This window comes from Xanthomonas sp. NCPPB 1128, assembly GCF_001043115.1.
Lineage (GTDB): Bacteria > Pseudomonadota > Gammaproteobacteria > Xanthomonadales > Xanthomonadaceae > Xanthomonas_A.
This window is the reverse complement of sequence record NZ_LFME01000001.1, coordinates 57,672-113,805: the sequence shown is the minus strand read 5'-3', so window position 1 is coordinate 113,805 and position 56,134 is coordinate 57,672. Positions and strand designations below refer to the sequence as shown.

Genomic DNA, 56,134 nt, shown 5'->3' with positions numbered 1-56,134 from the left:
GCCGGCTGCGCCGCATCGGCGTCCACGCGAAACAGGAAGCGGGTACGGCGGGTTTCGGCCTGCGGCAGTTCCACCACCTGGCCGCGGACGTCGACCACGCGTTTTTCCCAGTCGGCCGGCAACTGCCGCGCCAGCACCACGCCGGCCACCAGTGCCAGCCAGCCGGCACCGATCGCGAACGCCCCTAGCCAGCGCCAGCGCGGTGCCACCGCATAGAGCATCGCCCCGGCGAACAGGACCGCCAATGCAAGCGGCCACGGCGGCAGGCGCGGCAGCCACAGCGCGGCCAGCACGCCGGCAGCGAGGCCGGCGGCGACCGCTGGACCGAACGGCGTCACTGCCAGCCAACGCTTAGCGTCGGCGGCGGCGATGTCTCGACGCGGGACGTCCTCGGCAGACGGTTGCATGTGCTTGCCCTCCTGGGCATCGATGGGTCCGAAGCAGCGCCACGTCGCCGCGCCATACGCATCGCGCAACACCATCGCGATCGCAAAGCCAGCGTCGCATCGCCTCTCGGCGCAGGCCATCGGTCTACGCCGGGACACCACGTCAGAATTTGCCTAACGCCCGAGCGCGCGCCGCGTCACAGTCCCGGCGCAGTTCGCCGCGGCTTCATCGCCAGGCGCCTATGGTGCAGTGCCCAACGTCGTAAGGAGTGCGCGCATGCGCAAGGGCATCGCACTGATCGTCGGAGTCACTGGCATCTCCGGCTATAACCTCGCCAACGTGCTGGTCGCCGACGGCTGGACCGTCTATGGGCTGGCGCGTCGCCCGGTGCCGCAGGACGGCGTGATCCCGGTGGCGGCCGATCTGCTCGACCGCGAGGCCACCGTGGCCGCGCTGCGCGGGCTGCCGATCACCCACGTGTTCTTCTGCACCTGGACGCGACGCGACACCGAGAAGGAGAACGTCGCCGCCAACGGCGCGATGCTGCGGCACCTCTGCGAAGGCCTCGACGGCACCACGCTGCAGCACATGGCGCTGGTCACCGGCACCAAGCACTACCTGGGCTCGTTCGAGCACTACGGCAGCGGCAAGGCGGAGACGCCGTTCCGCGAGAGCGAACCGCGGCAGCCGGGCGAGAATTTCTACTACACGCTGGAAGACCTGCTGTTCGACGCCGCCGCGCGCCACGGCTTCGGCTGGAGCGTGCATCGCTCGCACACCATGATCGGCCAGGCCAACGGCAGCAATGCGATGAACATGGGCGTGACCCTGGCGGTGTACGCGACGCTGTGCAAGCACGGCGGGCAGCCATTCGTGTTCCCGGGCTCGCGGGCACAGTGGGACAGCCTCACCGACCTCACCGATGCCGGCCTGCTCGGCCGCCAACTGGCCTGGGCCGCGACCAGTCCGGCCGCACGCAACCAGGCCTTCAACACGGTCAACGGCGACGTGTTCCGCTGGCGCTGGATGTGGGGCGAGATCGCCGCGTTCTTCGGCCTGGAACCTGCGCCCTATCCGGATGCGCCGATGCCGCTGCAGCCGCGCCTGCAGGACACCGCGCCGGCACTGTGGCGCGAGATCGCCGAGCAGCATGGGCTGGTCCAGGCGGATGTGAACCAGCTCGCGTCGTGGTGGCATACCGATGCCGATCTGGGCCGCGAGATCGAATGCGTCAACGACATGACCAAGAGCCGCGATCTGGGTTTCCTCGGCTACTACGACAGCCGCGCCTCGTTCCTGGAACTGTTCACGCGGCTGCGTGCGCAACGGGTGATTCCCTGAGGAACCTTACCTGCCAGGGCCATCCTGCGGCACGAAAGCGGCAATCCAGGAGCGTTGCAATGCGTTTGGGGGTGGCGCCTTTGTTCGTCATGCTGCAGAAGGTTTTTCTGGTGCTGCGGGAGCAGTTTCGCTGCCGGCAGCAACCCGAGGCTGCCATGTGTTCGGCTGCGTTGGTCGCGGCTGAAGCCGCTCCTACAGTGCAAGCTCTCGCGGGAGCGGCTCAGCCGCAGCTTGCTTTCTCGGTGACGCCCCGTCGCGGCTGAAGCCACTCCTGCGACAGATGGGGATGCACCGCTGGATGACGCGATCGTCATGCCTTTCCAAATGCAGCAACGCCGCGCCGCGCCACACCCTGTGGGAGGGGCTTCAGCCCCGACGCGTTGTTGTCTGAAGCGTCGGGACTGACGTCCCTCCTACAACGATCCTGGTTGGCAGGATAGCGATGCCACTAGCGTTCGCATCACTCGCGGACTGCGAATGCCGCGTTGTCGGCGAACCAGCGGGCAGGAACGACGCAAGCCCCACTGTAGGAGCGGCTTCAGCCGCGACAGGCTCTACCGGGAATGCCCGTCGCGGCTGAAGCCGCTCCTACGAGGGTCACGGTGTGTCCGGCTGCGCCGCGACAACGCGAGTGTGGAGGTGCCCTTCCGTCGCGGCGCCGACCGCATCGGTGGGCAGCACGGCCCTGTCGTCGCGATTGCAGGCGCTGCCCCAGGAAGCGTCGCTGCCGCGCCTGGACGCCGTCACACCTGGACTCCGCGCAACAGGCTTCAGCCACTCACGGCCGTCAGGCCGCGGCATGCCCAGCATCATGCGGTGCGGTGGCGCCGCGCTACGGCGGCTGCCACCGCGCGCGTTCAAACGTCCGCAGGCGCCAGTTCGCGCAGCTTGCCCTGGTGCAGTTCCAGCACGCGGTCGAGCTTGCGCGCCAGGCTGCGGTCGTGGGTGACCAGGACCAGGCTGGTGCGCTGCGCGCGGTTGAGCTCGAGCATCAGCGCGAACACATTGGCCGCAGTCTTGTCGTCGAGATTGCCAGTCGGCTCGTCGCCGAGCACACAAGCGGGACGATTGACCAGCGCACGTGCCACCGCGGCGCGCTGGCGCTCGCCGCCGGACAGTTCGCCCGGCTTGTGCTCCAGGCGATGGCCCAGGCCCACCGATTCCAGCAGCGCCCGCGCGCGCGCATCGGCGTCCTGCATCGGCGCGCCGCCGAGCAGCACCGGCATCATCACGTTCTCCAGCGCGGTGAACTCGGGCAGCAGGTGATGAAACTGGTAGACGAACCCCAGCGAGCGGTTGCGCAACTGCCCGCGCGCCGCGTCGGTCAGCGCCGACATGCGCTGCCCGGCCACGTAGACCTCGCCGGAGGTCGGCACGTCGAGGCCGCCGAGCAGGTGCAGCAAGGTGCTCTTGCCGGCACCGGAGGCGCCGACGATGGCCACGGTCTCGCCCGCCGCCACGCTCAACTCCAGGCCGTCGAACACCGGCGTGCGCATCTTGCCTTCGGCGTAGGTCTTGGCCAGGCCTTCGGCGCGGATCGCCGCCTGCTGCGTCGCTGCGTTCTGCACGTTCGATTCCCGATTGCCGATTCCCAACTCCCTGCCCTCATTCATAGCGCAGCGCCTCAGCCGGCTGCGTGCGCGCCGCGCGCCAGGCCGGGTACAGCGTGGCCAGGAAGCTCATCAGCAAGGCCACGATGGTGATCACCATGACGTCGTGCGGCTGCATGTCGGTGGGCAGGCCGGTGATGTAGTAGACGTCCTCCGGCAGCAGCTTGATGTTGAACACCGCCTCGATGCCGGCCAGGATCCGTTCCAGGTTGAGCGTCAGCACGATGCCGCCGATCACGCCGGCGACGGTACCGATCACGCCGATCAGCGTGCCCTGCACCATGAACACCTGCATCACCCCGCCCGGGCTCAGCCCCAGCGTGCGCAGGATGGCGATGTCGGCCTGCTTGTCGGTCACCAGCATCACCTGCGAGGACACCAGGTTGAACGCGCCCATCGCGATGATCAGCGACAGCAGGATGCCCATCACCGTCTTTTCCATCTTCAGCGACTGGTACAGGTTGGCGTTCTCGCGGGTCCAGTCGCTGACCATGTACGGGCCATGCAGGTTCAGCGCCAGATCGCGCGCCACGTTCCAGGCCTGGTCCATGTCGTGCAGCCTCAGGCGCACGCCGGTGACGCCGTCGCCCATGCGCAGCACCCGCTGCAGGTCGGGCATGCTGGTCACCGCCAGGCCGCGGTCGATCTCGTTGTAGCCGGCCTCGAAGATGCCGCTGACGGTGAAGCGCTTGTAGCGCGGCACCATGCCCATCGGGCTGGCCTGCGGCTCGCCGAGCATCACCACGACCTTGTCGCCCACGCCCACGCCCAGCCACAGCGCCAGTTCCTGGCCGAGCAGGATGTTGTAGGACCCCGGGGTCAGGCTATCGACCGAGCCCTGCTTCATCTTCTGCGCCAGCACCGAGACCTTGGCTTCTTCCTTGGGCAGGATGCCGCGGACGATCGCCGGCTGGTTGCGCTGGCCGGTGAGCAGCGCCTCTTCCTCGACATAGGGCGCGGCGCCGGCGACGCGCTTGTCGCGCATGGCCACGTCCACCGCGTGCTGCCAGTCCTCCATCGGCGCGCCCTGCGCGCTGACTGTGGCGTGCGCGGCCATCTGCAGCAGGCGGTCGCGGATCTCCTTCTGGAAGCCGCTCATCACTGCCAGGGTGGTGATCAGCACGGTCACGCCCAGGGCGATGCCGAGGATCGAAGCCATGGAGATGAAGGAGATGAAATTGTTGCGGCGCTTGGCGCGCAGATAGCGCAGGCCGATGGCCACGGGTAAGGGTTTGAACATGCGCAGCCACCATCCAGGGAGCGCTATGGTGCCATTTGCGGCGGCGCAGACGAAGCGGCAAGGGCCGAAGCGGCCAGACGCAGTTCACGTCGTGCCGCCGCCGGCAGCGTGTCCGGCCACCACGCCAGGCGCTGCGTGCGCCCCTGCGCGTCGCGCCAGCGCACGAACGCCAGCGGTCCGCGCCAGGCGACCTGCAGGTCGCTCGCCGCCACACCGTCGACGCTGGGCGCGCCGGCGCCGGCGGGAAGCACCAGCGTGCGCGGTGGCCGCCTGGCCTCGCGGCGCAGCAGCCACGCCGCGTACAGCAGCGCGAGCACGGCCGCCGGCCAGGCCAGGTGTGGCGGCAGGTCGGAACCGAGCAGCGACAGCGGCGCCAGCGCGCCGAGCAGGGTCAGCGCGGCCAGCAGCCAGCGCGAGGGGCGCCAGTCAAGCCGGCATGGCGCGGATGGACGCGATGAGGTCGGCGGCGCGTGCATCGGGACAAGCCTCGTAGCCCATGAACCAGCGCCACAACTTATCGTCCTCGCAATCGAGCAGGTATAGGAAAACCCCGCGCTCGTCCTCGGAAGCCTCCGCCCAGCGCCGGTCCAGGTAACGGCCGAACAGTTGGTCCAGCTCACGCATGCCGCGCCGGCAGCGCCAGCGCAGCTTCTTCAGTTCGGTGGTGTCGTCCATCGCATGCGCCCTTGCCTGGGGCGGCGCCGCACGGCAGCCGCCGAAAACGAACGCGGCACCGAACCCGAAAGCCGGTGCCGCGCGGTCGGCGGGCAGCCCCGCCGTGTGGAACGTACGCTGCCGCGATCAGGCGCGGCGCGCCATCATCAGCTTCTTGATCTCGGCGATCGCCAGCGCCGGGTTCAGCCCCTTCGGGCAGGTCCGCGCGCAGTTCATGATGGTGTGGCAGCGGTACAGCTTGAACGGATCTTCCAGATCGTCCAGGCGCGCCCCGGTGTCCTCGTCGCGCGAGTCGATGATCCAGCGGTAGGCCTGCAGCAGGATCGCCGGACCCAGGTAACGCTCGCCGTTCCACCAGTAGCTCGGGCAGCTGGTCGAGCAGCACGCGCACAGGATGCATTCGTACAGGCCGTCGAGCTTCTTGCGGTCTTCCGGCGACTGCAGCCGCTCGCGATCCGGCGGTGGCGGGGTCTGGGTGCGGATCCACGGCTTGATCGAGGCGTACTGCGCGTAGAAGTGGGTCAGGTCCGGCACCAGATCCTTGACCACGCTCATGTGCGGCAGCGGGTAGATCGGCACTTCCTTCTTGCCGCAATCGGCGATCGCCTTGGTGCAGGCCAGCGTGTTGGTGCCGTCGATGTTCATCGCGCACGACCCGCAGATGCCCTCGCGGCACGAGCGGCGGAAGGTCAGGGTCGGGTCGATCTCGTTCTTGATCTTGATCAGCGCGTCCAGAACCATCGGGCCGCACGCGTCCAGGTCCACCTCGTAGGTGTCGGTCCGCGGGTTGCTGTCGTCGTCCGGATTCCACCGGTAGACCTTGAAGGTCCGCACGTTCTTCGCGCCCTTGGCGGGAAAGTGCTTGCCCTTGCCGATCTTGGAATTCTTGGGGAGGGTGAACTCTGCCATGGCTTTTAAATCCGGGATTGGGGATTAGGGATTGGAGATTTGGGCGAGAGCAGGAAACGAAGCGTTGTCGAATCCCGAATCCCCACTCCCCAATCCCGGCTTTGGTCAGTAAACGCGCGGCTTCGGCGGCACCACGTCCACGTCCTTGCTGAGCGTGTACATGTGCACCGGGCGGTAGTCGAAGCTGCACTGGCCCTTGTCGTCGACGGTGACCAGCGTGTGCTTCTGCCAGTTGACGTCGTCGCGGTCGGGGAAATCCTCGTGGGCGTGCGCGCCGCGGCTTTCCTTGCGCTGTTCGGCCGAGTTGATCGTCGCCACCGCGTTGAGCAGCAGGTTGTTCAACTCGTAGGTCTCGATCAGGTCGGAATTCCACACCAGCGAACGGTCCGACACCTTCACGTCCTCGAAGCTGGCGAAGATGTCGGCCATCTTGTCCACGCCTTCCTTCAGCGTCTTGCTGGTGCGGAACACCGCCGCGTCGGACTGCATGGTGCGCTGCATTTTGTCGCGGATCACCGAGGTCGGGGTGCTGCCGTTGGCGTTGCGCAGCTTGTCCAGCAGACCCAGCGCCTTGTCGCAGGCATCGCCCGGCAGGCCCTTGTGCGGGGCGCCGGTCTTGATCGTCTCGGCGCAGCGGTTGGCCACCGCGCGGCCGAACACCACCAGGTCCAGCAGCGAGTTGGAGCCCAGGCGGTTGGCGCCGTGCACCGACACGCAGGCGGCCTCGCCGATGGCGTACAGGCCCGGCACCACCGCATCGGGGTTGTCGCCGTCCTTGCGCACCACTTCGCCGTGGTAGTTGGTCGGGATGCCGCCCATGTTGTAGTGCACGGTCGGGATCACCGGGATCGGCTGCTTGTGCACGTCGACGCCGGCGAAGATGCGCGCGCTCTCGGCGATGCCGGGCAGCTTGTCGTCGATCACGCCCGGGCCGAGGTGGGTCAGGTCGAGCAGGATGTGGTCCTTGTGCTCGCCGACGCCGCGGCCTTCGCGGATCTCGATGGTCATCGAACGCGACACCACGTCGCGCGAGGCCAGGTCCTTGTAGTGCGGCGCGTAGCGCTCCATGAAGCGCTCGCCGCTGCTGTTGCGCAGGATGCCGCCTTCGCCGCGCACGCCTTCGGTGATCAGGCAGCCGGCGCCGTAGATGCCGGTCGGGTGGAACTGCACGAACTCCATGTCCTGCATCGGCAGGCCGGCGCGCATCACCAGGCCGCCGCCGTCGCCGGTGCAGGTGTGCGCCGAGGTGGCGCTGAAGTAGGCGCGGCCGTAGCCGCCGGTGGCCAGCACCACGCCATGGGCGCGGAACAGGTGCAGCGAGCCTTCGGCCATGTCCAGGGCGAGCACGCCGCGGCAGGCGCCTTCCTCGTCGAAGATCAGGTCGAGCGCGAAGTACTCGATCATGAAGCGCGCGTTGTGCGCCAGCGACTGCTGGTACAGCGTGTGCAGCATGGCGTGGCCGGTACGGTCGGCGGCGGCGCAGGTGCGCTGCGCGGACGGACCTTCGCCGTACTTGGTGGTCATGCCGCCGAACGGACGCTGGTAGATCTTGCCGTCCTCGGTGCGGCTGAACGGCACGCCGTAGTGCTCCAGCTCGATGATCGCGGGGATCGCCTCGCGGCACATGTACTCGATGGCGTCCTGGTCGCCCAGCCAGTCCGAGCCCTTGATGGTGTCGTAGAAGTGGTAGCGCCAGTCGTCCTCGCCCATGTTGCCGAGCGCGGCGGAGATGCCGCCCTGCGCGGCCACGGTGTGCGAGCGGGTCGGGAAGACCTTGGTCAGGCAGACCGTCTGCAGGCCCTTCTGGGCCAGGCCGAAGGTCGCGCGCAGGCCGGCGCCGCCGGCGCCGATCACGACCATGTCGTACTTGTGTTCGGTGATCTTGTAAGCGGACATCGAAATGTGGTTCCTAGAGGGGGCGCCGTTGGATCAGGCGATGCCCAGCGCGATGCGCGCCACGGCGAAGATGCTGACGATGGCGCCGAGCACGGCGACGAAGCGCACGATGGTCTGCGCGGCCAGGGCCAGCAGCGAGGTGTGCACGTAGTCTTCCAGCACCACCTGCATGCCGAGCTGGGCGTGCCAGAACGCGGCGATCAGGAAACCGACCAGCAGGATCGCGTTCCACGGCTTGGCCACGGCCTCGGTGGCGGCGACGTAGTCCGAGCCGAGCAGGCTCAGCACGAAGATCAGGAACCAGATCGACAGCGGCACCAATGCGGTGGCGGTCAGGCGCTGCACCACGAAATGCTCGGTGCCGGTCTTGGCCGCGCCCAGGCCGCGGACGTTCTTCAACGGGGTGCGATAGCGGCTCATGCATTGGCTCCCAGCAGCACGTAGGCCCACACGGCGGCGGTCAGCACGAAGCTGAGCACGACCGACAGCCAGCCGATGGTGACGAAGGCGCGGACCGCGTAGCCCTGGCCGAAATCCTGCAGGATGTGGCGCAGGCCGCCGAACAGGTGGAAGGCGAAGCACCAGGTCCAGCCGAACAGGAAGACCTGGCCGTACCAGGCCCCGGCGATGTCGCGGAAGCAGTTCCAGGAGGCGGGGCCAAGCATCAGTGCCAACAGGCCGGCGGCGATGATCAGGGCACCGATCGACAGCACGATGCCGGTGGCTCGATTCAGGATCGAGGTCACCATCTGGATCTGCCAGCGATAGACCTGCAGATGCGGGGAAAGAGGACGTTCGCGCGTAGCCATTCGCTGGGCTCGTTGTCTCGGCTGGGCGGCGTGCTTAAGGCCGCGTTGGCTCAAAGCTGCTCAAAAATCGATGCAGCGTCCGTTTTTCTCCCAGTCGCCGTAGCGCGTCGGCTCGAGGCCGCCGCGTCCGCCGATCTCCCGCGGCGCAGGCTCGGTCTGCGGAGGGGTGTCCTCGGCGGGCCGCTGCGTTTCGGGATCGGACTCGGGTGTGGGGGTTGGTTGGCCTATCATGCGGGTCTCACAACTCGTCAATTTTAGTCCTCCCCTCTCGTGCCTGACAACCTGAATCTGGAATCCGGCGGTTTTTCCGCCTTGCCACACCTGCAATACGTCGCCTTGCGCGGCCCGGATGCGGTGGCCTTCGCGCATGCGCAGTTCGCCAACGACGTGCAGGCGCTGGCCGTGGGCCAGTGGCAATGGAACGCCTGGCTCACCGCCAAGGGCCGGGTGATCGCGGTGTTCGCGCTGCTGCGCCAGGCCGACGACGCCTTGCTGGCACTGCTACCCGACGGCGGCGCCGAGGAGTTGGCGACGGCGCTGGGCCGCTTCGTGTTCCGGCGCAAGCTGCGCATCACCATCAAGGACACACTGCTTGCCTTGGGTCGCCTGAGCCTACCGGAGCAGGCACGGGGCGCGACGTCGGCGCACGATGAGGCCGGCGTGATCGAGCTGGACATGGGCGGCGACGGCCTGCCGCGCACGCTGCGCCTGGTGCCGGCAGCGGCCGCGGATGCACCGGCGGCCGACCCGGCGCTGGCGCAGGCCTGGCGCGCGGCCGACCTGCGCCTGGGCCTGGTCCGGCTTGCACCGAGCCAGCGCGAACAGTGGACGCCACAGCAACTGGGTCTGGACCGGCTGCACGCCTTCAGCGTCAAGAAGGGCTGCTACCCCGGCCAGGAAATCGTCGCCCGCACCCACTTCCTGGGCAAGGCCAAGCGCGCCGTGCAGTTGCTGGAACTGGATGCGACCGTCGCGATCGACGCACCGGTGCAGCGCGACGGCCAGCCGTTCGGCAGCGTGGTCAGCGTTGCCGGCACCCTGGCATTGGCGGTGCTGCCTCTGGACGATACACCACCGGCGGGGCTGGACGTCGACGGCCACCCCGCACGCTGGCAGCCATTGATCGAGGGCCTGGCGCGCTGAGCGCGCCAACAGCCGCACTCGCCGTCGCTTACGGCTGTTGCGGGCCCCGGGTCCCGGGCCCCGGGTCCCGGCTTTCCAGCCTCTCCCCGCTCTCGGCATCGAAGAAGTGCAGCGCGTCGCCGCGCACCGCCACCCGCAGGCGTTCGCCCAGGCCCGGCAGCGCGCGCGGCGCCACCCGCATCACCAGCGGCTGCGCGCCATGGCTGAGATTGACGAAGATCTCGTTGCCGACCGGCTCGATTACCTCGATGGTGGCCTCGAAGCCGCCCTGCGCATCGTCACTGGGCTGCAGGTGTTCCGGCCGCACGCCGATCGCCAGCTCCCGGCCCAGCCACTGCGGCGCGATCTGCGCCCCCGGCAGCGGCACCCGCCCGCCGTCCTGCAACTGCAGCTGCAGGCCGCCCTCTTCCACCAGCCGTCCGCGCAGCACGTTCATCGCAGGGCTGCCGAGGAAGCCGGCCACGAACAGGTTGGCCGGGCGGTCGTACAGCGCCATCGGCGTGTCGATCTGCTGGATCAGCCCGTCCTTGAGCACGACGATGCGCTGGCCCAGGGTCATCGCCTCGACCTGGTCGTGGGTGACGTAGATCATGGTGGTGCCGAGCTTGCGGTGCAGCTGCGCGATCTCGGTGCGCACCGAATGGCGCAGCTTGGCATCCAGGTTGGACAACGGCTCGTCGAGCAGGAACACCGCCGGCTCGCGCACCAGCGCGCGCGCCAGCGCCACGCGCTGGCGCTGGCCGCCGGACATGGCGCGCGGCAGCTTGTCCAGCATCGGGGTCAGGCCCAGGGTGTCGGCGGCGGCGGCCACGCGCTGGCGGATGACCTCCTTGCTCTCGCCGCGCAGCTTGAGCCCGAACGCCAGGTTCTCGGCCACGGTCATGTGCGGGTACAGCGCATAGCTCTGGAACACCATGGCGATGTCGCGATCCTTCGGCGCCACCTCGTTGACCACGCGCTCGCCGATGCGCAGCTCGCCGCCGCTGATCTCTTCCAGGCCGGCGATCATCCGCAGCAGCGTGGACTTGCCGCACCCCGACGGCCCGACCAGCACCATCAGTTCGCCGTCGGCCACTTCGAAGCTGGCCCCGTGCACGGCGACCTGGCCGTTGTCGTAGACCTTGCGGATGTTGTCCAGTTGTACTTTCGCCATGGTGCGGTATCCGGTTTCCGGCAGGAGGAACGGGCTGCCGCCGGTCCCTCCCGAAGGCAGTGCATACGAATGCGGGTCGCATCGTGCCCGCGCGCAGGCAACAATGCATCGCGATGCGGTATTCTGCCATGTAACCGTTTTCACGGGGCAACATCGAGCCTGGGAGGGCACGCAATGCGATCCGCCAGCCGCCGATCCGGCGCGCCGTCGTCACCCAGCCGGATGAAGTCCGGCCTGCAGCATGAGGCATGGGAGAGGTATGCTCAGAGGTCTGGCAGTCGTATTCATCTCCTGGATCGTGCGTCTCCGCTTGGCGGCCCTCCCGCGTCACGCCTTCGCCCGAACCGGCCGGATACAGGCCGTTCCCGCCGTTCGCTTTCCCACGCCACGTCACTCCTAGCCCCCAGGTGATCGACACCATGTCACCCGAAACCGAAACCCGGTCGATGCACGATACCTTCCTGCTGTTCGGCGCCACCGGCGATCTGGCCCAGCGCTATCTGTTCCCCTCGCTGCTGCGCATGCTCGACGACGGCTTCCTGCCGGAAGACTTCCGCATCCGCGCGCTGGCGCTGTCGCCGCACGACACCGCCAAGTTCCACGAGCTCCTCAAGCCGCGCCTGCAGGCGGCAATGCCGCAGATCGGCGAATCGATCGTGCAGGCGCTGCTGGCGCGCATCGACTACCGCTCGGTGGACCTGCGCGATGCCGAATCGGTGGCCGCCGCGGTGCGCGACCTGACCGCACGCCGCTGCGTGAGCTACCTGGCGATCCCGCCGGGGCTGTACATCAGCACTTGCCAGGGCCTGGCCCTGGGCGGCGCCCTGGCCGCGCCGCACCGGCTGATGCTGGAGAAGCCGATCGGCCACGATTCGGACAGCGCCCGCGAGATCGTGCAGGCGATCGGCGCGCTGATCGACGAGGACCGCGTGTTCCGCCTGGACCACTACCTGGGCAAGGCCGCGGTGCAGAACCTGATCGCGCTGCGCTTCGGCAACACGCTGCTGGAAGCGGTGTGGAACCGCAACTACATCGAGTCGGTGGATATCCTGGTCGCCGAAAGCGAAGGCGTGGACGGCCGCGACGCCTACTACGCACGCTCCGGCGCGCTGCGCGACATGGTGCAGAGCCATATCCTGCAGTTGCTGTGCCTGGTGGCGATGGAGCCGCCGGCGTCGCTGGAAGCCGACCGCATCCGCGACGAGAAGGTCAAGGTGCTGCGCGCGCTGCGCCCGCTGAGCGCAGAGCATGCCGCCCGCGACAGCGTGCGCGGGCGCTACACCGCCGGCACCATCAACGGCCAGCCGGCGCAGGCCTACCAGCCGCCGGAAGGCAGCGACGTGGAAACCTTCGCCGCGGTCACCGCCTACATCGACAACTGGCGCTGGGCCGGCGTGCCGTTCCGCCTGTGCACCGGCAAGCGCCTGGCCGAGCGCTCCACCCGCGTGGTGGTCACGCTCAAGCCGGTCACCCACTGGCTGTTCGAGCGCCCGGCCGCGCAGCAGGTGGCGCCGAACCGGCTGACCTTCCAGCTGCAGCCGCAGGAGAACATCGAACTGGGGCTGATGAGCAGCCTGGCCGGCCCGGAATGGGGTGCGCTGGAACTGCAGCCGCTAGAACTGGAACTGTCGGTGCCCACCGGCCTGCACCGGCGCATCGCCTACGAGCGGCTGATGCTCGACGCGCTCAACGGCAACCACGCACTGTTCGTGCGCGACGACGAGGTGCGCGCCGCCTGGGCCTGGATCGACAGCGTCAGCGCCGCCTGGGCGCAGGCGCTGCTGCCGCTGCAGCCCTACCCCGCCGGCAGCTGGGGGCCGGAGGAAGCGCAGGCCTACGTCTCCTGCGACCAGTCCGGCGCCGCGCCGAAGGTCGCGCCGTGAGCGCGCCGCAGCGCCCGGTGCTGGTCGCCGACATCGGCGGCACCAATGCCCGTTTCGCCCTCGCCGATCTCGACGCCTCGGTGCCGCTGCTTGACGACAGCACCCAGACCTACTCGGTGGTGGAATTCCCGTCGCTGGGCGACGCCGCCCGCCACTACCTGGAACAGACCGGGGTGGACGCGCGCAGCGGCACCTTCGCGGTCGCCGGCCGCGTCGACGGCGGCGAGGCGCGCATCACCAACCATCCTTGGGTGATCTCGCGGGCGCGCACCCGCGCCATGCTCGGCTTCGACGAACTGCACCTGATCAACGACTTCGCCGCGCAGGCGATGGCGATCAGCCTGCTGCGGCCGCAGGACGTGGTCCAGGTCGGCGGCGCCAGCTGGACGCCGTCGCCGATCGAGGTGCCGCGCAACTACGGCGTGATCGGCCCCGGCACCGGCCTGGGCGTGGGCGGCCTGCTGATGCGCGGCGGGCGCTGCTTTCCGCTGGAGACCGAGGGCGGCCACGTCAGCTTCCCGCCGGGCACGCCGGAGGAGATCCGCATCCTGGAACTGCTGTCGCAGCAGTTCGGCCGCGTCTCCAACGAGCGCCTGATCTGCGGCCCCGGCCTGGTCAACATCCATCGCGCGCTCAGCGAGATGGCCGGCGACGACCCGGGCCCGCTGCAGCCGGAGGACATCACCGCGCGCGCCGCGCAGGGCGACTACCGGGCGATGCGCACCGTGGACGTGTTCTGCGCCGTGTTCGGCGCCATCGCCGGTGACCTGGTGCTGATGCAGGGCGCCTGGGACGGCGTGTTCCTGACCGGCGGGCTGGTGCCGAAGATGCTCGATGCGATCCAGCATTCCGGGTTCCGCCAGCGCTTCGAGCACAAGGGCCGGTTTTCGTCGATCATGGCGCGGGTGCCGTCGCTGGCGGTGATCCATCCCCGTCCCGGCCTGCTCGGCGCCGCCGCCTACGCGGTGGACGCCGCGCGGCAATCCCCAGGAGCCATTGCATGAGCCCCACGCTGTCCGACCGCATCACGCTGATCCGCTACGACGATCCGGACGAATGGATCGACGCGGCGGCAGCCGAGATCGGCACCGCGCTGCGCGAGGAGATCCAGCGTCGCGGCGGCGCGCGCCTGCTGCTGTCCGGCGGCACCACCCCGGCGCCGGTGTACCAGGCGCTGGCCGAACTGCCGCTGGACTGGTCGAAACTGGAGGTCGGCCTGGTCGACGAGCGCTGGCTGTCGCCGCAGGACAGCGACAGCAACGCCTACCTGATCCGGCACAGCCTGCTCGACCGGACCGAGGATGCGCGCTTCGAGCCGCTGGTGCGGGTCGGCAAGCCGCTGCAGGACTGCGTGCACGCGGCCAACCTGCACGCGCAGCACGCCCCGGCCGCGTGCATGGCGGTGCTGGGCATGGGCGGCGACGGCCACACCGCCTCGCTGTTCCCCGGCGCCACCGATTTGAACAAGGCGCTGACCAACCCGCTGCCCTATGCCGCGCTCGACGCCACCGGCTGCCCCGGCGCCAACACCTGGCCGCTGCGCATCACCCTGACCCCGGCCGGCCTGGCGCCGATCGGCCAGCGCATGCTGCTGTTGCGCGGCAAGCAGAAGCTGGAGGTGCTGGAGCGCGCGCTGGCCGGCACCGACCCGCACGAGTACCCGATCCGCGTCGCCTTCGATACGCCTGGTGCGCGCCTGCGCGTGCATTGGTGTGAGTGAGGCGGGACCCGGGGCCCGGGACCCGGGACCCGGAACAGCAGCACCGCCTGCCTTTGCTTTTCCCGGGTCCCCGGTCCCGGGTCCCGGGTCCCGCCTCTCCCCCCATAGCCACTTCAGCCAATGACCACCCTGCATCCGACCCTCCACGCGATCACCGAACGCATCCGCCAGCGCAGTGCGCCGTCGCGGCGCGCCTACCTGGCCGGCATCGACGCCGCGCTGCGCGACGGCCCGTTCCGCAGCCGCCTGAGCTGCGGCAACCTCGCCCACGGCTTCGCCGCCTGCGGCCCCACCGACAAGAGCCGGCTGGAAGGCGGGATCACCCCCAACCTCGGCATCATCACCGCCTACAACGACATGCTCTCGGCGCACCAGCCGTTCGAGCACTATCCGGAGATCATCCGCAACACCGCGCGCGCGCTCGGCGCTACCGCGCAGGTGGCCGGCGGCGTGCCAGCGATGTGCGACGGCGTGACCCAGGGTCGGCCCGGCATGGAACTGTCGCTGTTCTCGCGCGACGTGATCGCCCAGGCCACCGCCATCGGCCTGAGCCACGACATGTTCGACACCAGCCTGTACCTGGGCGTGTGCGACAAGATCGTGCCCGGCCTGCTGATCGGCGCGCTGGCCTTCGGCCATCTGCCGGCGGTGTTCGTGCCGGCCGGGCCGATGACCCCGGGCATCCCCAACAAGCAGAAGGCCGAGGTGCGCGAGCGCTACGCCGCCGGCCAGGCCACCCGCGAGGAACTGCTGGCAGCCGAATCGGCGTCCTATCACGCGCCCGGCACCTGCACCTTCTACGGCACCGCCAATTCCAACCAGGTGCTGCTGGAAGCGATGGGCGTGCAGTTGCCCGGCGCCTCCTTCGTCAATCCCGGCACCCCGCTGCGCGAGGCGCTGACCCAGCAGGCGACCGAACGCGCGCTGCGCATCACCGCGCTGGGCAGCGACTTCCGCCCGCTCGGCCGCTTGATCGACGAGCGCGCCATCGTCAACGCCGTGGTCGCGCTGATGGCCACCGGCGGCTCCACCAACCACACCATCCACTGGCTGGCGGTGGCGCGCGCGGCCGGCATCGTGCTGACCTGGGACGACCTGGACGCGCTGTCGCAGCTGGTGCCGCTGCTGGCGCGGGTGTACCCGAACGGCGAGGCCGACGTGAACCACTTCGCCGCCGCCGGCGGCATCGGCTTCGTGTTCCGCGAGCTGATGGACGCCGGGCTGATGCACGACGACCTGGCCACCATCGTGCCCGGCGGCATGCGCGCCTACGGCGACGAGCCGTGCGTGCAGGACGGCAAGCTGGCCTACGTGCCGAGTCCGGCCAAGAGCGCCGACGAGGCGGTGGTGCGTCCTGCCTCCAACCCGTTCGAGGCGCAGGGCGGCCTGCGCCTGCTGCGCGGCAACCTCGGCCGCTCGCTGATCAAGCTGTCGGCGGTGAAGCCGCAGTTCCGCACCATCGAAGCCCCGGCCGTGGTGATCGACGCGCCGCAGGCGCTGAACAAGCTGCACGCCGCCGGCGCGCTGCCGCACGACTTCGTGGTGGTGCTGCGCTACCAGGGCCCGCAGGCCAACGGCATGCCGGAACTGCATTCGCTGGCGCCGCTGCTGGGCCTGCTGCAGAACCAGGGCCGGCGCGTGGCGCTGGTCACCGATGGGCGCCTGTCCGGCGCCTCCGGCAAGTTCCCCGCGGCCATCCACGTGACCCCGGAAGCGGCGCGTGGTGGTCCTCTGGCACGGGTGCGCGAAGGCGACATCGTGCGCCTGGACGGCGAGGCCGGCACCCTGGAAGTGCTGGTGGATGCCGCCGAATGGGCAGCGCGGCCGCTGGCGCCGAACACCGCGCCGGCCGCGCACGACATGGGCCGCAACCTGTTCGGGCTCAACCGCCGCATGGTCGGCCCCGCCGACCAGGGCGCGCTGTCGATCTCCTGCGGCCCGCCGGCCGCCGACGGCGACCTGTGGAACTACGACGCCGAGTACGACCTGGGCCGCGATGCCGAGGCCGCCGCCGCGCCGCACGAATCCAAGGACGCCTGACCGGCCGCGCTACCGCCGCGCGCCTACCCTGCCCTGGCCGTGCGCGGCCCGGGCCTCGCCCCCTTCGCAACCGAGACGCTCATGACCATCGCCGAACACCAGACCAAGGCCGAACAACTGCTGCGCGCGGCCGGCATCCTGCCCGTCGTCACCGTCCACAGCCTGGAAGAGGCGCGCCGCGTGTCGGCAGCGCTGCTCGAAGGCGGCCTGCCGGCGATCGAACTGACCCTGCGCACGCCGGTGGCGATGGACGCGCTGGCGATGCTCAAGCGCGAGTTGCCGGACATCGTGATCGGCGCCGGCACCGTACTCAACGCCACCCAGCTGCAACAGTCGATCGACGCCGGTGCCGATTTCATCGTCACCCCCGGGACCACCCCGACTCTGGCCGACGCCCTGGCGCAGGCGCCGCTGCCGGTGGTGCCGGGCGCGGCCACCCCGAGCGAACTGCTGGCGCTGATGGAGCGCGGCTTCCGCGTGTGCAAGCTGTTCCCCGCCTCCGCCGTCGGCGGCCTGGCGATGCTCAAGGGCCTGGCCGGCCCCCTGGCCGAGCTCAAGCTGTGCCCCACCGGCGGCATCGGCGAAAGCACCGCCGCCGAGTACCTGGCCCAGCCCAACGTCGTCTGCATCGGCGGCTCGTGGATGGTGCCCAAGGACTGGCTGGCCAACGGCGAATGGGACAAGGTACGCGAGAGCTCGGCGAAGGCGGCGGCGATAGTTGCCGGGACCCGGTAAAGCCGGGACCCGGGACCCGGGACCCGGGACTCGGGACTCGGGACTCGAAACAGCAAAGCAGAAGCGCCGGCATGCCGGCGCTTTCTTTTGTTGGTGATGGCGGCCGCGCTGTGTTGATCGGCAATATGCTGCGCACTGCATCGTGCGCTTGGGCGTGTTCCCGCTTCAGTCCGGGACCGCGGCCTGTCCGGATGGATGACCACCGAAGAAAATCAACTCTCCTTCGTGATACTTCTCGATGACCCAGCCGTCACCGAAGATCCACACGTCCCAATCTTCAGTGACTATCTCGAGCGCATGGTCGATGACCAATCGCGCACTGCATTTGATTTCTGCAAGATCGGCATTCGACCAAACGATCGTCAGATCGCACTCCGCGCTTCTGGCCGAAAGAATCTCCCGGATGATGGCCGATGCCTCCATGTCGTCGGCGACTGCATGAGCCACTCGCCCTTTGTCAGGAAAATCGAGCCTGCCCCATGACGTGACCGGGATGGCGCGCTTCCCGGCCTCCTCCTCGATGTCGAAACCGACCACCTCGAAACCGCTGGCATCTCCCTCGACGTTCTTCAGGAAGCCCGGCAGATGTTTCATGCACTTCTCCTGACGTCGCCTCCGAATCTCACTGCTCGCGCCGGCTCTTGCCCTTCCGGGTCCCGGGCCCCGGCTTCACCGAGTCCCGAACCCCGAGTCCCGGCTTCATCTCACCGCACATCCACCTGCACATCCGCCGGCAGCGTACGGATCCGTAACTCTCCGTGCTCCCACTGCGCCGTTTCGCCGTTGACCAGGGTGCGGCCGGGTTCGCCCGGGTATGGCCACGGCAGCACCAGGCCGCCGCTGGGCATGCGCAGGCCCTCGGGGATGTTCAGCAGCAAGCGGTTCTTCTGCCGGCGCAGCTGGTAGCTCAGCGGCCCCTGCGGTGTGCGCAGTTGCTCGATCGCCACGCCCTTGCCGTCGAACCAGTCGGTGGGAAGGCCCGCTGCCAGTACCAGGCTGTCGTCGACGTCGCGGGCGTAGGCGAACATGTCCAGCACCGAGCGCACGAAATCCGAGGCGACCCAGGCATGCGGCAGGTCGCCGAGGAAGAACGGCTTGCGCGGCGTGCGCGAGACCACCTCGGCCCACTGGTTCCACGCCTGCGGCGTGCGGTCCTTGAAGAAGAACTGCGTCGCCTCCCAGGCGCGCTCGCGCCAGCCCAGGCGCACGAACGCGGACACGTTGCGCCACTCGTACGGCGTGTAGTCCTTCCACTCGCGAGTCCCGTCGCGGCGGCCGACGAACTCGCCCCAGTAGCGCTCGAAGGTGTTGTCGAGCAAGGCCTGCGGCAGCCGGCCCTGCTCACCGCCCGGCGCCAGCGCGATGGTGGTGGAGGTCGGATCGAAATCGCCCAGCTCCGCCGAGCCCGGCAGGAAGTCGATGTGGTGCTGCTGGGTGGCCGCGTCCAGCGAGGCGTACAGGTCCTGGCGGAACTGGTCGCGCGAGGTGGCGAAGCGCGCGGCATCGTCGATGCGGCCCAGCTCGGCGGCGATGCTCACCGCGTCCTTGTAGCCGCGCAGCGCCCAGAAGTTGTCCCAGTACGAGTGCATCGGCTTGGCCGAATAGCCCTCGTGGCTGATCGACACCGGCATCATCCCGTAGAAGGCTGCGTTGCGCGCCCGATTCTCGTCGGTGCGCTCGCTCAGCCGCAACTGCTCCATGTAGGTGTAGGCGCCGAGCACGTGCGGCCACATCTGCTCCAGGAACGCGCGGTCGCCGCTGTAGCGGTAGTAGTCGGCGACGCTGTAGATCAACTCGCCGTGGCTGTCGTTTTCCGGCACCGGGTCGCTGCCGCGGTCGTCCACGCAGCACGGCACCATGCCGTTGGCGAACTGGTACGGCGCGTACCACTCCACGTATTCGCGCACAACGTCGGCGCGGCCCAGCCGCAGCAGGCCTTCGGAGATCATCGCACCGTCGCGGATCCAGCTGCGCGAGTACGAGCGCGTGCCCGGCTGCAGGCGCGGCCCGATCCGCGAGATCAGCATGTGCGCCAGCGCGGTGCGCAGCGTGTCGGTGACTGCCTTGCCTTGCGCCGGCACGTGCAACTGCACGCGGTCCAGCTTTTCGTGCCACTGCGCGGCGACCTGCTGCTGCGCACGCGCGGCGTCGAAGCCCGCGGGCAGCGCGGCGTTGCCGGTCTGCGGAATCACCAGTGCCACCTCGCGCACCTCGCCCGGGGCCAGACGCCCGCGGTACAGCAGCGCGCCGGAGGCCAGCCCGTCGGGATCCTGCGCCTGCTGCGGCAGGCCGCTGGCGTCGGTGCCGAGCCGTTCGACGTCGATGCCGGCGTCGAACGCGCTGGCATAGGCCGCATCCGGCTTCTGCACCGCGAACACCCGCGGCTGGCCATTGACCTGCACCTGCGTGCCGGCGAAGGCCAGCGAGCGGATCGAGCTGACGCCGCCGACCGTGTTGAGGAACTGGCTGGGCGGATTGACCTGGAACGGACGCACCGCCAGCGCCAGGGTGTAGTCGTGCGGCTGCTTGCTCGGGTTGCTGAGCCGGTAGCGTGCCACCAGTTGCGCCTGCTCCGGCTCGCCCTGCACGAAGGCGGTGACGCGCAGCGCGGCGTTGTCGTGGGTCCAGTCCACGCTGGGAATCGGCAGGTAGTCGTCCTGCAGGCTCTGCGCAGTCTTGACGTCGGCCCAGCTCAGGCGCTTGCCGTCCAGCACCAGGAACGGCTCGATGCTGAAGCCGCCCTTGCCCACCTCGATCGCGCCATCCTCGCCGACCAGGCCCTGCTCGCGGCCGCCGTCCAGGCCGACGATGGTCCAGTACGGTTGCTCGCCGCTGAAGCCGCGCGGGAACCAGCCGCGGGTGGACTGCGCCGCCACCGACTTGATGAAGTCGTTCTGGGTCGCGGCGAAGGCCAGCGGCTGCAGCGCGATATCGGCGATACCGTAGCGGAAGCTGGGGCCGTCCTGCAGGTCGAAGCGCACGTAGCGCGCCTCGGTCTCCGGCAGCGCCAGCCAGTCGGTGCCGCCATTGCCGGCGGTCACCTGGCGCAACTCGCGCCAGCTGCGCCCGTCGGCCGAGCCCTGCACGGTATAGCGCGAGGCGTACACCCCCGGCGCCCACTGCACCTTGGCACCGCCGAACTCGCGCACCTTGCCCAGGTCCAGCATGATCGTCTGGTTCTTGGCGTTGCCGCTGTACCAGACCGTGTCCGGCTTGCCGTCGGCGATGCGCTGCTCCAGCGCCGGCGCGGTATCGGTGCTGACCTTCATCGTCAGCGGCGAGGTGTCCTGCGGCGGCAGCGGGGTCAGGGTCAGCTGGTCGAAACACACCGTGCCGGCGCCGCCGACCTGGTTGTAGATGGTGAACTCGATCTGCGCGCTGCGGGTGAGTTCCTTCTCCGGACTCGGTCCCCAGGCCTTGTCGATCTGTCGCTTCTTGAAGGTGACCGTGCTCCACTGCTTCGGAAAATCGTAGCGCGGGCGATTGACCCACCACACGTTGTCGCCACTGGCGTCGACCAGCTTGAACTGCAGGTCGTTGCTCGGCGAATCGCCGCGCAGCTGGAACGCGAACTGGTAGTTGTCCGGATAGTCGATCGGCAGCGTGCGGCGGATCCCGGCATAGCCGGACACGCCGTTGAAGTCGTAGTCAAGGCACAACGCCTTGGCGCGGCCGCCGCTGGGCGCCTGCACCAGCCGGGTCGAGGCGGTGACCTGGTTGGAGACGACGATCTGCCACTTGTCCAGATCGCTGAAGCTGTCCAGCGTCACCGTGGAGGTCGGTGGCGCCGCAACGGCGTGTGCCGCCGCCAGTCCCAGCATCGCCAGCAGCGCGCGTGCGCACGTCGTCGCCATCCCGTCCCTCATCGTGTTCCCCGTTCGTTGCGTTGCGTGTCTGCTGTTTTCAGAGGGGCGTCGGCCCCGATGCCATTTCTCGGTCTGCTGTCGCGGCTGAAGCCGCTCCTACACGTCCTGCCCGGCCATCCATGGCCGGGCGTTCGGCGCAACGCGCGCCAGTGGCGCTCGGTGTTCCGCATCGCCGCTGCCATCCATGGCGCAAAAATCCCACACCAGATCGTCCGGCCTGGCCATCCATGGCCAGGCGTTCGCGAACGCGCGAGCCAGTGGCGCTCGATGTTCTACTCCGCTATTGCCATCCATGGCGCAACCATCCCACACCAGAACGTCCTGCCCGGCCATCCATGGCCGGGCGTTCGGCGCAACGCGCGCCAGTGGCGCGCAAGCGTTGCGCCTCACCCCTTCACGCTGCCGAGCAGCAGGCCCTGGATGTAGTAGCGCTGCAACGCCAGGAACAGCGCCAGTACCGGGATCACGGTGACCACGGCACCCGCCATCATCATCTCCACGTCCATGATGTGCTCGCGCGACAGCGCCGCCAGCGCCACCGGCAAGGTGTAGTGCTCCTGGTCGGTCAGCACGATCAGCGGCCACATGAAGTCGTTCCACGCCGCCATGAAGGTGAAGATGGTCAGCGTCACCAGCACCGGCTTGAGCATCGGCAGCACGATCTGGAAGAAGATCCGCAGCTCGCCGGCGCCGTCGATGCGGGCGGCCTCCAGCAGTTCGTCCGGGATGGAACGCGCGTACTGGCGCACCAGGAAGATGCCGAACACCGTCGCCAGCGCCGGCACGACCACGCCGCCGAAGTTGTTAACCAGATGCAGCTGCTTCATCAACAGGAACAACGGCAGCATCGCCACCTGCGCCGGGATCACCAGCGCCGCCAGCAGGATCTGGAAGATCCGTTCCTTGCCGACGAAGCGCAGCTTGGCGAAGGCATAGCCGGCCATGGTGTTGATCAGCAGCGAGCCGAAGGTGATCGCGCACGACACCAGCAAGCTGTTGGCGAAGTTGCGGGCCATGCCGGTGCGCGAGAACAGCTCGCCGTAATTGGCCAGGGTGGCGCCGGTGGGCAACATCGGCGGCGGGAAGCGGCTGGCCTGCCCCGCCGGCATGAACGACACCGACACCATCCACAACAGCGGCGCCAGGCTGATCACGGCGAGCAGCAGCAGCCCGCCGTTGACCAGCAGCGTGTTCCAGCGCGAGGCGCCGATCTCCCGGCTCATACCAGGTCCCTCTTGCGGCCGAAGCGCAGCATCACCGTCGTCACTCCCAGGATGATCAGGAACAGCAGGAACGCCACCGCCGAGGCGCGGCCGAGGTTCCACCACTTGAAACCTTCCTCGAACATGTAATACAGCACGCTGACCGTGCTCTGCAGGGGATCGCCGCGGGTCATCACATAGGGTTCGGCGAACAGCTGGAAGTAGCCGGACACGGTGATCACCCCAACCACCAGCAACACCGGCCCCAGCATCGGCAAGGTGATGTGCAGGAACTGCCGCCACTTCGAGGCGCCGTCGATGCGCGCCGCCTCGTACAGGTCCTGCGGGATGGCCTGCAGGCCGGCGAGGAAGATCACCATGTTGTAGCCAAAGTTCTTCCACACCGCGAACAGCATGATGGTCGGCATCGCCCAGTGCGGGTCGCCCAGCCAGTCGATCGGGCCGATACCCAGGTGCGCCAGGCCGTAGTTGACCAGGCCGTAGCTGGTGTGGAACAGGTAGCGCCAGATCACCGCCACCGCCACCAGGGTGGTCACCACCGGCGCAAACAAGGCGGTGCGGAACAGCGCCTTGAACCGTGCCACCGGCGCGTTCAGCAGCAGCGCCGCGCCCAGCGAGGCGCCGATGGACAGCGGCACGCCGACGATCACGAAGTACGTGGTGTTCCACAGCGACTTCCAGAACATCGGCGTCTGCAGCAACTCGAGGTAGTTGCCGAAGCCGACGAAGCGCAGGTTGTGGCGGTCGGCCAGCGAATACAGGTCGAAGTCGGTGACGCTCAGCGCCAGCGCCGACAGCACCGGCAGGCCGAAGAACACGCCGATCACGATCAGCGCCGGGCCGGCGAACAGCCAGCCGATCAGGGAACCGCGCTTCATGGCGCCGCTCCCGCGGCCGGCGCCGCCGTGCCTTCGCGATGCTGCTGGTGGATCCAGCGGCGTTTCTCCAGGATCTCGTCGACCCGCTTGTCCAGTTCCCGCATCGCCTTCTCCTGCGGTTCGCCGCCGCGCACCACCCGCTCGGTGGCCAGCCGCATCTCCTGCACGATGCGCTCCCACTCCAGGACCTTCGGTGCCGGCTTGACCCGCTCCAACTGATCGCGGAACGCATGCGCCAGCGGATCGTCGGCCAGCGACGGATACGCCCAGGTGCTGCGCCGCGGCGGCATGTCGCCGATCAGCGCGTGGAAGCGCGCCTGGATCTGCGGCCGCGACAGGAACTCGATCAGCTTCCAGGCCGCATCCTTGTGCTCGGACTTGCGGAAGATCACCAGGCTGGTGCCGCCGGCGATCCCGGCACCGGGACCGTCCGGACCGGGCAGCGGCATGGTGCCCCATTGGTCCTTGAGCGCCGGCGGCTGCACCTTGCGGAACTCGCGGATGTTCCACGGGCCGGAGATGTAGAACGCATAGAAGCCGTTGAAGAACTCGTCCCAGACGTTGGAGATCTGCGTCTCCGACATCTTCGGCGCCCAGCCCTGGTCGAACATGTTGGCGTAGAACGCCAGCGCCTTGCGGAAGCCGGGGCTTTCGAAATTGCCGTAGTTGTCGTGGTCGCGCAGCAGCGGATCAGGCATCTGCAGACCCAGCGACAGCTGCTGCTCGAACTCGTTGAGCGGCATCAGGATCGCGTAGCGCTTGGGCCCGACGTGCTTCTTCACCGCCGCCATCGCCTGCTCCCACTCGGCCCAGGTCTGCGGCAGCTTGGTCACCCCGGCGTCGCGCAGCATGTCCTTGCGGTAGAACAGCAGGCGCGTGTCCACGTACCAGGGGATGCCGTAGAGATGGCCATCGATGACGCTGGTGTCCCAGATGCCGGGGAAGTAGTCCTTCGGATCGACCACCTTGGAGCGGTCGACATAGGGCTGCAGCGGCTGCAGCGTGCCCAGTTCGGCGAATTCCGGGATCCAGGTGTTGCCCAGCTGGCACACGTCCGGCAGGCCGTCGGCGGCGAAGGCGGTGAGCAGCTTCTCGTGCGCGGCGGTCCACGGGATGTTCTGGATGTCCACGTGGATGCCGGGATTCTCCTTCTCGAACTGCGGGATCAGTTCGGCCACCACCTCGGCCTCGCGGCCCATTGCCCAGAATCGCACCACCTCGCCCTGCGGCGCGCGTGCGCAGCCGCACACCGCCACGACCAACAGACCCAACGACAACCAACGACCGATCATGCGTGCTGTGCTCATTCCGGCTGCTGCGGCTGGCGCTGGGCGGGGTTGGGCTGCGCCTCGGCGGCGGCGGCGCGCGACTCGGCGATGCCCAGCGCACGCGCATTGGCCGCCTGCTCGTCCTTCTTCGGCAACGGCTGGGCCTCGCCCTCCGGGGTCAGCCAGCCGCCGGTGAAGCCGGCGCGCTCCAGCCCGGTGCGCAGGTACTTGTTCTTCTTCATCACGTTCCAGACGAACTCGTTGCGGTAGTTGGCGATCATGGTGACGATCGCACCCTGATCGATGCCGATGTAGTCGCCGGCCACCCAGCCGCGGTTGGGGATCATGCGGCCGGTCTTGAGCGGAATATCGTAGTTGAAGCTGGGGTTGAACGAATCCAGGAAGCCGTAGCTCGAATACACGAAATCGCCGAAGCGCTTGTGCATTTCCTGGGTCGCCGGGATCACCACCTCCGGCGCGAACACGATTGAGGACACCGCCGCGGTCGGCGCGATGGTGCCGTCGTCGAAGGCCTCGAACAGGCCGGCGCCGCGCGTGCGGTAGTGGAAGAACTGGCGCTGTTCGCCGCGGTACTCCTGGGTGGTGTTCTGCGGACCGTCGCTGGCGGTCAGGCCCCACACGTTCTCGCCGTACTCCTTCCACTTCATCGGATTGTCGATGGCGTACTCGCGCTGCGCCAGCGTGGCGCGGCGGCTGTTGAGGAAGTAGTCGATGCCGTGCTCGCGCATGTACTGGTCCTGGATGTCGCGGAAGTCGATCCAGACGTGGTTGTACTGGTGCGCGAACAGCGGGCCGAACGCCAGGTATTCCTGGCCGTAGTACACGCCCCAGTCCTTGTTGTAGGTGCGCGTCCATTCCTGCCACGCGTCCGGCTCGATCGGATGCGTGGGCGAACCCAACGCCAGCAGATACACCATCATGCCTTCGTTGTAGCCCATCCAGTCGTGCTGGATGAAGCCGCGCTCGGGGTACCAGCCCATCGTGATCAGCGGCTTGCGCTGCTGCATCCACGGCCAGTCCACGCGACGATACAGGGTATCGGCGATCTGGCGGATCTCCTTCTCGTCGGCGGTGTCGCCTTCGTAGTAGGACTGGGCGAACAGCACCCCCATCATCAACAGCGCGGTGTCGATGGTCGACAATTCCACCCACTGGTCGTAGCGCAGCCCCTTCTGCATGTCCAGGAAGTGGTAGTAGAAGCCCTTGTAGCCGGCGCGGCCGGTGCGCTGCGGGCCGACCGGCACGTCGCGCAGGAAGCGCAGCGTGGTCAGGGTGCGCTGCACCGCCTGCTCGCGGCTGATCCAGCCGTTTTCGTAACCGATCGGATAGACGGTAAGGGCGAAGCCGATCGAGGCGATGGACGCGAAGGGCCGCGACGGATAGCGGTCCACCGCCATGCCGTTCTGTTCGTTGGTGGTGTCCCAGAAGAACTGGAAGGTGCGGCGTTCGATGTCCTCGAACAGGGGCGGCAATTCCGGCTTCGACAGTTTCGGCGGCAACTCGGCCTCGACCAGGATCACCTTGACCGGCTTCTTCTCCACCGCCTTCGGCTCCTCGTCGGTCTTCTTGCACGCCGTCAGCAGCACCCCTGCCGCCATCACCATCAACGAAAACCTGATGAAACTGCCCTGCTTCTTCATCGTGCCCCCCGTGAAATCGTTTACATGCACGCAAAAAATAACCCACTTCCGCATCGCCGCGGCGCCCGGTGCACGGGTGCCGCGGCGGCCTTGCTTACCAGTTCAAGCCGAACGACAGCTTGAACGTCCGCATCGGCGAGGCGAGCACGCCGTTCGGCGTGCCGAACGCCGTGTTCAGGTCGGCGTAGGTGCCGGTCGCGGTGTTGTAGTCCGCATAGTTGGTCCAGTTGAACAGGTTGATGACATCGGCGCGCACGTTGAACTTGATGCCCGATCCGGTATCCCATTCCTTGTTCGCCGCCAGGCTGAATTCCTTGTAGCCCAGCGTGGAATCCGGCTTGTACTGAATGATATAGCACTGGTCGTTGCCCGCCAGGCAGTTGGTGCCGTAACGCGGGGTCTGGCTGGCCAGCGACAGCTTGGCCGACAGGGTGATGTCGTAGGGCAGATCGTAGATGCCGGTGACCACCAGGCGGTTCTTCGGGATGCCGCCGGCCTCACGCCAGCCATAGCCGGCCATCGACGGCTGGTCCAGCGCGTAGTGCTCGCCGTACTGCCGGTTCTCCTTGGCATCGGAGAAGGTGTACGCCACGGTCAGGCCCCAGCCGGACTCCTTGTCGTAGGGCTTGTCCAGCTTCAGCGCCAGTTGGTTGTTGCGCGTCTTCAGGCCGTTGGTGCCGAGCACGATCGCGCTGTAGCCATTGGGCGAGTCGGTCGGCACGCCGGAGGTGGTGCCGGGCAGGAAGAACGAACCGTCGGCACGGCGATTGCCGCGCAGGAACACGAAGCCGTCCTCGCTGACGATGCGGCTCAGGGTCACGTCCGTGTACCAGTCGTTGCCCCAGAAATGCACCATGTTGCGCATGCCCAGGCTGAACTGGTCGGAGTACGGCACCTTGATGTTGTTATCGATCAGGTAGACCTCGCGGCCACCGCCGGCGCCACCGGTGTTGGACGCCGCCAGCCCGTTCAGGCCGGCCTGGGTCGCATAGTTCGGATCCCACGCCACGCACGGCTGGCCGAGGCACGGCGTGTTGGCGCTGCTGAAGTAGTAGCTGTAGGAGCGGAAGTTGTTGTTGAGCTGCTCCAGCGCCAGGTAGTCGAACAGGTTGCGGTCGTAGGCACGGCCGGCACCGCCGTAGATCACGTGCGCCTGGTCGCCGAACAGGTCGTAGGAGAAGCCCAGGCGCGGTTGCCAGGCGTCCTTGAACGCCTTGCGGTTGTTGCCGGTGCTGATGTAGTTGGCGATGTCGTAGTTGGCGTTGTCCAGGTTGCGCCAGTTCAGCAGCGCGCTGGCGACGTCGGCCGGGGTGACGAAGTCGAGGAACGACGGGGTCTTCTCGTAGTCGTAGCGCACGCCCAGGTTCAGGGTCAGGTGCTCGTTGACCTCCCAGTCGTCCTGCAGATAGATGCCGTACTGCTTGTTCTGCGACTGCACCGAACCGCCGTCGCCGGTGTCGCCGAAACGCACCCGGTACGGCGTGCCGACATCGCTGAGGATGTTGTAGTAGTACTGCGGATTGGCCGGATTGATCTGGGTCGAATCGAGCTGGATGTCCTTGTACTTCACCCCCATCTTGATGGTGTGGCTGCCGTGCCACTCGAGGCTGTTGAGGGTCAGGTCGTCCTGCAGGGTCCAGCCCTTCTGGCCCTTGTTCTGGAAGCTGCTGCCGGCGCCGGCGCTGAGGATGGTGGTCTCGTTGCCGGCCTGCGGCACGTAGGACAGCACATAGCCGCTGCCGTCGGTGAGCGGGGTCTGGGTCCAGAACGCGCTCTCGTAGCTCAGGTTCAGATCGTTGAGGAAGGCCTCGCCGCTGTACTGCCAACGCAGGTTGGCGCGCTTTTCCTTCTGCCCGTTGCTGCTGCCGTGCTGGTAGGTGGTGGTGTCGCCGATGTCCGACAGCTCGTCTTCCTTGCGGTACTTGCCGGTCAGCTCGAACAGGTTGTTGTCGCCCAGGGTCCAGTCGATCTTGCCGAAGTACAGGTCTTCCTTGAACGGCGTGCTGTAGGTGGCCACCAGCGGCTGCAGCTGCGCCGGCAACTGGTCGACGCGGTCGGCGTAGATGCCGCCCGGGATCACCGTGTTCGGCGTGGTGTATTCCTTGGCCTCGTAGGCCACGAAGAAGTGCGCGCGGTCCTTGAGGATCGGGCCGCTGAAGGTGGCGCCGTACTGGGTCTCGGAGAAGTCGTCGCGCTGGCCGGCCTTGCGCTCCAGCGGGCTTTCGGCACGCCAGTCGTCGTTGGTCGTATCCCAGAAGAAGCTGCCGTGGAAATCGTTGGTGCCGGACTTGGTCGAAGCGACGATCGCCGCGCTGCTGACCTGGTCGAACTCGGCCTTGTAGTTGGAGGTGATGACCTTGTACTCGCCGATCGCCGACTGCGGGAACGGATTGCCACGGCTGGAATCCTGGCCGCTGACGCCGCCGGTCAGCACATAGTTCTTCTGGCTGATGCCGTCGATGTAGACGTTGGTGCCGTTGGCCGAGGTCGCGCCGGAGCGCACCGTGGTGTTGCCCTTGGCGTCGCGCTGGAACTGCACGCTCGGCACGCTGTCAGCCAGCTCCAGGAAGTTGCGCGTGGCCTGCGGCAGCTTCTCGATCTGCACATTGGAAATATAGGTGGCGTTCTCCGAGGTGCGGGTTTCCACCAGCACCGGCGGCGCCTGCACCTGTACCGCGTCGAGCGTGGTCGCGCCCTGCCCGCTGGCGGTGGCCGCTTCGCCACCCACACCCAGGTCCAGGGTCGCGGTCTGGCCGACCTGCACGGTGACGTTCTGCGAGGTGGTCTTGCCGTCGGCGTTGACGTCGATGCGATAGGAACCCGGCGGCAGGCCGCCGACCGAATAGGTGCTGTTGCTGGTCTGCACGCTGCGGGTCAGACCGGTGGCCAGGTTGGTGGCGGTGACCTGCGCGGACGCGGCGGGCGCCGAATCGACCTTGACCTGGCCGCGAATGGTGGCGCCGGTGCTCTGCGCGAATGCCGGCGCGGCGCCCAGCAGCAGGCAACTGGCGAGAGCGCAGCTCAACAGCTTGCGCGAGGGCCGGGTGGAGTGCGGGGTGTGTTGCATGTGGGGTTTCCCTCCAGGAAAGACGTGGTGCTCGTTATGGGTGGTGCGTGGTGCTTCGATGGTCGAAGTGGAACAAGCGATGCGGCGCGAACGTTCGCGTCGCATCAGGAACGGGCCGTGCTGGAATCGCGCACGACCAACGTAGGAACCAGGGTCTGCCGCTGCCGGTCGTCCGCGTCGGGCCGATCGATCAGGTGCAGGAGGCGATGCATCGCCTGCTCACCAAGCCCGGCGATGCTGACGCGCATGGTGGTGAGGGATGGGTGAACGAAACGCGCCAGCGGAATGTCGTCGAAGCCGGCGAGCGCGACGTCGTCGGGCACGCGCACATCGCGTTGGGTGAAGGCGTACAGGCAACCGAGCGCGGTCATGTCATTGGCGGCGAACACCGCATCGGGCAGCGCGCCGGCCTGCAGCATCGCCTGTCCGGCGCGATAGCCGGAAGCTTCGTCGAAGTCGCCCGGAAACTCCTCGCCGTGCGCTTGCCCGGGATGGCGCGCGATGGCGTCGCGGAAGCCACGCAGGCGTTCGCGCGCGTCGAAATTCAATTCCGGGCCGCCGATGAAGGCGATGCGGCGATGCCCCATCGCCAGCAGGTGTTCGGTCATCGCCACCGCGCCGGCATGGTCGTCGATGCTCAGCACCGGGTACTCGGTGCCCGGCAGATGGGTGTTGATCAACACCGTCGGCAGCGCCTGCGGCAGGTTGTCGGTGAGGAAGCCGGGGCGCTCGGCATACGGCGACAGCACCAGCAGGCCATCGACGCGGCCGCGCATTGCCCGCAGCGCCCGTCCCTGTTCTTCCGGGTCGCCGTGGTAGCTGGACACCAGCAGGTGCTGGCGGCGCGCGCGGGCGGCGCCGTCGATGCCGCGGATCAGTTCGGAGAAGAATTCGCCGTACAGGTCCGGCAGCACCACGCCCAGCGTCTGGGTGCGGCGGCTGCTGAGGCTGCGCGCCGCCGCATGCGGGCTGTAGCGCAGGCGCTCGGCCACTTCCAGGACCAGGGTCCGCACCGGCGCGGCCACGTTCTCGTGGCCGTTGAGCGCACGCGACACGGTGGCCACGGAGACCCGGGCCTCACGTGCGACGTCTTTGATGGTGACCGCGCTCTTCGCCATCGTGCCGCCCTCCGCGGCAGAGACCTTGAGAAACTGGCGCGGACTGTAATCGTTTTCAGCGCGAGGCAGAAGCCTTTTGTTATTTTTCCAATAAAAGTCTTGTTTTTCAGTCGCTTGAATAATGCGAAACCGGTCGGAATCGTACCGCAGCGCAACATAATCCAGGTGCGGATTCCGCTTTCCCGCGGGGTGCGCACCCCGTTTCCGGGCCAGCGGCACCCCTTCCCGCCGCGGGCATCAGCCGCCCGTGATCGGCACCTCGGCGTGGATCGACAACGCATGGATGTCGGTCTGCATCATCTCGCCCAGCGCCGCGTAGACGGCGCGATGCCGGGCCAGCGGCGCCATCCCGGCGAAGGCCGCACTGACCACCCGGACATTGAAATGCCCGCGGCCATCGCGCGCGCCGGCGTGGCCGGCATGACGGTGGCTGTCGTCCTCCACTTCCAGCGCCTGCGGCGCGAACGCCGCTTCCAGCGCGGCGCGGATCCGCGCCACCCGCTCGGCGCCGACCTCGCTCATGGCAGCACCTTGCGGAACGGCCGCACCTCGACCCGGGCGTAGACGCCAGCGTCGACATACGGGTCGGCCTCGGCCCAGGCCCGCGCCTCGGCCAGCGAGTCGAACGCGGCCACCACCAGGCTGCCGCTGAAGCCGGCCGGGCCCGGATCCTCGGCGTCGATCGCCGGGCACGGCCCGGCCAGCAACAGCCGTCCGGCCTCCTGCAACTGGGTCAGCCGCTGCAGATGCGCCGGCCGCGCCGCCGCCCGCCGCGGCAGCGCCTCGGCCACGTCGTACCCCTCGATCACGTACCACATCGCGTCTTCGCCCTCGTTCCTGCATCCAGAGACATGTCATTGTAGGACCTGGCCCGGCGCGACGGCGCTGGACACCGACCCCGCCGGCGCATTACCCTTGGTCCCATTGCACGCGGCCGGATGCAGCGGCCCGTCGGTGATCGGCGACCCCAAGCCCCTTCCGACGACCGATTCGCTGCCTGACACCGCCCGCGCAGACGTCCTCCTCTGCAGTTCCCGCCGCCACGACACGCGTGGCGTGCGTCGTGTGTCTTGTTGAAGTACCGAGCGCGTTGCGGGGACGACGCGCCATTGAACCGCAGCACTGCCGGCAAGGAGCCGCGCCGGGTCGCGCCTGCCCGGCCCTTCGCTACCGCAACACCGATGTCCAACCGATGACCTCCGAACTCGCGCTCGACGCGAACCCGCCAATCCAGACGACCTCGCCACAGCAGCAGGAAATGCCGCTGGCGGTCGTGCATGGGCAACCGGTGCTGCAGATCCCGCAGGATCTTTACATCCCGCCGGACGCGCTGGAAGTGATCCTGGACGCGTTCGAAGGCCCGCTGGACCTGCTGCTGTACCTGATCCGCCGGCAGAACCTGGACATCCTGGACATCCCCGTCGCCGAGATCACCCGGCAGTACGTGGACTACATCAACGTGATGCAGGAGCTGCGCTTCGAACTGGCGGCCGAATACCTGGTGATGGCCGCGATCCTGGCCGAGATCAAGTCGCGGATGCTGCTGCCGCGGCCGCCGGCCGAGGACGGTGAGGAAACGGACCCGCGCGCTGAACTGGTCCGCCGCTTGCAGGAGTACGAACGCTTCAAGCAGGCGGCCGAGGACATCGACGCGCTGCCGCGGCAGGACCGCGACACCACCCCGGTACACGCCCACGTGCCGGACCGTGCCGCGGTCAAGCTGCCGCCGCCGGTGGAGCTGAAGGAAATGCTGCTGGCGCTGTACGACGTGCTCAAGCGCGCCGAACTGTTCAGCGGCCACGCGATCAAGCGCGAGGCGCTGAGCGTGCGCCAGCGCATGGGCGACGTGCTGGGCCGTCTGGACGACGGCAAGTTCCACCGTTTCGAATCGCTGTTCAGTACCGAAGAAGGCAAGCTCGGCGTGCTGGTCACCTTCCTGGCGCTGCTGGAACTGGCCAAGGAGCAGTTGCTGGACATCGTCCAGGAGCCGCTGGCGCACGTTCCCGCCGAGGCCACCGAGCGGCCACCGATGCCGCCGATCTACGTCAAGTCGCTGGCGCTGGGCAACACCAACGCACCACTGCAGTTCAACAGCGAGTTCGACGACAGCGACGCCGCCGACGCCACTACCTGAGCCCACCGAGAACCCGCCCCCGCATGGATCAAGCGCTGATCAACCGCATCGTCGAGGCCGCCCTGCTCGCCGCCAACCAGCCGTTGCCGCTGGCGCAGTTGCACGGCCTGTTCCCGGAGGAGGAACCCGCGCCGCCGGGCAGTATCGAGCGCGCGCTGGAACTGCTGCGCGAGGCCTGCGCGGACCGCGGCGTGGAACTGGTCGAAGTGGCGTCGGGGTTCCGCTACCAGGTGCGCAGCGACGTGCACGCCTGGGTGGCGCGGCTGTGGACCGAGCGCAAGACCCGCTACACCCGCGCCACGCTGGAGACCCTGGCGCTGATCGCCTACCGGCAGCCGATCACCCGCGGCGAGATCGAGCAGGTACGCGGCGTGGCGGTCAGCAGCAACATCATCCAGGCGCTGGAAGAACGCGAATGGATCCGCGTGGTCGGACACCGCGACGTGCCGGGCAAGCCGGCGCTGTTCGGCACCACCAAGACCTTCCTGGACTATTTCGGGCTCAAGCGCCTGGACGAACTGCCGCCGCTGTCCGAACTCAAGGACATCGGCGAACTGGAACCGCAGCTGCCGCTGGACCGCGACGCGCTGCCGGTCGGCGACATGGCCCAGGCCGACGCCGCCCCGGGTGATGACGCCGACCAGAGCAAGCAAGGCGCCCAGGGCGACACCATGGCGCAGGCCGCGGCCACCGACGAATCCGCCGAGCCCCGCGCGACGGCGCAGGCAGACGCGGCCGATGCCGCAGACGCCGATGCCGATGCCGATGCAGCAGACGCAAGCGACACCGCAGCACCGCACACCCCCGCGACCGACGACGCCGATGCGTCGACGGCCACGGATCCCACGACCGCCCCGACGGGCGAACCCGAAGCCGCGCCGGGAGAGCGCGCGGCGGATGCGAACGAAGCCGAAGACAACGCCGTCGCGACGACGACCGTGGCTGTTGACGATGCCGATTCCGAACCACAGGCCGACGCACAACGCGCCGGCCGGAGCCAAGTAAATGAGTGACACCTCCCGCAAGCTGTCGTTGAACAAGCTCTCGCTCAAGCGCGACGCCGCTGCCGCCGAGCAGCCGAAACTGGAAGAACGCCTGCACAAGGTCCTGGCCCAGGCCGGGCTGGGGTCGCGCCGGGCGCTGGAACAGCGCATCGCCGACGGCCTGGTCAAGGTCAACGGCGAGGTCGCGCAGACCGGCATGTCGATCCGCAGCGGCGACAAGATCGAGCTGGACGGCCGCAGCTTCGTTGCCAGCGCGCTGACCGAGCCCTCGCGCGTGCTCATCTACAACAAGCCCGAAGGCGAAGTGACCACGCGCGAAGATCCCGAAGGCCGCCCGACCATCTTCGAAGCGCTGCCGGCGCTGAAGGGCGCGCGCTGGATCGCGATCGGCCGCCTGGACATCAACACCACCGGCCTGCTGCTGCTCACCACCGACGGCGAGCTGGCCAACGCGATGATGCACCCCTCCTACGAGATCGAGCGCGAGTACGTGGTGCGCGTGCGCGCCCCGGAAGGCGAAGAGACCGTGCCCGACAGCATGATCGAGCGGCTCTCGCGCGGCGTGCTGCTGGAGGACGGCGGCGCCAAGTTCGACGAGATCGAACGCATCGGCGGCACCGACTCGCACGACTGGTTCCGGGTGGTGGTGAAGGAAGGCCGCAACCGCGAAGTGCGGCGGTTGTGGGAATCGCAGGGCTGCCAGGTCAGCCGGCTCAAGCGCACCCGCTACGGCAAGATCGCGCTGCCGCGCGAACTGCTGCGCGGGCACTCGATGGAACTGGCGCAGGACAAGGTCGAGGCGCTGCGCGCCGAGCTGAAGCTGGAGGAAGGCACCCCGTCGGCGCTGACCCTGCAGCCGGTGATCGGCCAGCGCAAGGCGGCCAAGGCCACCGTGCAGGTCGGCCGCGGCGGCAACGCCTACGTCAACGGCCACAACACCGCCGACGAAGGCCGCGAGCTGCGCCGCTTCGACAATTTCCGCGAGGACCGCGGCCGTGGCCGCGGCGGCAAGAAGCCGCACGGCGGCCTGACCGTGAGCGGCGAAATGGCCGCCAAGCAGGCGCAGAAGCCGTTCAAGCAGCGCACGCCGAAGGGCCCCAAGCCGCTGCCGGACGGCAACCCCGCCGCGTTCCGCACCTGGTACGTGCCCGACGGTGTCAGCACCGGCCCGACCGGCCACCGCAACGCCGGTCCCGGCGGCCGCGGCCAGGGTCAAGGCCAGGGGCGTCCTTACGCCAAGCCGCGTCCGGCCGGTGCCGGCGCTGGTGCAGTTGCCGGCCAGGGCCGCGGTCCGGGCCAGGGCCAGGGGCAGCGCAAGGCGCACCCGTACGGACATCCGGCCAATGCGCCGAGCTTCCCGTCCGATCACGCCACCCCTGGCTTCAATCCCTACGGCGCCGCGCCGCGCGCAGCGCGCCCGGCCGGCGGCCAGAAGCGCGGCCCGGGTCCGGGCGGGCGCCCCGGCGGCGGCAACCGCCCGGCCGGCGGTCGTCCTCCGGGCGGCGGCGGCCGTCCCGGTGGTGGCGGCAACCGTGGCGGTTCGCGCGGCGGCTGAGTGACGGCGCCGACGCGGCGTGCGTCGGCCAGCCCCGCTCCCGACAAGGGCGTCTGCGCAAGCGGCGCCCTTTTTCGTGGGGGCGCTACCGCCAGCGGGACTGCAACTGGCCGCTGGACGCCGGGGTCCGTGCCATGTACGTGAGGCGGTCCGCACCACGACCGCCCGCTCGCTCACGCATCGACAGGATCGTTCCTGCAGTCCGCAAAGCCCGCGGGGACCTGCCTGGCGGTCCAGTTGCCGCGGGAAGATTTCGCAACGAGCAGCGCCGAGGTTGCGTTGTAGCTCGGGGCGCTTGTGTCGCCCGGCCTGGCAAGCCCGCTGTCATGGAAACACAGGCGCACCGACGTGGGATCGGCGGACAGCACCTCGAAGCGCATCATCCAGCCCTTGTCGGCCTGGAGCAGGCGCGCGCCATCGGCGGTTTTCGTGACGTCCACGAAGCCATAGTCCGCGAACGTCGTCTTCCCCGGCATGCGACGGGGACCGACCGAGTTGGGGAACGAGGTCAGGTCCAGGTGCTGGATGATCGCATCCGTGACGCCTGCCTCGTGCGAGGCGGCCAGGGACGACGCACTCATGCCAAGCGCGACAAGGCCAACCAGCATTCCGGCATTCATGAGGACGATCTCGCGCGCAGTGGGAGGATCGCGATGATATGCAGCGCCAAGGTCCGCGCTCAATGGCGATGACCGTGGCGGCTGGCGCCCAAGCGGCGCAGGATGCGTCTGCGCTGTTGAACGACATGCGTGTGGCGACACCAGCGCGCCCGGCCCTGCGCCGTTCGCCCTGAGCGGGCGAAGTCGATATCCTGGCGCATCCGGCCGCCGCCGCTGGCGGTCGCCCTCACCGACCAGGAATCCCGATGACACGGAAGATGAAGATCGCCCTGCCGCTGCTGATCGCCGGCGTGCTGAGCCTCGGCGCCTGCCAGAAGGCGCAGCAGAAGGCCCAGGAAGAGATCGCCGCGGCGCAGAACCCCTACCCGGCCAGTTCACCGCTGCATGCGCCGTTCGATCGCATGCTGCGCAAGCTGGCCAACGATCCGCGCTACGTGGCGCTGCTCAAGCAGAGCGGCCCGCAGGCGCAGCAGGCCGGCTTCCAACTGGCGCAGAACGGCATCGCGCGCCTGGACCACGCCACGCTGGAACAGCGCCTGCAGATCCTGTCGCAGGTCAGCGACAAGGTCGACGTGCCGCAGTGCGCCGTGCTGGCCCGTGGCGGCAATCCCAACGATGCGCAGGCGCTGAGCGCGGCGATGCTGTCGGGACTGGAAAAGCTGCCGCAGGCGCAGATCGACCGCTGGTTCGACGTCTCGCTGAAAGCCACCGACGCGGAGTTGAACAAGACCCCGGCGCAGCCGGTGACCCAGGAGCAGATCCAGGCGGCGATGGGCACCCTGGTCAAATCGCTGCCCGCCGACCAGCAGCAGCGCCTGATGCGGGTGCTGCCGCAGATCACCACGGCCAACGACGAGGATGCCTGCTGGACCGCACGCACGCTGTACCGCCAGGCACTGGCGACCCCGGAGCCGGTGCGCGGCCAGTTGGCCTGGGTGTTCGCGCAGCAGTAAGCGCGAGGTACACGCGAAGCGCGTCCCTCGCCCGGCGCGCTTCGTCGGATCGCGTTGCCTATCCAACGCACGACCAGTTCGCGACGAATCGCCGCGAGATCGTCGACACAAAAAAGAATCCAGGCGCACTGCGCCTGGATTCGATGCGTTTGCGTTTTCTTCGCCCTACCTGCAACACGACGGCAGGGCAGAACGCTGAACCTTACTTGCGGCGCTCGATCACGAAGTTGCCGACGTTGACGCCGAGATCGACACCTTCGCCGGTGCCGGCCAGGGCCAGCGAGATATCGCCCTTGGTGACGACCTGCGCGGTGCTGGACTTCACCACGCCGGCGTGCGCTTCGGCGGCGGCATAGGTGCCGAACAGGTCGTTGAGGCTGTAGGCGCCAGTGAAGGTGCCGCGGCCGCCGACAATCTTGGACTTGCCGACGGTCAGGCCACCGCCCTTGCTGCTGATCTTGACCGGGATCACCGCGCCGTCGTTGCAGGTGATGGTGCCGGTGCCCTTGGCGGTCTTGTAGAACACCGACCAGCCGGACAGGTTGAAGGAGAGCTTGCAATCGATGTTGCCGGCGGCCTGGGCCTGCGGCGCGACGACGGCGGCGCCCAGCAGCGCGAATAGAGAGAGCGACTTGATCATGTGGGCATTCCCGGTGGGTGGACTGGGCGCGAGAGTAGCAACGCGGGCGTCGTGGCCGCGACAAGGCTGCCAGGTCGCCGCGGGTGCGTTCAGCAGGCATTTCCACTCGCGGCGGGCAGGGCCGGACCCGGCCTGGCCGAGGCACAGGGAGGACGCGAGGACGGCGCCAAACATCTCCAGAACTCGTCTGCGGCGGCTTGGCCTGACTGCCTCGGTGCGTTGTAGGCGTCAACGAGCATGCAGCGGCGAGGTGCGAAGCACTTTCTGATGGCGTCATGCGTCGGGACTGAAGTCCCTCCCACAGTGCACCCGCCGGGCTTGCCGCAACATGCTGCGGAAGGGGCTCTCGCCGCCGTTTCGAAATCAGCCGCGACAGGGGTTACCGGGAAAGCCCGTCGCGGCTGAAGCCGCTCCTACAACCGGGGCCTTCAGGGATGGAAAAGGTGAGTCCTTCCGGCGTCGCTGGAACCGGACGCTAATCGTCCAGGCTGAAGGCGTCCGCATCGAGCATGGCCGGGAAGCGCGCGCGGTGCGCGGCCAACGAGGCGGCGGAGATGGTGGTGGTGGCCACCTGCTCGCGCTCGCGGATCTCCAGTTGCGGCTGGCCGAGGAAATCGATCACCGCGCTGTCGCCGGCGTAGTGCAGGTCGTTGCCGTCCACGCCGACCCGGTTGACCGCGGCCACGAAGCACAGGTTCTCGATCGCGCGCGCGCGCAGCAGCGTGCGCCAGGCGTAGGCACGTGCCGAGGGCCAGTTGGCGACGAACAGCTGCAGGTCGAAATCCATCTGTCCCGGGCGCTCGACGTCGTAGCGGTTGCGGCAGAACACCGGAAAGCGCAGGTCGTAGCAGACCTGCGGATTGATCCGCCAGCCCTTCCACTCCACGCACAGGCGCGCGCGGCCGGCGGCGTAGCGCAGGTGTTCGTTGCCGTAGCGGAACAGATGCCGCTTGTCGTAATGCTGCAATGCGCCGTCCGGCGTGGCCCACAGCAGGCGGTTGAACACCTTGGCCTCGCCATCGGCGCCAGGCACGCGCAACTGCACGCTGCCGGTCACCGCCGCGCCCAGCCGCACCGCCTGCTCGCGGATCCAGGCCACGGTCGGCCCGTCCATGTCCTCGGCCTGCGCCAGCGCGTCGTTGGAGAAACCGCTGGTGAAGGTCTCCGGCAGGATCACCAGGTCGGTGACGCGGGCCAGCGGCGCCAGCAGGTCGGCGTAGTGCGCGCGGTTGCCGGCCGGATCGTGCCAGCGGGTATCGCCCTGGACCAACGAGATCCTCAGATCCTGTGCCACCTGTGTCATCCCCAACGTACTCCGATGCAGATCGTGCCGACCAGGCACAGCAGGCACAGTGTAGGCGTTACCCATGGCAGATGGCGGACCAGGCGATTGGCCAGCGTGCCCCGCTCCTGCGGCGTCAGCAGCGCAAGATAGCGATCCACGTAGGCCTGCCGCCGGAACGGCACCATGCTGAAATCCATCCCGACCCGCTGGCCGCGATCGGCCAATCCCGTCAGCACATGCCCATAGAACAGCGCGCCGTCGACCACCGCACAAGCCGCGGCCAACCCAAACGTCACGCCGAAATAGATCCCAGCGACCGACATTCCCCACCCCGCACCAGGAACCCGCTTCTACGATTCCCCATTCCCGAACCCCCAATCCCGGCGCTTAAGCGCGCTACAGCGCGCGTAGACGCTCGATCGCCGCATCCAGCGTCGCCTCGTTCTTGGCGAAGCACAGCCGCGCCAGGCGCTGCCCCTGCGGCGGGTCCTGGTAGAACGGCGACAGCGGGATCGCCGCCACGCCCTTCTCGATGGTCAGCCACTTCACGAACTCGGTGTCGGGCAGGTCGCTGACCGCCGAATAGTCCACCAACTGGAAGTAGCCGCCCGGCACCGGCAGTGGTTTCAGCCGCGTGCCCAGCAACTGTTCGCGGAAGCGGTCGCGCTTGGCCTGGTAGAACGCGCCGAGCTGCTCGTCGTGCTCGGGCTCCTCGCGGATCATCGCGGCGAAGGCGTGCTGGGCCGGGCCGAAGCTGGCGAAGGTGTTGTACTGGTGGACCTTGCGGAACTCGGCACTGAGCGCCGGCGGCGCGATCGCGTAGCCGATCTTCCAGCCGGTGCAGTGATAGGTCTTGCCGAAGCTGGAGACGACGAAGGCGCGCTCGCGCAGCTCCGGCCAGCGCAGCACCGACTCGTGGCGGCGGCCGTCGAACACGATGTGTTCGTAGACCTCGTCGGAGATCAGGAAGATGTCGCTGCCGCGCAACAGCTCGCCCACCGCCTGCAGGTCGTCGGCGCCGAACATCGCCCCGGACGGGTTGTGCGGGCTGTTGAGCATCAGCAGGCGGGTGCGCGGGGTGATCGCCGCGCGCACGCGCTCCCAGTCCACCGCGAACGTGTGCGGGTCCAGCGGCACGTGCACCGCACGCGCGCCGGCCAGGTCGATCGCCGGCTCGTAGCTGTCGTAGGCCGGATCCAGCACGATCACCTCCTCGCCCGGGCGCACCACGGCGTGGATGGCGTTGAACAGCGCCTCGGTGGCGCCGCTGGTGACCGTGACCTCGGTATCGGCATCGACCTGGGCGCCGTAGCAGCGCAGCGCCTTCTCGGCGATCGCCTGGCGCAGCGCCGGCACGCCGGTCATCGGCGGGTACTGGTTGTGGCCGTCGCGCATGGCCCGGGCCAGCGCGTCGATCAGCCGCGGCGGCACCGGGAAGTCGGGAAAGCCCTGGCCCAGGTTGACCGCGCCATGCTCGGCGGCCAGTTGCGACATCACGGTGAAGATGGTGGTGCCCACCTTGGGCAGCTTGGTCTGCGGATGCATGCGGGGGATCTGCGGGCAGCGGGAAAACGCCGAGTGTACGCAAAGCCGCTTGCCGGCGATGCGTCAGCGGCCCGCCGCCCTTGCCGCAGCGCACGCACATCGCTGCACATGGCCGCCGCCGGCATCCGCCGGACGCCCGCATGCCGATACAATGCGCGCCTTCCCTGCCCCCTTCGCCGCCATCCGCCGCGGCCTTCGCCGATGACCGATCCGCTGTACACCCCGCCGCCGCTGCTGGCCGCGCACGGGCTCACGTTCGCCCGCGACGACGCCGCGGTGTTCGGTCCGCTGGACTTCCACCTGGATGCGGGCGAGGCGCTGCTGGTGCAGGGCGACAACGGCGCCGGCAAGACCACCCTGCTGCGGGTGCTGGTCGGCCTGCTGCGCGCCGAGGCCGGGCGCATCGAGATCGACGGCCACCCGGTGCGGCGCGGCGACCGCGCCCGCTTCATGGCCTACCTGGGCCACCTCGGCGCGCTGAAGGCCGACCTGAGCACCCTGGAGAACCTGCACTACCTGTGCGGCCTGCAGGGGCGCCGGGCCAAGCAGATGCCCGGCAGCGCGCTGGCCATCGTCGGCCTGGCCGGCTACGAGGACACCCTGGTGCGGCAGTTGTCGGCCGGGCAGAAGAAGCGCCTGGCGCTGGCGCGGATGTGGCTGTCGCCGGCGCCGCTGTGGCTGCTCGACGAGCCCTACGCCAACCTCGACCTGGACGGCATCACCCTGGTCAACCGCATGATCGCCGCGCACCTGCGCAGCGGCGGCGCGGCCCTGGTCACCACCCATGGCGCCTATGCCGCGCCACCGGTGCGCACCCGCATGCTGACCTTGAGCGGAGTCGCCGCATGAGCCTGGCCACGCCCGTTCCTTCCCTCTGGCAAGCCACCCGCGCCCTGCTGGTGCGCGACCTGCGCCTGCTGTGGCGGCGTCGCGGCGACGCGCTGCAGCCGGCGCTGTTCGCCCTGCTGATCGTGGCCCTGTTCGCGCTGGCGCTGGGCAACCAGCCGCGCCTGCTCGGCGAGGTGGCTGGCGCCGCACTGTGGCTGGCGGTGCTGCTGGCCGGCCTGCTGGCGCTGGACAGCCTGTTCCGCAGCGACGCCGAGGACGGCTCGCTGGAGCAATGGCTGCTGGCGCCGGTGCCGCTGGCCTGGCTGGTGCTGGTGCGGGTGCTGCTGCACTGGGTCACCACCGCGTTGCCGCTGATCGTCGCCGCACCGCTACTCGGCGAATTGCTGCACCTGCCGCATGACCGCATGCCGGTGCTGCTGGCATCGTTGGCGCTGGGGACACCACTGCTGAGCCTGCTCGGCGCGGTGGTCGCGGCGCTGACGGTGGGCATGAAGCGCGCCGGCATCCTGGTCGCGCTGCTGGCCTTGCCGCTGTACGTGCCGGTGCTGGTATTCGGCGCCGGCAGCGTGGCGGCGGCGGCGCAGGGCCTGGACCCGGCCGGCGGCCTGCTGTTGCTGGCGGCGGGCCTGGTCGCGGGCCTGGTGCTGGCGCCGTTGGCGGCGGCCGCGGCGATCCGCATCTCGCTGAGCTGAGCCTTTGGCGCAGCACCGGCGCGGCGGCGGCCGTACCATGCAAGCGCAGTGCTCCCTCGCCGTTCCGTCGTTGTCGCATCGAATGTTGTCGCATCGAAGCCCGCCTCCCGCCAGCTAGAATCGTCCGCATGGCCTCTCTCGTCCGCTGGTTCCACCAACTCGGTTCGCCGCCGACCTTCGACCGCTTCGCGGCGCGCTGGACGCCGTGGTGCTATCTGGCGGCGCTGCTGCTGGCTGGCGTGGGCATCTGGCAGGCGCTGTTCGTGGTGCCGGCCGACCGCCTGCAGAGCGACGCCTTCCGCATCCTCTACATCCATGTGCCCAGCGCCTGGATGAGCCTGTTCGTGTTCGGCCTGATGGCCGTGTACGCGGCCATCGCCCAGGTGTGGCGGATCAAGCTGTGCGAGATCCTGGCGATGGCCTGCGCGCCGATCGGCGCCGCCTTCACCCTGATCACCCTGCTCACCGGCAGCATCTGGGGCAAGCCGATGTGGGGCGCCTGGTGGGACTGGGACCCGCGCCTGACCACCGAACTGATCCTGTTGTTCCTGTACATCGGCGTGATGGGCCTGTACCTGGCCATCGAGGACCGGCGCACCGCGGCGCGCGCGGCCGGGCTGCTGGCCATCGTCGGCGTGGTGCTGCTGCCGGTGATCCGCTATTCGGTGGTGTGGTGGAACTCGCTGCACCAGGGCCAGACCATCCGCCTGTTCGGCCAGTCCAGCATGGACCCGAGCATGCTGCCGCCGCTGTGGCTGATGGTGGCGGCGACCAAGTTCTGGTTCGCCGGCTCGCTGCTGGCGCGCGCGCGCGCCGACAACCTGCGCCGCGAGGCCGGCAAGGACTGGGTGACGCAGCTGGCGGAGGCACGCGGATGAACTACCTGCCGTATGTGGTCGGCGCCTATGCGGTGTTCGCCGGCGTGCTGCTCGCCGATTTCGTGCTGGCGCGGCTGCAGGTGCGCACTGCGCTGCGGGCGGCGCGCCTGCGCGCGCAGCGCAAGCGCCAGGCCAAGGCCGAACCGGCGCCGCCGCTGGAGCTGAGCCGATGAATCCGCAGCGCAAGCGCCGCCTGCTGTGGCTGATGCTGCTGGTGCTGGCCGCCGGCCTGACCACCACCCTGGTGGCGATGGCCCTGCAGCGCAATACCGCCTACCTGTACACCCCGGCCGAGGTGCTGGCCGGCAAGACCGGCGCGCACGCGCGCTTCCGCCTCGGCGGCATGGTCGAGAAGGGCTCGTTCCAGCGCGCCCCGGGGTCGCTGCAGTCGCACTTCCGGGTCACCGACGGCGATGCGCAGCTCACCGTGCAGTACGACCGGATCCTGCCCGACCTGTTCCGCGAGGGCCAGGCGGTGGTGGCCACCGGCCGCATGCACGACGGCGTGTTCGTCGCCGAGGACGTGCTGGCCAAGCACGACGAGACCTACATGCCGAAGGAACTGGCGGACAAGATGGGCAGCGCGCATCGCAAGCATGATGTGGGGGCGATGCAGTGAGGTGCCGGCGGGGCGGGAATCGGGATTGGGGAATGGGGAATCGTCGAAGCAAAAGCGCGTGCTTGATCGTTGGCACCACCGAGCAGCGGCGACGGAACCCGGGGAGCCATCCTTGCGCCGCATGCATCCCGCATTCCGCCTCCGCGGATGACAGGTACCTAGCGGCGCTCCACGCCCTACCCGCTCGCACGTTCCGGTCCGAGCGCCATGCTGCCTGAGGTCGGTCAGCTCCTGCTGATCCTCGCCCTGCTGACCGCCGTGCTGCAGGCGCTGCTGCCGCTCGCCGGCGCGCAGCGCGGCGATGCGCGCTGGATGGCGGTGGCGCGGCCGGCGGCGTTCGCGCAGCTGGCGTTGGTGGCCGGCGCCTTCGCGATCCTCACCCATGCGTTCGTGACCCAGGACTTCTCGGTGGCCTACGTGGCCGAGAACTCCAATTCGCTGCTGCCGCTGGTGTACCGCTACTCGGCGGTGTGGGGCGCGCACGAGGGCTCGCTGCTGCTGTGGACGCTGATCCTGGCGCTGTGGACCGGCACGGTGGCGCTGTACTCGCGGCGCCTGCCGGCCCCGGTGGTGGCGCGGGTGATCGGCACCCTGGCGCTGGTCAGCATCGGCTTCCTGGCGTTCCTGCTGTTCACTTCCAACCCGTTCGCGCGGCTGCTGCCGGCGCCGCTGCAAGGGCGCGACCTCAACCCGCTGCTGCAGGATCCCGGCCTGGTGATCCATCCGCCGCTGCTGTACGCCGGCTATGTCGGCTTCGCGGTGCCGTTCGCGTTCGCCATCGCCGCGCTGCTGGACGGCCAGGTGGACGCGCGCTGGCTGCGCTGGACGCGGCCGTGGACCAACGTGGCCTGGGGCTTTTTGACCATCGGTATCGCCCTGGGCAGCTGGTGGGCATACTACGAACTGGGCTGGGGCGGCTGGTGGTTCTGGGACCCGGTGGAGAACGCCAGCTTCATGCCGTGGCTGGCCGGCGCGGCGCTGCTGCATTCGCAGGCGGTCACCGAGAAGCGCGGCAGCTTCGGCGCCTGGACCCTGTTGCTGGCGATCGCCGCGTTCTCGTTGTCGCTGCTGGGCACCTTCCTGGTCCGCTCGGGCGTGCTCACCAGCGTGCATTCCTTTGCCGCCGATCCGGCCCGCGGCCTGTTCATCCTGGTGTTCCTGAGCCTGCTGTGCGGCGGCTCGCTGCTGCTGTACGCGCTGCGCGGCGGTCGCGTGGCGGCGGCCGACGAGGCGCGGCAACGCTTCGCCCCGGCCTCGCGCGAGACCCTGCTGCTGGCCAACAACCTGCTGCTGACCTGCGCCTGTGCGATGGTGCTGCTGGGCACGCTGTATCCGCTGCTGGCCGATGCGCTGGACCTGGGCAAGCTGTCGGTGGGGCCGCCCTACTTCGGCACCTTGTTCATCGTGCTGATGGCGCCGCTGGTGGCGCTGCTGCCGTTCGGGCCGCTGACCCGCTGGCAGCGCGAACAGGCGTCGCGGCCGCTGGCGCTGCTGGCACCGTGGGCCGGCCTGGCGCTGCTGGCCGGCGCAATCGGCTTCTTCCTGGCACCACAGGGCGCGTGGAAGACCGCCGCCGGCGTCGCTGCCGCAACCTGGGTACTGTTGGGCACCGCACGCTTCGTGTGGAGCCGGCGCCAGCTCAAGGGCAGCCGCTTCACTGCCGAGATGCTGGGCATGACCCTGGCCCACACCGGCATCGCAGTGTTCCTGGCCGGTGCGCTGCTGGTCGAGGCCCTGGAGCAGCAGCGCGAAGTGGCGCTGGCACCCGGACAGCATTTGGACCTGGGCCGCTACCGCTTCGAGCTGCAGGGGCTGGACCAGCGCAAGGGGCCCAACTATGTGGCCGAGCGTGCGCACGTGCAGGTGCTGCGCGACGATCGCCCGCTGGCGCTGCTGCACCCGGAAAAGCGCCTGTACGCCAGCGGCGGCCAGAACATGACCGAAGCCGGCATCCATCCCGGCCTGTTCGGCGACGTCTACGTCGCCCTGGGCGAGCCGCTGGGCGGCAATGCCTGGGCGATGCGCGTGCACGTCAAACCTTTCGTGCGCTGGATCTGGCTTGGCGCGGCGCTGATGGCGCTGGGCGGTTTCGTCACCGCCGCCGACCGGCGCTTCCGTCGTTCCCCGGAGACCCCCTGATGTCCGCTCCCGCACCACGTCGCCTGCCGCTGCCCGCCATCCTGCTGGGCGCCCTGTTCTTCCTCGGCCTGCTGGCGTTGATGGTGTATGCGGTGCAGCGCTCCGGCAGCGCCGATCGCGACGCACTGCCGTCGGCGCTGATCGGCAAGCCGGCGCCGGCGTTCGAACTGCCGCTGCTGCACGACGCCTCGATCCGCGTGCGCAGCAGCGAGTTGCTGGGCGCGCCGTATGTGCTCAACGTGTGGGGCAGCTGGTGCCCGGCCTGCCGCGAGGAACATCCGGTGCTGACCCGCTTCGCGCTGAGCAAGCGCGTGCGGGTGATCGGCTACGACTGGAAGGACAGCCGCGAGGACGCGCTGCGCTGGCTGGAGCAGCTCGGCAATCCGTTCCTGGCGGTGCTGTTCGATCCCGAGGGGCGCACCGCGATCGACTGGGGCGTGGCCGCGGCGCCGGAGACCTTCCTGGTCGATGCGCGCGGCGTGGTGCGCTGGAAGCATGCCGGGCCGCTGACCGACCAGATCATCCGCGACGAACTGCTGCCGGCCTTGCAGCAGGCCGAGCGCGACGCCCCGCCGACCCGGGCGCAAGGCAAGGCCACGCCATGAGCCACGGCCGGCGTGCGCTGCGGCTGGGCCTGCTGGCGTTGCTGGCGTGGTCTGCACTGGCCGGCGCCGAACCGGTGTCCGATCCGACGCCGCTGGCCTACCGCTCCGCCGCCGAGGAAGCGCGCTTCCATGCGCTGACCGCGGAACTGCGCTGCGTGCAATGCCAGAACCAGTCGCTGGCCGACTCGCACGCGCAGATCGCCATGGACCTGCGCCGCGAAGTGCTGGAACTCATGCACCAGGGCAAGTCGGATGCGCAGATCAAGCAGTTCCTGGTCGATCGCTATGGCGAGTTCGTGCTGTACCGGCCGCAACTGGAAGCGCGGACCTGGCTGCTGTGGTTCGGCCCCTTGCTGTTGCTGGCCGGTGGCGCGGTGGTACTGATCCGGATGGTGCGGCGGCGCGCGCCAGCGACGACCGCCCTGCCGCTGCAGGACGAACAGGAATGGTGAGGCGATGCTGAGTTGGGGCATGTCGGCTGCAGCGGTGGCGCTGGCCGCGCTGGTGTTCGCGGTGGTGCTGTGGCCGCTGCGCGGCAGCGGCCGCAACGGCGCGCTGTTGGCGGTCGCGGTGCTGGCGCTGGGTGTGGCGACCGCGGCGCTGTATGCCCTGGTCGGCACCCCGCGCGCCCTGCAGGCGCAGAACCGCGAGGCGCCGCGCACGCTGGAGGACGGCGTGAAGCAACTGCAGGCGGCGCTGGCCAAGGATCCGAATCGGGCCGACGGCTGGGCCTTGCTCGGCCGCAGCCAGCTGTCGCTGGGGCACGCCGCCGAGGCCGCCAACGCCTTCGCACGCGCCGTGCAATTGGCGCCAGAGCAGGCGCCCTTGCTGATCGAAGCAGCCGAGGCGCGTGCGCTGGCCAACCCGCAACGGCAGTTCGACGACCAGGCGCTGGCCTGGCTGCAGCACGCCTTGCAACTGGCACCGGGCAGCGAGCGCGGCGCCTGGTTCCTGGGCATCGCCCAGCGCCAGCGCGGGCAGGACGCGGCCGCCGCCGCCACCTGGGAAGCCCTGTTGCCGCGCGTGGACGCGGCCACCGCCGCGGCGCTGCGGCCGCAGATCGACGCGGCGCGCAGCGCGGCCGGCCTGCCCGCATTGCCGGCCTTGCCCGCCGCCGGCAGCGCGGCCGCCGCGGCGCAGGATGCGAAGGCCCCGGCCAGCAGCGGCCTGGCCGTGGCGGTGTCGCTGGATCCGGCGTTCGCCGCCCGCGTACGCCTGCGCGGCGACGCCAGCGTGTTCGTGATCGCGCGCGTGCCGGGCGGCCCACCAATGCCAGTGGCGGTGCAGAAGCATCCGCTGCAGGCACTGCCGTTGCGGGTGACGCTGAGCGATGCGGACAGCCCGATGCCGACGCAGAAACTCTCGCAGCTCAAGCAAGTGCAGGTCGTGGCGCGGCTGTCGGCCAGCGGCAACGCGATGCGCCAGGAGGGCGACCTGGAATCGGCGCCGGTGACGGTGACCTTGCCGGCGACCGCGCCGGTGGAGCTGGTGATCGGGAAGCCGTAGCCGTTGCGACATGGGCGCAGGTGTGGCTTTTGGCTTTGGAGGCATCGGTTGCGAGCAGCCTCACCAGGGAAACCCGGTCGCGGGTAGAGCTAGAACCCACCAACGATGGGAGGCGCCCTTGTAGGAGCGGCTTCAGCCGCGACGAGGCGCTACCGATAAAGCCCGTCGCGGCTGAAGCCGCTCCTACACATGACCCGCCGTCCCTCTTGCAAGTGCCCTGAAGCCGCTCCTACGCGGCAATGAACCGTCACGCTGATTCACGCACGACCGAATGCTTGGAAGCGGCCGCAAGCGGCTCCTGCGCAGCTGGCCGATGCCATCGCCATCGACACGCTGCATCTCGCACCACGCATACGCGGATGCGCAATGGCGCGGCTAGAATCGGCGCATGACCGAATTCATCCCGCCCGGCAGCCGCTTCCTCGCCCTGCCCTCGCCGTTCCCGATGAAGCGCTGCGGCCAGCTGCATGGCGCGCGGGTCGCCTACGAAACCTGGGGCACGCTGTCGGCTGCGCGCGACAACGCGGTCCTGATCGTCACCGGACTCTCGCCCGACGCGCATGCCGCGGCCAATGCCGACGATCCCACGCCAGGCTGGTGGGACGGCATGCTCGGCCCGGGCAAGCCGATCGACACGCAGCGCTGGTTCGTGATCTGCGTGAACTCGCTGGGCAGTTGCAAGGGCTCGACGGGGCCCGCTTCGCCGCATCCGGACGACGGCCAACCGTATCGCCTGCGCTTCCCCGAGCTGTCGATCGAGGATGGCGCCGATGCCGCGGCGCAGGTGGTGCGGGCACTGGGCATCGCGCAGCTGGCCTGCGTGATCGGCAACTCCATGGGCGGCATGACCGCCCTGGCGCTGCTGCACCGGCATCCCGGCCTGGCGCGCAGCCACATCAATATCTCCGGCAGCGCGCAGGCGCTGCCGTTCTCGATCGCGATCCGCTCGCTGCAGCGCGAGGCGATCCGGCTGGACCCGAACTGGAACGGTGGCGACTACGACGAAGCGACCTATCCCGAGTCGGGCATGCGCATGGCGCGCAAGCTCGGCGTGATCACCTATCGCTCGGCGCTGGAATGGGACGGCCGCTTCGGCCGCGTCCGCCTGGATTCGGACCAGACCGACGACGATCCGTTCGGCCTGGAATTCCAGGTCGAGAGCTACCTGGAAGGCCACGCCCGCCGCTTCGTGCGCCGCTTCGACCCGAACTGCTATCTGTACCTGAGCCGCTCGATGGACTGGTTCGACCTGGCCGAGCCCGCTGGCGGCGACGTGCTCGCCGGCATCGCCACGATCCGCGTCGAGCGCGCGCTGGCGATCGGTGCCAACACCGACATCCTGTTTCCGGTGCAGCAGCAGCAACAGATCGCCGACGGCCTGCGTGCTGGTGGCGCACAGGCGCAGTTCATCGGGCTGGATTCGCCGCAGGGGCACGACGCCTTCCTGGTCGATTTCGCGCGTTTTGGGCCGGCGGTGCGGGAGTTTCTGGACGCGCTGTAGTGGTGCGGCCCACTGGCTGCGCCACGCACTCATGCGTTGCCTGGCGACACCGTCATCGGCATCGGTCGAGGAGAGCTCATCCCAACACGCTTCCCGCTAGGTAAGTTGAGTTTCTCCGGCCCATCCCACATCACAGATCGCTCGCAGGTAGGCATTGCAACGGCCGTACGCGCTGCCCAAACGAATGCAGGCGACAGACCAACTGCCACCGGCAAGAGCGGGAGCACGGCATATCCTTTGCCGTGCTCCCCCTCGACCGTTGCAGCAGAACGCTGGCAACGAAGAAATCAGTTGAACCGCGCCATGTCTGCCAGCGCCGTGTTCTGAATCAGCGTCTCACCGTCGAACTCGAAGTAGCGGCCATAGGCGGTGATCACCTCATGCCGGTTGTTCTTGAGCTCGCGGGTGTCGAACTTGCAGGGCTCGCCTGCCGGCCCGTACCAGCAGATCTGCTGGTAGCGGGCCACGCTCTGCAAAGGGCCTGACGCAAGCAGCTTGCCGTTCGCATCCCACATCCAGTACTGCCCGTACGCGTTGACCGACTCAACCAGACCGCCCCATTCCGGGAACACGACCAGCGAGCGCGTGTCGAACTCACATAGATCTTTACCCTGGCATGGCCCTGCCGCGTAACGTGGGACGTCGCTCAACTTCCCACCCTGAGGACCGAAAGGCTGCCCATTCGCATCGAAGTTCCAATAGCGCCCGTAGGCAGTAATAGATTCGAGATAGCCCACGCCCGGGTAGTTCACTTCGGCGCGGGTTTCGAAAGTACACACTTCCGAGACCGGAAAGAACTGCGGCGAACAAGGACCATTGCCGCCAGCATAGATGGATGAGCTACTCAGCAAGGACGGCTTTCCAAGCAGCTTGCCTTGCGCATCGAATCTCCAAAGATGACCGTAAGCAGTCACGGTCTCCCCACCACCAGGCGCTTCATCAATGGTATCCAACTTACACGGACGATCCACAAGGAACCGATGGCCGAAGTTGTATCGACATGCGCCGACAGCTGCAGCACCTCCGGCCAACATACGAGCCGCGTTGACTGCAGCCTCAGCGTTCAGCAGTCCTGCACCGCAGGCGTTATTCGCGCATACCATCGGCGTGGCGGTGCCTTGCAGAGCGTTCCTTATTTGAGAAGGTGTCAATGCCGGGTTTACGGACAGCATTAGGCCGATCACACCCGCAACATGCGGTGCCGCCATCGAAGTTCCCGACAAATAGCGATAGCAACTCGACCAGCTCCCGCTTTTTTTTACCCAAGCAGACAAGACTCCGAGTGTCGTGACACCTGTGCCCCCCGTCTTTTCATTGGTCGCGCCTAGGCATCCCCCAACTATCGCCCCGTACACACCCTCCTCAGGCGTGACGCCGCCTCCCGGCGCCATTAGCGTCAATGTCGGCCCGTCATTGCTGTACGGTGCTTCCAGATTCATTTGATCCGTCGCACCAACTGAAATGACATCCGGACAGGAAGCAGGACTAACCTCGGCGACATCAGATTTGTTGTCAGGAGCGCCTTGTTCGTACTCAACCCCGGCACCATTGTGATTCCCGGCAGAAGTCACGAACGAGACACCGGCAAGCTGCGCCGTTGCAATCGCCCTCTGCGTGCGAGGATTGGCACCGCACTTCTTTCCAGCCTCCGCCAGACTCATGTTAATAACCCTGGCACCTTCTTGAACGGCAAGCCCGATGGCAATCGCGATATCTTGATCACTGGCCGGCGAGGTCACTTTTATCGAGAGAATCTCGCATTGCGGGCATATGCCGGCAATTCCGGCTCCATTACCAGTCTTGGCGGCGATAATGCCCGCAACATGCGTACCATGAGCAAAAAAGTCCGGCTGCAACCCATCTCCCGCATAATACGTATCCCGATACAAAGGCCTACCACCACCGTCTTTCGCCCAATTCACGTCCGGATGAGCCGAATACCCCGAATCGATGATGGCAACCCGAACTTTTTCACCTGTTGCCGGCGATAGCGCCCACGCTTGTGGCACACGAACAGCACTGAGATTCCACTGCTGCGCCGAAAGCGGATCGTTGGTAGGCGCCTGTGCGTGGGCCGAGCTACTTAGCGCCAGTCCTATCAACGCCCCCAAGCGCACCAGGGCAGACAGACGTTTCTTCGTGAACATTGTTCCAGACATAAGTGAAGCTCCTTTTCTCTGATGGGCAACCCCCTGTCGCCCGGTCATCCGGAAAGAAACTGATAAACCGCGTCGCAGTATTCGTTCCGCATCACCGACCGTCACGAAATTCTAGAGCGGCTGCGTCTCACCGGCCGACACTGGCGGTGCGTTGTATACCATCAGAGAATCTCGTCTCAGTTGTCACCGTTCCGCAACGCGCATGCCTGGGGCGTTGCTGCCGTTCGTGGCAGACGTGCGCAGCGCGTCACCGGGGACGTCGCGTCTGTCTCACACGATGTCGGCGTTTGAAGCCTCGGCGCCACGCACAAGCCGTCCGTCCTGCAACCGATACCACACATGCACCACACCCTCGGGCAGCGCATCGTGGCTGATCAGCAGCAGGCTGCGCTGGCCCAACGCTTGCGCCAGGTCGCGCAACAGCGCCTGCGCAGTGTCGACGTCCAGGCCTTCGGTGGGTTCGTCCAGCACCAGCAGTGGCGCTTCGCGCAGCAGTGCACGGGCCAGGGCCAGGCGCCGCGCCTGACCCGCGGACATGGTGGCGCCGTTCTCGCCCAGCCAGGCGTCGAGGCCGCCGACCTCGTGCAGCCAGGCGTCGAGCCGCACGTCGGCCAACACGCGCTGTAGCCGCGCATCGTCGGCCGTGGGATCGCCCAGGCGCAGGTTGTCGCGCACGCTGCCGGCGAACACCGGCGCCCCCTGCGGCAACCAGGCGATGCGGCGGTGCCATTGCGCCTCGGCGACCTCGCGCAGGTCCACGCCGGCATAGCGGACGCTGCCCTGTTGCGGATCCCACAGCCGCAGCAGCAACGCCGACAAGGTGGTCTTGCCGCTGCCGCTGTCGCCGGAGATGGCGATGCGCTCGCCCGGCGCGATGCGCAGGGTCATGCCGTCGAGCACGCGCCGGGTTTCGCCCGGCCAGGCGAAGACCACGTTGTCGAAGTGCACCTCGCCCGTGGCCGGCAGCGGCTGCGGTTGCGCCGGGTCGACCACCGGCGGTGCCTGCCCGGCGATCGTCTGCAGGCGCCGCGCGGCGACGCGGCCGGACTGCAGCGCCTGCCAGGCCAGGCCGGCCCCGGCCCACACCTCGAGCAGGGCCATGGTCAGGAATACCAGGCCGGCGGCCTGTTCGGCGCCGATCGCGGCGGCGCGGGCCGCGCCCAGCGTCACCCACAGCATCGCCAGCAGGCCCAGCGCCGCGCACAGCGCGTGCAAGGCGTTGCCGCCGATCAGCCGCTGCCGCTGGCGCCGGTCCTCGGCGCGCAGTGCTTGCGCGCTGGCGTCCACGCGCGCGATCCAGTCGGCCTGCGCCTCGAGCGCGGCCAGGTCGGCGGCGCCCTCCAGGCCTTCGTAGGCCATCGTGCGCAAGGCTTCGCGCTGCTGCGCGCGTGCGCGTTCGCGGGCTTCGCCGCCGCGCGCCACCACCGATGGCACACCGAGCCCGATCGCCAAGGCCAGCGCGGTCAGCACCAGCGCTGCAGGCCAGTGGATCGCGGCCGCCGCGACGATGCCAATTGCGCCGACCCCGAGCAGGGCCGCCAGTGGCGCCAGCGCGCGCACCACCAGGCCGTCGACCTCGCCGATGTCCGACATCAGCCGCGCCAGCAATTCGCCGGTGCGGCTGGCGCCGAGCCGTGCCGGCGCCAGCGGCAGCGCGCGACGGAAGAACCACACGCGCAGGTCGCGGGCGATGCGCAGGGTGGCGTCGTGCCCGACCAGCTTTTCGCCGTAGCGCGAGGCGATGCGCGCGAAGGTCAGCGCGCGGATGCCGGCCGACGGCGAGAAGAAGTTGAAGCCGCTGCCCATGCCGACCGCGCCGGCCAGCGCCGCGGCGGTGAGGAAGCCGCCGGACAGGCCGAGCAGCCCGACCCCGGCCAGCATCGTGCACAGCACCAGCAGTGCGGTCAGCAGCAACCGGCCGAGATGGCGGCCGAACACGCCGCGCAAGGTGTCGCGGGCGGCGCCACTCATGGCATTGCTCCATCGGTCGTCATTGCCGCGTTGCGCGCCGGCAGCCGCAGCACCGCGTCGGCCCAGCGCATCGCCGCCTCGCTGTGGGTGGCGACGATCACGCTGCGGCCGTGGGCGAAGACCGCCAGGGTGCGCAGCAATTCCGCTTCGGTCTCCGCATCCAGGAACGCGGTCGGCTCGTCAAGCAACAGCAGCTCGGGATCGCGCAGCAACAGCCGGGCCAGACCGATGCGGCGCGCCTCGCCGCCGGACAGGCCGAAGCCACGTTCGCCGATCGGCGTATCCAGTCCCTGTGGCAGGCGTGCGGCGAAACGCAGCACCTGCGCCGCCTCGGCGGCCGCGTGCACCTGCGCATCGCTGGCCTGCGGATCGGCCAGGCGCAGGTTGTCGGCGATGCTGCCGTGGAACAGATACGGGCGCTGCCCGGCGTAGCCGATGCGCAGGCCTGCGCGCACCTGCAAGGCGCCGGCGCGCGGCGGCAGCCATCCGGCCAGCGCTTCCAGCAGCGTGCTCTTGCCGCTGCCGCTGGGCCCGACCAGCGCCAAGCGCTGGCCGGCGTACACGTCGACATCCAGGCCCTGCACCGCATCGCAGCGCGCACCCAGTGGCCGCAGATGCAGCGCGCGTGCGCGCAGCACTGGCGCCTCCGCACGCATCGCGCCCTCTGCAGGCGCGGAAAACGTAGCTGCGGTGGCATCGGTCTCGACCGGCGTCACGGCACCAACATCGTTCGACACGGCGGCGCCCTCGTCGCGCGCGACCGGCGCATCCACGGCCTGCGGCAGGCCTTCCAGCAGGCGTTCCACCTCCGCCGCCGCGGCCAGCGCATTGGCGCGGTCGTGGTAATGCGCGGCCAAGCGCCGCAGCGGCGCGTAGAACTCCGGCGCCAGCAGCAGGCAGAACACGCCGGTGCCGAGGGTCGGCATGCTGCTATGCAGGGCGATCATGCCCAGGTAGCTCAGGCCCAGGTACAGCGCGACGATCGCCACGCTGACCGAGGCGAAGAACTCCAGCACGGTGGACGACAAAAACGCGATGCGCAGCACTTTCAACGTGCGCTCGCGCACGCCCTCGGCGGCCTCCGCGATCCCGCGCAGTTCGTCGTCGCCGCGGCCGTACAGGCGCAACAGGCCCAGGCCCTTGAGCCGATCGGCGAAGTGCCCGCCCATCCGTGCCAGTTCGCGCAACTGACGGCGGCCGGCGGCCTCGGCGCCCCAGCCCACCAGCATCATGAAGATCGGCACCAGCGGCGCAGTGAACAGCAGGACCAGACCGACCACCCAGTCGCTCCACGCCACAGCCAGCACGATCAGCAGCGGCACCACACTCACTTCCCAGCGGGCCGGCCGGTAGCCAGCGTAGTAGCCGTCCAGCGCATCGCCATGCGCCAGCAGCAGCTCGCCCAGTTCGCCGTTGCGCTGCCCGCGCAACCACAGCGGCCCGCGCTGCAGCAGCTGCCGGTACACGCGCCGGCGCAGCTCGAGTTTGGCCGCGTCGGCGACATCGCCGGCGGCATGCTGCGCGGCCGCGCCGAGCCCAGCGCGCAGCGCCAGCACCAGCGCCAACAGGCCGAAGGCCGGTAGCGCCTGCGCCAGTTCGCGGCGATCCACCAGCAGCGCCTGCACCAGCCAGGCGATGGCGCCGGCCTGCACGATCAGCAGCGCGCCGGACACGCTGATGGCCGCCGCGGCCAGGCGCTGGCGGCCACGCGCCGCCGCGGCCAGGGCATCCAGCCAACGCATGCGCTGCTGCCGCTGCTGCGGCGTGTCGGCGGGCAGTGCGGCGGACGGCTCGGCGGAATCGGTCAAAACGGGCTCGGCACGGCGAACGAAGCCGCCAGTTTAGCGGTGAAGGCGCTTCCGGGCTGGAACCGCCGTGGCCGCCACGATGCCGGGCACCCCGGTTCCGCACATTGATCTGAATCAAGGTCGAGCGCGCCGGCGCGGCGGAAGATCGCCTCCAATCTCCCGCCACTCGGCCACCCAGATGCACATCTTCCACGAGGTAGCACAGCCATGATCGACACCACTGTCGTAGAGCTGTCGCGGCTGCAATTCGCCATGACCGCGATGTACCACTTCCTGTTCGTCCCGCTCACCCTGGGCCTGTCCTTCATGATCGCGATCATGGAGAGCGTGTACGTCATGACCCGCAAGGACGTGTGGCGGCGCATGACCCTGTTCTGGGGCGTGCTGTTCGGCATCAACTTCGCGATGGGCGTGGCCACCGGCATCGTCATGGAGTTCCAGTTCGGCATGAACTGGTCCTATTACAGCCACTACGTCGGCGACATCTTCGGCGCGCCGCTGGCGATCGAGGGGCTGATGGCGTTCTTCCTGGAAGCGACCTTCATCGGCCTGTTCTTCTTCGGCTGGAGCAAGCTCACGCCGGTCAAGCACCTGATGGTGACCTGGCTAATGGCGCTGGGCACCAACCTGTCGGCGGTGTGGATCCTGATCGCCAACGGCTGGATGCAGAACCCGACCGGCGCGGTGTTCAACCCGGACACCATGCGCATGGAAGTGGTCGACTTCATGGCGGTGGTGTTCAATCCGGTGGCGCAGGCCAAGTTCGTGCACACGGTCAGCGCCGGCTACGTGACCGGCGCGGTGTTCGTGATGTCGATCAGCGCGCTGTACCTGCTGCGCGGCAAGCACCGCGACATCGCCCGGCGCTCGTTCGCGGTGGCCGCCGCGTTCGGCCTGGCCTCCTCGCTGTCGGTGGTGGTGCTGGGCGACGAGAGCGGCTACGCCGCCAACGAACACCAGAAGATGAAGCTGGCCGCGATCGAAGCGATGTGGGAGACCGAGCAGGCGCCGGCCGACTTCACCGCCTTCGGTATCCCCAACCAGGCCAC

The 56,134-nt window shown here is 68.6% G+C and carries 51 protein-coding genes (2 of these 51 only partly in view); 22 read left to right on the top strand and 29 right to left on the bottom strand.

Annotated elements, in window-relative coordinates; genetic code table 11:
* A protein-coding gene (locus ACP93_RS00495) for a DNA internalization-related competence protein ComEC/Rec2 (RefSeq protein WP_082143343.1) crosses the window boundary here: on the bottom strand, positions 1–407 show its 5' end (the start). The gene continues 2,146 nt to the left of window position 1, outside the view; the window shows 407 of its 2,553 coding nt (coding positions 1–407); the start codon lies at positions 405–407; the stop codon falls past the left edge of the window.
* 256 nt (positions 408–663) lie between these two features.
* Between ACP93_RS00495 and ACP93_RS00490 the strand changes: the two genes are divergently transcribed.
* A complete protein-coding gene (locus tag ACP93_RS00490; protein ID WP_048488917.1) occupies positions 664–1,728 on the top strand; it encodes an SDR family oxidoreductase in 1,065 nt (354 codons plus the stop codon).
* Positions 1,729–2,585: 857 nt separating this feature from the next.
* On the opposite strand, the gene lolD is transcribed toward ACP93_RS00490, so the two are convergent.
* The 9 genes from lolD to ACP93_RS20880 all read right to left on the bottom strand — a co-directional run bounded on the left by lolD (position 2,586) and on the right by ACP93_RS20880 (position 9,098).
* Positions 2,586–3,341, bottom strand: a complete 756-nt coding sequence (gene lolD, locus ACP93_RS00480; protein ID WP_048488915.1) for a lipoprotein-releasing ABC transporter ATP-binding protein LolD — start codon at positions 3,339–3,341, stop codon at positions 2,586–2,588.
* Complete coding sequence (locus ACP93_RS00475; protein WP_048488914.1) at positions 3,334–4,578, bottom strand: lipoprotein-releasing ABC transporter permease subunit; 1,245 nt, start codon at positions 4,576–4,578, stop codon at positions 3,334–3,336. The genes lolD and ACP93_RS00475 overlap by 8 nt, the downstream gene beginning before the upstream one ends.
* Positions 4,579–4,601: 23 nt before the next feature.
* Positions 4,602–5,054, bottom strand: a complete 453-nt coding sequence (locus ACP93_RS00470) for a hypothetical protein (RefSeq protein ID WP_048488913.1) — start codon at positions 5,052–5,054, stop codon at positions 4,602–4,604.
* Positions 5,005–5,253, bottom strand: a complete 249-nt coding sequence (locus tag ACP93_RS00465) for an FAD assembly factor SdhE (protein ID WP_048488912.1) — start codon at positions 5,251–5,253, stop codon at positions 5,005–5,007. Before ACP93_RS00465 ends, ACP93_RS00470 begins: the two co-directional genes overlap by 50 nt.
* Before the next feature lie 126 nt (positions 5,254–5,379).
* Entirely contained in the window at positions 5,380–6,162 is a 783-nt protein-coding gene (locus ACP93_RS00460) for a succinate dehydrogenase iron-sulfur subunit (RefSeq protein ID WP_010342653.1), read from the bottom strand.
* Between the two features lie 105 nt (positions 6,163–6,267).
* Positions 6,268–8,058, bottom strand: coding sequence for a succinate dehydrogenase flavoprotein subunit (gene sdhA, locus ACP93_RS00455; RefSeq protein ID WP_048488911.1), 1,791 nt, complete (start codon positions 8,056–8,058; stop codon positions 6,268–6,270).
* Between the two features lie 33 nt (positions 8,059–8,091).
* Positions 8,092–8,478 (bottom strand): succinate dehydrogenase, hydrophobic membrane anchor protein, encoded by a 387-nt coding sequence (gene sdhD, locus ACP93_RS00450; protein WP_048488910.1) that lies wholly within the window; start codon positions 8,476–8,478, stop codon positions 8,092–8,094.
* On the bottom strand, positions 8,475–8,867 hold the full coding sequence (sdhC, locus tag ACP93_RS00445; protein ID WP_048488909.1) for a succinate dehydrogenase, cytochrome b556 subunit: 393 nt from the start codon (positions 8,865–8,867) through the stop codon (positions 8,475–8,477). The genes sdhD and sdhC overlap by 4 nt, the downstream gene beginning before the upstream one ends.
* Before the next feature lie 60 nt (positions 8,868–8,927).
* Complete coding sequence (locus ACP93_RS20880) at positions 8,928–9,098, bottom strand: DUF1674 domain-containing protein (RefSeq protein WP_081481960.1); 171 nt, start codon at positions 9,096–9,098, stop codon at positions 8,928–8,930.
* Positions 9,099–9,137: 39 nt separating this feature from the next.
* Here ACP93_RS20880 and ACP93_RS00440 point away from each other — a divergent pair, with 39 nt between their 5' ends.
* Positions 9,138–10,010, top strand: a complete 873-nt coding sequence (locus ACP93_RS00440; RefSeq protein ID WP_048488908.1) for a CAF17-like 4Fe-4S cluster assembly/insertion protein YgfZ — start codon at positions 9,138–9,140, stop codon at positions 10,008–10,010.
* 28 nt (positions 10,011–10,038) lie between these two features.
* On the opposite strand, the gene ugpC is transcribed toward ACP93_RS00440, so the two are convergent.
* A complete protein-coding gene (gene ugpC / locus ACP93_RS00435; RefSeq protein WP_048488907.1) occupies positions 10,039–11,163 on the bottom strand; it encodes an ABC transporter ATP-binding protein in 1,125 nt (374 codons plus the stop codon).
* A 446-nt stretch (positions 11,164–11,609) separates the two neighbouring features.
* Between ugpC and zwf the strand changes: the two genes are divergently transcribed.
* The 5 genes from zwf to ACP93_RS00410 all read left to right on the top strand — a co-directional run bounded on the left by zwf (position 11,610) and on the right by ACP93_RS00410 (position 17,541).
* Positions 11,610–13,046: a glucose-6-phosphate dehydrogenase gene (gene zwf / locus ACP93_RS00430; RefSeq protein WP_204243614.1), complete on the top strand. Its 1,437-nt coding sequence runs from the start codon at positions 11,610–11,612 to the stop codon at positions 13,044–13,046.
* Positions 13,043–14,050, top strand: coding sequence for a glucokinase (glk, locus tag ACP93_RS00425; protein WP_048488906.1), 1,008 nt, complete (start codon positions 13,043–13,045; stop codon positions 14,048–14,050). Before zwf ends, glk begins: the two co-directional genes overlap by 4 nt.
* The gene (gene pgl, locus ACP93_RS00420) at positions 14,047–14,766 is read left to right on the top strand and encodes a 6-phosphogluconolactonase (protein ID WP_048488905.1); all 720 of its coding nucleotides are present in this window, start codon (positions 14,047–14,049) and stop codon (positions 14,764–14,766) included. Before glk ends, pgl begins: the two co-directional genes overlap by 4 nt.
* Positions 14,767–14,886: 120 nt before the next feature.
* Complete coding sequence (gene edd, locus ACP93_RS00415) at positions 14,887–16,806, top strand: phosphogluconate dehydratase (RefSeq protein ID WP_048488904.1); 1,920 nt, start codon at positions 14,887–14,889, stop codon at positions 16,804–16,806.
* 81 nt (positions 16,807–16,887) lie between these two features.
* Entirely contained in the window at positions 16,888–17,541 is a 654-nt protein-coding gene (locus ACP93_RS00410; protein ID WP_048488903.1) for a bifunctional 4-hydroxy-2-oxoglutarate aldolase/2-dehydro-3-deoxy-phosphogluconate aldolase, read from the top strand.
* Between the two features lie 165 nt (positions 17,542–17,706).
* Here the strand turns inward: ACP93_RS00410 and ACP93_RS00405 are convergent, their stop codons facing one another.
* The 10 genes from ACP93_RS00405 to ACP93_RS00360 all read right to left on the bottom strand — a co-directional run bounded on the left by ACP93_RS00405 (position 17,707) and on the right by ACP93_RS00360 (position 31,440).
* A complete protein-coding gene (locus tag ACP93_RS00405) occupies positions 17,707–18,135 on the bottom strand; it encodes a hypothetical protein (protein ID WP_048488902.1) in 429 nt (142 codons plus the stop codon).
* Between the two features lie 110 nt (positions 18,136–18,245).
* Positions 18,246–21,362 (bottom strand): discoidin domain-containing protein, encoded by a 3,117-nt coding sequence (locus tag ACP93_RS00400; protein WP_048489133.1) that lies wholly within the window; start codon positions 21,360–21,362, stop codon positions 18,246–18,248.
* Between the two features lie 431 nt (positions 21,363–21,793).
* The gene (locus ACP93_RS00395) at positions 21,794–22,630 is read right to left on the bottom strand and encodes a carbohydrate ABC transporter permease (protein ID WP_010342667.1); all 837 of its coding nucleotides are present in this window, start codon (positions 22,628–22,630) and stop codon (positions 21,794–21,796) included.
* On the bottom strand, positions 22,627–23,508 hold the full coding sequence (locus tag ACP93_RS00390; protein ID WP_048488901.1) for a carbohydrate ABC transporter permease: 882 nt from the start codon (positions 23,506–23,508) through the stop codon (positions 22,627–22,629). Before ACP93_RS00390 ends, ACP93_RS00395 begins: the two co-directional genes overlap by 4 nt.
* Complete coding sequence (locus tag ACP93_RS00385; RefSeq protein WP_048488900.1) at positions 23,505–24,800, bottom strand: sugar ABC transporter substrate-binding protein; 1,296 nt, start codon at positions 24,798–24,800, stop codon at positions 23,505–23,507. Before ACP93_RS00385 ends, ACP93_RS00390 begins: the two co-directional genes overlap by 4 nt.
* Before the next feature lie 11 nt (positions 24,801–24,811).
* Positions 24,812–26,395 (bottom strand): glucoamylase family protein, encoded by a 1,584-nt coding sequence (locus ACP93_RS00380; RefSeq protein ID WP_228135930.1) that lies wholly within the window; start codon positions 26,393–26,395, stop codon positions 24,812–24,814.
* A gap of 136 nt (positions 26,396–26,531) precedes the next feature.
* Complete coding sequence (locus ACP93_RS00375; protein WP_048488898.1) at positions 26,532–29,504, bottom strand: TonB-dependent receptor; 2,973 nt, start codon at positions 29,502–29,504, stop codon at positions 26,532–26,534.
* Between the two features lie 104 nt (positions 29,505–29,608).
* The gene (locus ACP93_RS00370; protein ID WP_048488897.1) at positions 29,609–30,622 is read right to left on the bottom strand and encodes a LacI family DNA-binding transcriptional regulator; all 1,014 of its coding nucleotides are present in this window, start codon (positions 30,620–30,622) and stop codon (positions 29,609–29,611) included.
* 237 nt (positions 30,623–30,859) lie between these two features.
* Positions 30,860–31,144 carry a BolA family protein gene (locus ACP93_RS00365; protein WP_048488896.1) on the bottom strand — a complete coding sequence of 95 codons (285 nt, stop codon included), beginning with the start codon at positions 31,142–31,144 and terminating at the stop codon, positions 30,860–30,862.
* On the bottom strand, positions 31,141–31,440 hold the full coding sequence (locus ACP93_RS00360) for a YciI family protein (protein ID WP_048488895.1): 300 nt from the start codon (positions 31,438–31,440) through the stop codon (positions 31,141–31,143). Before ACP93_RS00360 ends, ACP93_RS00365 begins: the two co-directional genes overlap by 4 nt.
* Before the next feature lie 374 nt (positions 31,441–31,814).
* Between ACP93_RS00360 and ACP93_RS00355 the strand changes: the two genes are divergently transcribed.
* Genes ACP93_RS00355 through ACP93_RS00345 form a run of 3 tightly spaced genes read left to right on the top strand, consistent with a single transcriptional unit; the run spans position 31,815 to position 35,315 of the window.
* Positions 31,815–32,756 carry a segregation and condensation protein A gene (locus ACP93_RS00355; protein ID WP_048488894.1) on the top strand — a complete coding sequence of 314 codons (942 nt, stop codon included), beginning with the start codon at positions 31,815–31,817 and terminating at the stop codon, positions 32,754–32,756.
* A 23-nt stretch (positions 32,757–32,779) separates the two neighbouring features.
* The gene (gene scpB, locus ACP93_RS00350; RefSeq protein WP_048488893.1) at positions 32,780–33,769 is read left to right on the top strand and encodes an SMC-Scp complex subunit ScpB; all 990 of its coding nucleotides are present in this window, start codon (positions 32,780–32,782) and stop codon (positions 33,767–33,769) included.
* Positions 33,762–35,315 (top strand): pseudouridine synthase, encoded by a 1,554-nt coding sequence (locus ACP93_RS00345; protein ID WP_048488892.1) that lies wholly within the window; start codon positions 33,762–33,764, stop codon positions 35,313–35,315. Before scpB ends, ACP93_RS00345 begins: the two co-directional genes overlap by 8 nt.
* A 173-nt stretch (positions 35,316–35,488) precedes the next feature.
* On the opposite strand, the gene ACP93_RS00340 is transcribed toward ACP93_RS00345, so the two are convergent.
* Positions 35,489–35,935: a pesticin immunity protein gene (locus ACP93_RS00340; protein WP_048488891.1), complete on the bottom strand. Its 447-nt coding sequence runs from the start codon at positions 35,933–35,935 to the stop codon at positions 35,489–35,491.
* Between the two features lie 245 nt (positions 35,936–36,180).
* Here ACP93_RS00340 and ACP93_RS00335 point away from each other — a divergent pair, with 245 nt between their 5' ends.
* Positions 36,181–36,888 (top strand): hypothetical protein, encoded by a 708-nt coding sequence (locus ACP93_RS00335; RefSeq protein WP_228135916.1) that lies wholly within the window; start codon positions 36,181–36,183, stop codon positions 36,886–36,888.
* 202 nt (positions 36,889–37,090) lie between these two features.
* On the opposite strand, the gene ACP93_RS00330 is transcribed toward ACP93_RS00335, so the two are convergent.
* The 4 genes from ACP93_RS00330 to ACP93_RS00315 all read right to left on the bottom strand — a co-directional run bounded on the left by ACP93_RS00330 (position 37,091) and on the right by ACP93_RS00315 (position 40,358).
* Entirely contained in the window at positions 37,091–37,528 is a 438-nt protein-coding gene (locus ACP93_RS00330; RefSeq protein ID WP_048488889.1) for a hypothetical protein, read from the bottom strand.
* Between the two features lie 475 nt (positions 37,529–38,003).
* The gene (locus ACP93_RS00325) at positions 38,004–38,831 is read right to left on the bottom strand and encodes an amidohydrolase (protein WP_048488888.1); all 828 of its coding nucleotides are present in this window, start codon (positions 38,829–38,831) and stop codon (positions 38,004–38,006) included.
* Complete coding sequence (locus ACP93_RS00320) at positions 38,828–39,136, bottom strand: hypothetical protein (protein WP_048488887.1); 309 nt, start codon at positions 39,134–39,136, stop codon at positions 38,828–38,830. The genes ACP93_RS00325 and ACP93_RS00320 overlap by 4 nt, the downstream gene beginning before the upstream one ends.
* A gap of 73 nt (positions 39,137–39,209) precedes the next feature.
* Entirely contained in the window at positions 39,210–40,358 is a 1,149-nt protein-coding gene (locus tag ACP93_RS00315; protein ID WP_048488886.1) for a pyridoxal phosphate-dependent aminotransferase, read from the bottom strand.
* Positions 40,359–40,559: 201 nt separating this feature from the next.
* Between ACP93_RS00315 and ccmA the strand changes: the two genes are divergently transcribed.
* From ccmA to ACP93_RS00265, 10 genes are all read left to right on the top strand, one after another.
* Positions 40,560–41,207, top strand: a complete 648-nt coding sequence (gene ccmA / locus ACP93_RS00310; protein ID WP_010343781.1) for a heme ABC exporter ATP-binding protein CcmA — start codon at positions 40,560–40,562, stop codon at positions 41,205–41,207.
* Positions 41,204–41,899 (top strand): heme exporter protein CcmB, encoded by a 696-nt coding sequence (gene ccmB / locus ACP93_RS00305; RefSeq protein ID WP_048488885.1) that lies wholly within the window; start codon positions 41,204–41,206, stop codon positions 41,897–41,899. Before ccmA ends, ccmB begins: the two co-directional genes overlap by 4 nt.
* A 128-nt stretch (positions 41,900–42,027) precedes the next feature.
* Positions 42,028–42,777, top strand: coding sequence for a heme ABC transporter permease CcmC (gene ccmC / locus ACP93_RS00300; RefSeq protein WP_010343777.1), 750 nt, complete (start codon positions 42,028–42,030; stop codon positions 42,775–42,777).
* Positions 42,774–42,950: a heme exporter protein CcmD gene (locus ACP93_RS00295; protein ID WP_048488884.1), complete on the top strand. Its 177-nt coding sequence runs from the start codon at positions 42,774–42,776 to the stop codon at positions 42,948–42,950. Before ccmC ends, ACP93_RS00295 begins: the two co-directional genes overlap by 4 nt.
* Entirely contained in the window at positions 42,947–43,396 is a 450-nt protein-coding gene (ccmE, locus tag ACP93_RS00290; protein WP_048488883.1) for a cytochrome c maturation protein CcmE, read from the top strand. The genes ACP93_RS00295 and ccmE overlap by 4 nt, the downstream gene beginning before the upstream one ends.
* Positions 43,397–43,603: 207 nt before the next feature.
* Entirely contained in the window at positions 43,604–45,535 is a 1,932-nt protein-coding gene (locus ACP93_RS00285) for a heme lyase CcmF/NrfE family subunit (RefSeq protein ID WP_048488882.1), read from the top strand.
* The gene (locus ACP93_RS00280) at positions 45,532–46,140 is read left to right on the top strand and encodes a DsbE family thiol:disulfide interchange protein (protein WP_204243619.1); all 609 of its coding nucleotides are present in this window, start codon (positions 45,532–45,534) and stop codon (positions 46,138–46,140) included. The genes ACP93_RS00285 and ACP93_RS00280 overlap by 4 nt, the downstream gene beginning before the upstream one ends.
* Positions 46,137–46,592 carry a cytochrome c-type biogenesis protein gene (locus tag ACP93_RS00275; protein ID WP_048488880.1) on the top strand — a complete coding sequence of 152 codons (456 nt, stop codon included), beginning with the start codon at positions 46,137–46,139 and terminating at the stop codon, positions 46,590–46,592. The genes ACP93_RS00280 and ACP93_RS00275 overlap by 4 nt, the downstream gene beginning before the upstream one ends.
* A gap of 4 nt (positions 46,593–46,596) precedes the next feature.
* On the top strand, positions 46,597–47,646 hold the full coding sequence (locus ACP93_RS00270) for a tetratricopeptide repeat protein (RefSeq protein ID WP_048488879.1): 1,050 nt from the start codon (positions 46,597–46,599) through the stop codon (positions 47,644–47,646).
* Positions 47,647–48,034: 388 nt separating this feature from the next.
* The gene (locus tag ACP93_RS00265; protein ID WP_048488878.1) at positions 48,035–49,147 is read left to right on the top strand and encodes a homoserine O-acetyltransferase MetX; all 1,113 of its coding nucleotides are present in this window, start codon (positions 48,035–48,037) and stop codon (positions 49,145–49,147) included.
* Positions 49,148–49,434: 287 nt separating this feature from the next.
* Here ACP93_RS00265 and ACP93_RS20875 read toward each other — a convergent pair whose 3' ends face one another.
* The 3 genes from ACP93_RS20875 to cydD all read right to left on the bottom strand — a co-directional run bounded on the left by ACP93_RS20875 (position 49,435) and on the right by cydD (position 55,019).
* Positions 49,435–51,294 carry a S8 family peptidase gene (locus ACP93_RS20875; RefSeq protein ID WP_157862421.1) on the bottom strand — a complete coding sequence of 620 codons (1,860 nt, stop codon included), beginning with the start codon at positions 51,292–51,294 and terminating at the stop codon, positions 49,435–49,437.
* A gap of 282 nt (positions 51,295–51,576) precedes the next feature.
* On the bottom strand, positions 51,577–53,277 hold the full coding sequence (gene cydC, locus ACP93_RS00255) for a thiol reductant ABC exporter subunit CydC (RefSeq protein WP_048488876.1): 1,701 nt from the start codon (positions 53,275–53,277) through the stop codon (positions 51,577–51,579).
* Entirely contained in the window at positions 53,274–55,019 is a 1,746-nt protein-coding gene (gene cydD / locus ACP93_RS00250) for a thiol reductant ABC exporter subunit CydD (RefSeq protein ID WP_228135929.1), read from the bottom strand. Before cydD ends, cydC begins: the two co-directional genes overlap by 4 nt.
* A gap of 273 nt (positions 55,020–55,292) precedes the next feature.
* Between cydD and ACP93_RS00245 the strand changes: the two genes are divergently transcribed.
* A protein-coding gene (locus ACP93_RS00245) for a cytochrome ubiquinol oxidase subunit I (RefSeq protein ID WP_048488874.1) crosses the window boundary here: on the top strand, positions 55,293–56,134 show its 5' portion. Its footprint extends 748 nt past the window's final position; 842 of the gene's 1,590 nt are visible here — the first part of the coding sequence; its start codon is at positions 55,293–55,295; its stop codon lies beyond the right edge, outside the window.

Excerpts from the sequence above, each read along its gene's own strand:
- ACP93_RS00385 (WP_048488900.1), bottom strand. The coding sequence starts at position 24,800 with ATGATCGGTCGTTGGTTGTCGTTGGGTCTGTTGGTCGTGGCGGTGTGC.
- ACP93_RS00325 (WP_048488888.1), bottom strand. The coding sequence starts at position 38,831 with ATGACACAGGTGGCACAGGATCTGAGGATCTCGTTGGTCCAGGGCGAT.
- lolD (WP_048488915.1), bottom strand. The coding sequence starts at position 3,341 with ATGAATGAGGGCAGGGAGTTGGGAATCGGCAATCGGGAATCGAACGTG.
- sdhA (WP_048488911.1), bottom strand. The coding sequence starts at position 8,058 with ATGTCCGCTTACAAGATCACCGAACACAAGTACGACATGGTCGTGATC.
- ACP93_RS00405 (WP_048488902.1), bottom strand. The coding sequence starts at position 18,135 with ATGAAACATCTGCCGGGCTTCCTGAAGAACGTCGAGGGAGATGCCAGC.
- ACP93_RS00295 (WP_048488884.1), top strand. The coding sequence starts at position 42,774 with ATGAACTACCTGCCGTATGTGGTCGGCGCCTATGCGGTGTTCGCCGGC.
- ACP93_RS00370 (WP_048488897.1), bottom strand. The coding sequence starts at position 30,622 with ATGGCGAAGAGCGCGGTCACCATCAAAGACGTCGCACGTGAGGCCCGG.
- ACP93_RS00380 (WP_228135930.1), bottom strand. The coding sequence starts at position 26,395 with ATGGCGGCAGGGGTGCTGCTGACGGCGTGCAAGAAGACCGACGAGGAG.
- ACP93_RS00465 (WP_048488912.1), bottom strand. The coding sequence starts at position 5,253 with ATGGACGACACCACCGAACTGAAGAAGCTGCGCTGGCGCTGCCGGCGC.
- sdhD (WP_048488910.1), bottom strand. The coding sequence starts at position 8,478 with ATGAGCCGCTATCGCACCCCGTTGAAGAACGTCCGCGGCCTGGGCGCG.
- pgl (WP_048488905.1), top strand. The coding sequence starts at position 14,047 with ATGAGCCCCACGCTGTCCGACCGCATCACGCTGATCCGCTACGACGAT.
- ACP93_RS00490 (WP_048488917.1), top strand. The coding sequence starts at position 664 with ATGCGCAAGGGCATCGCACTGATCGTCGGAGTCACTGGCATCTCCGGC.
- sdhC (WP_048488909.1), bottom strand. The coding sequence starts at position 8,867 with ATGGCTACGCGCGAACGTCCTCTTTCCCCGCATCTGCAGGTCTATCGC.
- ccmB (WP_048488885.1), top strand. The coding sequence starts at position 41,204 with ATGAGCCTGGCCACGCCCGTTCCTTCCCTCTGGCAAGCCACCCGCGCC.
- ACP93_RS00345 (WP_048488892.1), top strand. The coding sequence starts at position 33,762 with ATGAGTGACACCTCCCGCAAGCTGTCGTTGAACAAGCTCTCGCTCAAG.
- ACP93_RS00355 (WP_048488894.1), top strand. The coding sequence starts at position 31,815 with ATGACCTCCGAACTCGCGCTCGACGCGAACCCGCCAATCCAGACGACC.
- ACP93_RS00365 (WP_048488896.1), bottom strand. The coding sequence starts at position 31,144 with ATGAGCGAGGTCGGCGCCGAGCGGGTGGCGCGGATCCGCGCCGCGCTG.
- ACP93_RS00275 (WP_048488880.1), top strand. The coding sequence starts at position 46,137 with ATGAGCCACGGCCGGCGTGCGCTGCGGCTGGGCCTGCTGGCGTTGCTG.
- cydD (WP_228135929.1), bottom strand. The coding sequence starts at position 55,019 with ATGCGTTGGCTGGATGCCCTGGCCGCGGCGGCGCGTGGCCGCCAGCGC.
- scpB (WP_048488893.1), top strand. The coding sequence starts at position 32,780 with ATGGATCAAGCGCTGATCAACCGCATCGTCGAGGCCGCCCTGCTCGCC.
- ACP93_RS00315 (WP_048488886.1), bottom strand. The coding sequence starts at position 40,358 with ATGCATCCGCAGACCAAGCTGCCCAAGGTGGGCACCACCATCTTCACC.
- ACP93_RS20875 (WP_157862421.1), bottom strand. The coding sequence starts at position 51,294 with ATGTTCACGAAGAAACGTCTGTCTGCCCTGGTGCGCTTGGGGGCGTTG.
- ACP93_RS00265 (WP_048488878.1), top strand. The coding sequence starts at position 48,035 with ATGACCGAATTCATCCCGCCCGGCAGCCGCTTCCTCGCCCTGCCCTCG.
- ACP93_RS00360 (WP_048488895.1), bottom strand. The coding sequence starts at position 31,440 with ATGTGGTACGTGATCGAGGGGTACGACGTGGCCGAGGCGCTGCCGCGG.
- ACP93_RS00390 (WP_048488901.1), bottom strand. The coding sequence starts at position 23,508 with ATGAAGCGCGGTTCCCTGATCGGCTGGCTGTTCGCCGGCCCGGCGCTG.
- ACP93_RS00395 (WP_010342667.1), bottom strand. The coding sequence starts at position 22,630 with ATGAGCCGGGAGATCGGCGCCTCGCGCTGGAACACGCTGCTGGTCAAC.
- ACP93_RS00375 (WP_048488898.1), bottom strand. The coding sequence starts at position 29,504 with ATGCAACACACCCCGCACTCCACCCGGCCCTCGCGCAAGCTGTTGAGC.
- ACP93_RS00475 (WP_048488914.1), bottom strand. The coding sequence starts at position 4,578 with ATGTTCAAACCCTTACCCGTGGCCATCGGCCTGCGCTATCTGCGCGCC.
- ACP93_RS00270 (WP_048488879.1), top strand. The coding sequence starts at position 46,597 with ATGCTGAGTTGGGGCATGTCGGCTGCAGCGGTGGCGCTGGCCGCGCTG.
- ccmA (WP_010343781.1), top strand. The coding sequence starts at position 40,560 with ATGACCGATCCGCTGTACACCCCGCCGCCGCTGCTGGCCGCGCACGGG.
- ugpC (WP_048488907.1), bottom strand. The coding sequence starts at position 11,163 with ATGGCGAAAGTACAACTGGACAACATCCGCAAGGTCTACGACAACGGC.
- ACP93_RS00460 (WP_010342653.1), bottom strand. The coding sequence starts at position 6,162 with ATGGCAGAGTTCACCCTCCCCAAGAATTCCAAGATCGGCAAGGGCAAG.
- ACP93_RS00330 (WP_048488889.1), bottom strand. The coding sequence starts at position 37,528 with ATGATCAAGTCGCTCTCTCTATTCGCGCTGCTGGGCGCCGCCGTCGTC.
- cydC (WP_048488876.1), bottom strand. The coding sequence starts at position 53,277 with ATGAGTGGCGCCGCCCGCGACACCTTGCGCGGCGTGTTCGGCCGCCAT.
- zwf (WP_204243614.1), top strand. The coding sequence starts at position 11,610 with ATGCACGATACCTTCCTGCTGTTCGGCGCCACCGGCGATCTGGCCCAG.
- ccmE (WP_048488883.1), top strand. The coding sequence starts at position 42,947 with ATGAATCCGCAGCGCAAGCGCCGCCTGCTGTGGCTGATGCTGCTGGTG.
- ACP93_RS00470 (WP_048488913.1), bottom strand. The coding sequence starts at position 5,054 with ATGCACGCGCCGCCGACCTCATCGCGTCCATCCGCGCCATGCCGGCTT.
- ACP93_RS00320 (WP_048488887.1), bottom strand. The coding sequence starts at position 39,136 with ATGTCGGTCGCTGGGATCTATTTCGGCGTGACGTTTGGGTTGGCCGCG.
- ACP93_RS00335 (WP_228135916.1), top strand. The coding sequence starts at position 36,181 with ATGACACGGAAGATGAAGATCGCCCTGCCGCTGCTGATCGCCGGCGTG.
- ACP93_RS00400 (WP_048489133.1), bottom strand. The coding sequence starts at position 21,362 with ATGCTGGGACTGGCGGCGGCACACGCCGTTGCGGCGCCACCGACCTCC.
- ACP93_RS20880 (WP_081481960.1), bottom strand. The coding sequence starts at position 9,098 with ATGATAGGCCAACCAACCCCCACACCCGAGTCCGATCCCGAAACGCAG.
- ACP93_RS00340 (WP_048488891.1), bottom strand. The coding sequence starts at position 35,935 with ATGAATGCCGGAATGCTGGTTGGCCTTGTCGCGCTTGGCATGAGTGCG.
- ccmC (WP_010343777.1), top strand. The coding sequence starts at position 42,028 with ATGGCCTCTCTCGTCCGCTGGTTCCACCAACTCGGTTCGCCGCCGACC.
- ACP93_RS00410 (WP_048488903.1), top strand. The coding sequence starts at position 16,888 with ATGACCATCGCCGAACACCAGACCAAGGCCGAACAACTGCTGCGCGCG.
- edd (WP_048488904.1), top strand. The coding sequence starts at position 14,887 with ATGACCACCCTGCATCCGACCCTCCACGCGATCACCGAACGCATCCGC.
- ACP93_RS00285 (WP_048488882.1), top strand. The coding sequence starts at position 43,604 with ATGCTGCCTGAGGTCGGTCAGCTCCTGCTGATCCTCGCCCTGCTGACC.